At 39.2% G+C, this 57,671-nt stretch carries 62 protein-coding genes and 1 riboswitch (2 of these 63 only partly in view); of the genes, 38 read left to right on the forward strand and 24 right to left on the reverse strand.

Translation table 11 applies throughout. The features are described 5' to 3' along the window. The 3 genes from ilvC to ilvB form a co-directional block, all read right to left on the reverse strand. Positions 1-170 carry the start of a ketol-acid reductoisomerase gene (gene ilvC, locus E0E32_RS11050; protein ID WP_066192710.1) on the reverse strand. 862 nt of this gene lie to the left of the window's left edge, so 170 of the gene's 1,032 nt are visible here — the first part of the coding sequence; the start codon lies at positions 168-170; its stop codon lies beyond the left edge, outside the window. A 98-nt stretch (positions 171-268) separates the two neighbouring features. Beyond that, the gene (gene ilvN / locus E0E32_RS11055) at positions 269-790 is read right to left on the reverse strand and encodes an acetolactate synthase small subunit (RefSeq protein WP_066192712.1); all 522 of its coding nucleotides are present in this window, start codon (positions 788-790) and stop codon (positions 269-271) included. Then, a complete protein-coding gene (gene ilvB, locus E0E32_RS11060; protein WP_130859782.1) occupies positions 787-2,520 on the reverse strand; it encodes a biosynthetic-type acetolactate synthase large subunit in 1,734 nt (577 codons plus the stop codon). The genes ilvN and ilvB overlap by 4 nt, the downstream gene beginning before the upstream one ends. A 786-nt stretch (positions 2,521-3,306) precedes the next feature. Next, a riboswitch (TPP riboswitch) is annotated at positions 3,307-3,402 on the forward strand. Positions 3,403-3,509: 107 nt separating this feature from the next. Between ilvB and E0E32_RS11065 the strand changes: the two genes are divergently transcribed. The 9 genes from E0E32_RS11065 to E0E32_RS11100 all read left to right on the forward strand — a co-directional run bounded on the left by E0E32_RS11065 (position 3,510) and on the right by E0E32_RS11100 (position 9,715). After that, entirely contained in the window at positions 3,510-4,127 is a 618-nt protein-coding gene (locus E0E32_RS11065) for a thiamine phosphate synthase (protein WP_130859783.1), read from the forward strand. Next, the gene (thiO, locus tag E0E32_RS11070) at positions 4,124-5,260 is read left to right on the forward strand and encodes a glycine oxidase ThiO (protein WP_130859784.1); all 1,137 of its coding nucleotides are present in this window, start codon (positions 4,124-4,126) and stop codon (positions 5,258-5,260) included. Before E0E32_RS11065 ends, thiO begins: the two co-directional genes overlap by 4 nt. A gap of 17 nt (positions 5,261-5,277) precedes the next feature. Continuing rightward, positions 5,278-5,487, forward strand: coding sequence for a sulfur carrier protein ThiS (thiS, locus tag E0E32_RS11075; protein WP_350308625.1), 210 nt, complete (start codon positions 5,278-5,280; stop codon positions 5,485-5,487). 4 nt (positions 5,488-5,491) lie between these two features. After that, on the forward strand, positions 5,492-6,250 hold the full coding sequence (locus E0E32_RS11080; protein ID WP_130859786.1) for a thiazole synthase: 759 nt from the start codon (positions 5,492-5,494) through the stop codon (positions 6,248-6,250). Then, positions 6,250-7,275, forward strand: a complete 1,026-nt coding sequence (locus E0E32_RS11085; RefSeq protein ID WP_066192725.1) for a ThiF family adenylyltransferase — start codon at positions 6,250-6,252, stop codon at positions 7,273-7,275. The genes E0E32_RS11080 and E0E32_RS11085 overlap by 1 nt, the downstream gene beginning before the upstream one ends. 165 nt (positions 7,276-7,440) lie before the next feature. Next, positions 7,441-7,593 (forward strand): hypothetical protein, encoded by a 153-nt coding sequence (locus E0E32_RS22245; protein ID WP_165445019.1) that lies wholly within the window; start codon positions 7,441-7,443, stop codon positions 7,591-7,593. A gap of 157 nt (positions 7,594-7,750) precedes the next feature. Further along, complete coding sequence (locus E0E32_RS11090) at positions 7,751-8,194, forward strand: DUF3995 domain-containing protein (RefSeq protein WP_286171957.1); 444 nt, start codon at positions 7,751-7,753, stop codon at positions 8,192-8,194. 86 nt (positions 8,195-8,280) lie between these two features. Next, positions 8,281-8,739: a DUF6884 domain-containing protein gene (locus E0E32_RS11095; RefSeq protein WP_130859788.1), complete on the forward strand. Its 459-nt coding sequence runs from the start codon at positions 8,281-8,283 to the stop codon at positions 8,737-8,739. Positions 8,740-8,749: 10 nt separating this feature from the next. Further along, positions 8,750-9,715: a zinc-binding dehydrogenase gene (locus E0E32_RS11100; RefSeq protein WP_066192735.1), complete on the forward strand. Its 966-nt coding sequence runs from the start codon at positions 8,750-8,752 to the stop codon at positions 9,713-9,715. A 47-nt stretch (positions 9,716-9,762) separates the two neighbouring features. On the opposite strand, the gene spoVAE is transcribed toward E0E32_RS11100, so the two are convergent. Genes spoVAE through E0E32_RS11120 form a run of 4 tightly spaced genes read right to left on the reverse strand, consistent with a single transcriptional unit; the run spans position 9,763 to position 12,067 of the window. Next, positions 9,763-10,113, reverse strand: coding sequence for a stage V sporulation protein AE (spoVAE, locus tag E0E32_RS11105; RefSeq protein WP_066192737.1), 351 nt, complete (start codon positions 10,111-10,113; stop codon positions 9,763-9,765). A 47-nt stretch (positions 10,114-10,160) separates the two neighbouring features. After that, positions 10,161-11,168, reverse strand: a complete 1,008-nt coding sequence (spoVAD, locus tag E0E32_RS11110; RefSeq protein WP_066196414.1) for a stage V sporulation protein AD — start codon at positions 11,166-11,168, stop codon at positions 10,161-10,163. Then, entirely contained in the window at positions 11,165-11,620 is a 456-nt protein-coding gene (gene spoVAC, locus E0E32_RS11115; RefSeq protein ID WP_130859789.1) for a stage V sporulation protein AC, read from the reverse strand. The genes spoVAD and spoVAC overlap by 4 nt, the downstream gene beginning before the upstream one ends. Before the next feature lie 12 nt (positions 11,621-11,632). Then, positions 11,633-12,067 carry a YhcN/YlaJ family sporulation lipoprotein gene (locus E0E32_RS11120; RefSeq protein ID WP_130859790.1) on the reverse strand — a complete coding sequence of 145 codons (435 nt, stop codon included), beginning with the start codon at positions 12,065-12,067 and terminating at the stop codon, positions 11,633-11,635. 332 nt (positions 12,068-12,399) lie between these two features. On the opposite strand from E0E32_RS11120, the gene E0E32_RS11125 reads away from it, so the two are divergent. Beyond that, a complete protein-coding gene (locus E0E32_RS11125) occupies positions 12,400-12,843 on the forward strand; it encodes a hypothetical protein (RefSeq protein WP_066192744.1) in 444 nt (147 codons plus the stop codon). Between the two features lie 208 nt (positions 12,844-13,051). Here E0E32_RS11125 and E0E32_RS11130 read toward each other — a convergent pair whose 3' ends face one another. Further along, positions 13,052-13,693 carry a hypothetical protein gene (locus tag E0E32_RS11130; RefSeq protein ID WP_130859791.1) on the reverse strand — a complete coding sequence of 214 codons (642 nt, stop codon included), beginning with the start codon at positions 13,691-13,693 and terminating at the stop codon, positions 13,052-13,054. Positions 13,694-15,532: 1,839 nt separating this feature from the next. On the opposite strand from E0E32_RS11130, the gene E0E32_RS11135 reads away from it, so the two are divergent. Next, positions 15,533-15,730 (forward strand): aspartyl-phosphate phosphatase Spo0E family protein, encoded by a 198-nt coding sequence (locus tag E0E32_RS11135; protein ID WP_066192746.1) that lies wholly within the window; start codon positions 15,533-15,535, stop codon positions 15,728-15,730. Between the two features lie 149 nt (positions 15,731-15,879). Here E0E32_RS11135 and E0E32_RS11140 read toward each other — a convergent pair whose 3' ends face one another. After that, positions 15,880-17,034, reverse strand: coding sequence for an aminotransferase A (locus tag E0E32_RS11140; RefSeq protein WP_130860190.1), 1,155 nt, complete (start codon positions 17,032-17,034; stop codon positions 15,880-15,882). A gap of 129 nt (positions 17,035-17,163) precedes the next feature. Between E0E32_RS11140 and E0E32_RS11145 the strand changes: the two genes are divergently transcribed. Then, positions 17,164-17,478 (forward strand): hypothetical protein, encoded by a 315-nt coding sequence (locus E0E32_RS11145; protein ID WP_066192749.1) that lies wholly within the window; start codon positions 17,164-17,166, stop codon positions 17,476-17,478. A 51-nt stretch (positions 17,479-17,529) separates the two neighbouring features. Here the strand turns inward: E0E32_RS11145 and E0E32_RS11150 are convergent, their stop codons facing one another. From E0E32_RS11150 to E0E32_RS11160, 3 genes are all read right to left on the reverse strand, one after another. Beyond that, complete coding sequence (locus E0E32_RS11150) at positions 17,530-17,973, reverse strand: YkyB family protein (protein WP_066192751.1); 444 nt, start codon at positions 17,971-17,973, stop codon at positions 17,530-17,532. 64 nt (positions 17,974-18,037) lie between these two features. Continuing rightward, positions 18,038-18,607 (reverse strand): SCO family protein, encoded by a 570-nt coding sequence (locus tag E0E32_RS11155; protein WP_078060107.1) that lies wholly within the window; start codon positions 18,605-18,607, stop codon positions 18,038-18,040. Between the two features lie 15 nt (positions 18,608-18,622). Beyond that, entirely contained in the window at positions 18,623-19,477 is an 855-nt protein-coding gene (locus E0E32_RS11160; protein WP_066192753.1) for a metallophosphoesterase, read from the reverse strand. Positions 19,478-20,071: 594 nt separating this feature from the next. Here E0E32_RS11160 and cbpB point away from each other — a divergent pair. The 6 genes from cbpB to E0E32_RS11190 all read left to right on the forward strand — a co-directional run bounded on the left by cbpB (position 20,072) and on the right by E0E32_RS11190 (position 28,337). Beyond that, a complete protein-coding gene (gene cbpB / locus E0E32_RS11165; protein WP_066196424.1) occupies positions 20,072-20,551 on the forward strand; it encodes a cyclic-di-AMP-binding protein CbpB in 480 nt (159 codons plus the stop codon). Positions 20,552-20,687: 136 nt separating this feature from the next. Then, positions 20,688-21,407, forward strand: a complete 720-nt coding sequence (dapD, locus tag E0E32_RS11170; protein ID WP_130859792.1) for a 2,3,4,5-tetrahydropyridine-2,6-dicarboxylate N-acetyltransferase — start codon at positions 20,688-20,690, stop codon at positions 21,405-21,407. Positions 21,408-21,568: 161 nt separating this feature from the next. Next, positions 21,569-22,687 carry an N-acetyldiaminopimelate deacetylase gene (locus E0E32_RS11175; RefSeq protein ID WP_066192757.1) on the forward strand — a complete coding sequence of 373 codons (1,119 nt, stop codon included), beginning with the start codon at positions 21,569-21,571 and terminating at the stop codon, positions 22,685-22,687. Positions 22,688-23,474: 787 nt separating this feature from the next. Then, positions 23,475-25,226, forward strand: a complete 1,752-nt coding sequence (locus tag E0E32_RS11180) for an ABC transporter ATP-binding protein (RefSeq protein ID WP_066192760.1) — start codon at positions 23,475-23,477, stop codon at positions 25,224-25,226. Between the two features lie 22 nt (positions 25,227-25,248). After that, on the forward strand, positions 25,249-27,090 hold the full coding sequence (locus E0E32_RS11185; RefSeq protein ID WP_130859793.1) for an ABC transporter ATP-binding protein: 1,842 nt from the start codon (positions 25,249-25,251) through the stop codon (positions 27,088-27,090). Positions 27,091-27,662: 572 nt separating this feature from the next. Further along, positions 27,663-28,337, forward strand: coding sequence for a potassium channel family protein (locus E0E32_RS11190; protein ID WP_066192763.1), 675 nt, complete (start codon positions 27,663-27,665; stop codon positions 28,335-28,337). 50 nt (positions 28,338-28,387) lie between these two features. Here the strand turns inward: E0E32_RS11190 and rnjA are convergent, their stop codons facing one another. From rnjA to E0E32_RS22630, 3 genes are read right to left on the reverse strand one after another with little or no spacing between them, the layout of a single operon-like run. After that, a complete protein-coding gene (gene rnjA, locus E0E32_RS11195) occupies positions 28,388-30,055 on the reverse strand; it encodes a ribonuclease J1 (RefSeq protein ID WP_066192765.1) in 1,668 nt (555 codons plus the stop codon). A 3-nt stretch (positions 30,056-30,058) separates the two neighbouring features. Continuing rightward, the gene (locus tag E0E32_RS11200) at positions 30,059-30,268 is read right to left on the reverse strand and encodes a DNA-dependent RNA polymerase subunit epsilon (RefSeq protein ID WP_066192767.1); all 210 of its coding nucleotides are present in this window, start codon (positions 30,266-30,268) and stop codon (positions 30,059-30,061) included. A gap of 38 nt (positions 30,269-30,306) precedes the next feature. Further along, positions 30,307-30,435 carry a hypothetical protein gene (locus E0E32_RS22630; RefSeq protein ID WP_262361317.1) on the reverse strand — a complete coding sequence of 43 codons (129 nt, stop codon included), beginning with the start codon at positions 30,433-30,435 and terminating at the stop codon, positions 30,307-30,309. A gap of 390 nt (positions 30,436-30,825) precedes the next feature. On the opposite strand from E0E32_RS22630, the gene E0E32_RS11205 reads away from it, so the two are divergent. After that, positions 30,826-31,611, forward strand: coding sequence for a Cof-type HAD-IIB family hydrolase (locus tag E0E32_RS11205; protein WP_434059210.1), 786 nt, complete (start codon positions 30,826-30,828; stop codon positions 31,609-31,611). Positions 31,612-31,802: 191 nt separating this feature from the next. Here E0E32_RS11205 and def read toward each other — a convergent pair whose 3' ends face one another. Then, positions 31,803-32,354: a peptide deformylase gene (gene def / locus E0E32_RS11210; RefSeq protein ID WP_130859795.1), complete on the reverse strand. Its 552-nt coding sequence runs from the start codon at positions 32,352-32,354 to the stop codon at positions 31,803-31,805. Positions 32,355-32,704: 350 nt separating this feature from the next. On the opposite strand from def, the gene E0E32_RS11215 reads away from it, so the two are divergent. From E0E32_RS11215 to E0E32_RS11245, 7 genes are all read left to right on the forward strand, one after another. Then, the gene (locus E0E32_RS11215) at positions 32,705-33,349 is read left to right on the forward strand and encodes a YkyA family protein (RefSeq protein WP_066192773.1); all 645 of its coding nucleotides are present in this window, start codon (positions 32,705-32,707) and stop codon (positions 33,347-33,349) included. Positions 33,350-34,030: 681 nt separating this feature from the next. Next, positions 34,031-35,113 carry a pyruvate dehydrogenase (acetyl-transferring) E1 component subunit alpha gene (gene pdhA / locus E0E32_RS11220; RefSeq protein WP_130859796.1) on the forward strand — a complete coding sequence of 361 codons (1,083 nt, stop codon included), beginning with the start codon at positions 34,031-34,033 and terminating at the stop codon, positions 35,111-35,113. Between the two features lie 3 nt (positions 35,114-35,116). After that, positions 35,117-36,094, forward strand: a complete 978-nt coding sequence (locus E0E32_RS11225) for an alpha-ketoacid dehydrogenase subunit beta (RefSeq protein WP_066192777.1) — start codon at positions 35,117-35,119, stop codon at positions 36,092-36,094. A gap of 31 nt (positions 36,095-36,125) precedes the next feature. Beyond that, positions 36,126-37,412 carry a dihydrolipoamide acetyltransferase family protein gene (locus E0E32_RS11230; protein WP_066192779.1) on the forward strand — a complete coding sequence of 429 codons (1,287 nt, stop codon included), beginning with the start codon at positions 36,126-36,128 and terminating at the stop codon, positions 37,410-37,412. A 3-nt stretch (positions 37,413-37,415) separates the two neighbouring features. Beyond that, on the forward strand, positions 37,416-38,825 hold the full coding sequence (lpdA, locus tag E0E32_RS11235; protein ID WP_066192781.1) for a dihydrolipoyl dehydrogenase: 1,410 nt from the start codon (positions 37,416-37,418) through the stop codon (positions 38,823-38,825). Between the two features lie 256 nt (positions 38,826-39,081). Then, positions 39,082-40,029, forward strand: a complete 948-nt coding sequence (locus tag E0E32_RS11240) for a polysaccharide deacetylase family protein (protein ID WP_235817534.1) — start codon at positions 39,082-39,084, stop codon at positions 40,027-40,029. A 1,055-nt stretch (positions 40,030-41,084) separates the two neighbouring features. Next, on the forward strand, positions 41,085-41,357 hold the full coding sequence (locus E0E32_RS11245; protein ID WP_066192783.1) for a UPF0223 family protein: 273 nt from the start codon (positions 41,085-41,087) through the stop codon (positions 41,355-41,357). Between the two features lie 204 nt (positions 41,358-41,561). On the opposite strand, the gene E0E32_RS11250 is transcribed toward E0E32_RS11245, so the two are convergent. After that, on the reverse strand, positions 41,562-42,182 hold the full coding sequence (locus E0E32_RS11250) for a DUF1054 domain-containing protein (RefSeq protein WP_066192786.1): 621 nt from the start codon (positions 42,180-42,182) through the stop codon (positions 41,562-41,564). A gap of 144 nt (positions 42,183-42,326) precedes the next feature. Between E0E32_RS11250 and E0E32_RS11255 the strand changes: the two genes are divergently transcribed. Continuing rightward, positions 42,327-43,130 (forward strand): inositol monophosphatase family protein, encoded by an 804-nt coding sequence (locus E0E32_RS11255; RefSeq protein WP_130859797.1) that lies wholly within the window; start codon positions 42,327-42,329, stop codon positions 43,128-43,130. A 110-nt stretch (positions 43,131-43,240) separates the two neighbouring features. Here the strand turns inward: E0E32_RS11255 and E0E32_RS22250 are convergent, their stop codons facing one another. Beyond that, positions 43,241-43,414, reverse strand: coding sequence for a DUF5325 family protein (locus tag E0E32_RS22250; RefSeq protein WP_161485714.1), 174 nt, complete (start codon positions 43,412-43,414; stop codon positions 43,241-43,243). A 120-nt stretch (positions 43,415-43,534) separates the two neighbouring features. On the opposite strand from E0E32_RS22250, the gene E0E32_RS11260 reads away from it, so the two are divergent. After that, the gene (locus E0E32_RS11260; RefSeq protein WP_066192791.1) at positions 43,535-43,903 is read left to right on the forward strand and encodes a YlaH-like family protein; all 369 of its coding nucleotides are present in this window, start codon (positions 43,535-43,537) and stop codon (positions 43,901-43,903) included. A gap of 61 nt (positions 43,904-43,964) precedes the next feature. Here E0E32_RS11260 and E0E32_RS11265 read toward each other — a convergent pair whose 3' ends face one another. Then, entirely contained in the window at positions 43,965-44,171 is a 207-nt protein-coding gene (locus E0E32_RS11265; protein WP_078060108.1) for a YlaI family protein, read from the reverse strand. 255 nt (positions 44,172-44,426) lie between these two features. Between E0E32_RS11265 and E0E32_RS11270 the strand changes: the two genes are divergently transcribed. Next, on the forward strand, positions 44,427-44,684 hold the full coding sequence (locus tag E0E32_RS11270; protein WP_066192793.1) for a YbyB family protein: 258 nt from the start codon (positions 44,427-44,429) through the stop codon (positions 44,682-44,684). Between the two features lie 296 nt (positions 44,685-44,980). Here E0E32_RS11270 and E0E32_RS11275 read toward each other — a convergent pair whose 3' ends face one another. Both E0E32_RS11275 and E0E32_RS11280 read right to left on the reverse strand, forming a co-directional pair. Continuing rightward, positions 44,981-45,565 carry a YhcN/YlaJ family sporulation lipoprotein gene (locus E0E32_RS11275; protein WP_066192795.1) on the reverse strand — a complete coding sequence of 195 codons (585 nt, stop codon included), beginning with the start codon at positions 45,563-45,565 and terminating at the stop codon, positions 44,981-44,983. Between the two features lie 137 nt (positions 45,566-45,702). Next, a complete protein-coding gene (locus E0E32_RS11280) occupies positions 45,703-46,158 on the reverse strand; it encodes a hypothetical protein (protein WP_066192797.1) in 456 nt (151 codons plus the stop codon). Between the two features lie 189 nt (positions 46,159-46,347). Between E0E32_RS11280 and E0E32_RS11285 the strand changes: the two genes are divergently transcribed. Together E0E32_RS11285 and E0E32_RS11290 are read left to right on the forward strand one after the other, a co-directional pair. Then, a complete protein-coding gene (locus E0E32_RS11285; protein ID WP_392388610.1) occupies positions 46,348-46,629 on the forward strand; it encodes an Fpa/YlaN family protein in 282 nt (93 codons plus the stop codon). Positions 46,630-46,718: 89 nt separating this feature from the next. Next, the gene (locus tag E0E32_RS11290; protein ID WP_066192800.1) at positions 46,719-47,924 is read left to right on the forward strand and encodes an FtsW/RodA/SpoVE family cell cycle protein; all 1,206 of its coding nucleotides are present in this window, start codon (positions 46,719-46,721) and stop codon (positions 47,922-47,924) included. 307 nt (positions 47,925-48,231) lie between these two features. Here the strand turns inward: E0E32_RS11290 and E0E32_RS11295 are convergent, their stop codons facing one another. Next, positions 48,232-49,137: a COX15/CtaA family protein gene (locus E0E32_RS11295; protein WP_130859799.1), complete on the reverse strand. Its 906-nt coding sequence runs from the start codon at positions 49,135-49,137 to the stop codon at positions 48,232-48,234. 300 nt (positions 49,138-49,437) lie between these two features. On the opposite strand from E0E32_RS11295, the gene cyoE reads away from it, so the two are divergent. The 7 genes from cyoE to E0E32_RS11330 all read left to right on the forward strand — a co-directional run bounded on the left by cyoE (position 49,438) and on the right by E0E32_RS11330 (position 56,136). Further along, the gene (gene cyoE / locus E0E32_RS11300; RefSeq protein WP_066192804.1) at positions 49,438-50,373 is read left to right on the forward strand and encodes a heme o synthase; all 936 of its coding nucleotides are present in this window, start codon (positions 49,438-49,440) and stop codon (positions 50,371-50,373) included. A 79-nt stretch (positions 50,374-50,452) separates the two neighbouring features. Further along, positions 50,453-51,538 (forward strand): cytochrome c oxidase subunit II, encoded by a 1,086-nt coding sequence (gene coxB / locus E0E32_RS11305; RefSeq protein WP_066192807.1) that lies wholly within the window; start codon positions 50,453-50,455, stop codon positions 51,536-51,538. A gap of 17 nt (positions 51,539-51,555) precedes the next feature. Next, a complete protein-coding gene (gene ctaD, locus E0E32_RS11310; protein ID WP_130859800.1) occupies positions 51,556-53,415 on the forward strand; it encodes a cytochrome c oxidase subunit I in 1,860 nt (619 codons plus the stop codon). Position 53,416: 1 nt separating this feature from the next. Then, the gene (locus tag E0E32_RS11315) at positions 53,417-54,037 is read left to right on the forward strand and encodes a cytochrome (ubi)quinol oxidase subunit III (protein ID WP_066192811.1); all 621 of its coding nucleotides are present in this window, start codon (positions 53,417-53,419) and stop codon (positions 54,035-54,037) included. A gap of 3 nt (positions 54,038-54,040) precedes the next feature. Next, on the forward strand, positions 54,041-54,367 hold the full coding sequence (ctaF, locus tag E0E32_RS11320) for a cytochrome c oxidase subunit IVB (protein ID WP_066192813.1): 327 nt from the start codon (positions 54,041-54,043) through the stop codon (positions 54,365-54,367). A 369-nt stretch (positions 54,368-54,736) separates the two neighbouring features. Next, positions 54,737-55,624 carry a cytochrome c oxidase assembly factor CtaG gene (gene ctaG / locus E0E32_RS11325; protein WP_066192815.1) on the forward strand — a complete coding sequence of 296 codons (888 nt, stop codon included), beginning with the start codon at positions 54,737-54,739 and terminating at the stop codon, positions 55,622-55,624. A gap of 56 nt (positions 55,625-55,680) precedes the next feature. Beyond that, on the forward strand, positions 55,681-56,136 hold the full coding sequence (locus E0E32_RS11330) for a DUF420 domain-containing protein (protein ID WP_066192817.1): 456 nt from the start codon (positions 55,681-55,683) through the stop codon (positions 56,134-56,136). A 58-nt stretch (positions 56,137-56,194) separates the two neighbouring features. On the opposite strand, the gene ytvI is transcribed toward E0E32_RS11330, so the two are convergent. Together ytvI and E0E32_RS11340 are read right to left on the reverse strand one after the other, a co-directional pair. After that, positions 56,195-57,250: a sporulation integral membrane protein YtvI gene (gene ytvI / locus E0E32_RS11335; protein WP_066192820.1), complete on the reverse strand. Its 1,056-nt coding sequence runs from the start codon at positions 57,248-57,250 to the stop codon at positions 56,195-56,197. Positions 57,251-57,343: 93 nt separating this feature from the next. Beyond that, on the reverse strand, positions 57,344-57,671 hold the 3' portion of the coding sequence (locus E0E32_RS11340; RefSeq protein ID WP_066192821.1) for a YugN family protein. Its footprint extends 38 nt past the window's final position; 328 of the gene's 366 nt are visible here — the last part of the coding sequence; the start codon falls outside the window, past its right edge; the stop codon is at positions 57,344-57,346.

Genomic DNA, 57,671 nt, shown 5'->3' on the forward strand with positions numbered 1-57,671 from the left:
TCTGCTTTGTCCCAAGAACGTCCTTTACGAAGTCCTACGACCACATCAAAGCCGCTTTCTTTAAGGTTTAGGGCATGTGCATGACCTTGAGAACCATATCCGATAATGGCAATTTTCTTCGATTGTAATACCTCTTCGTTGATATTATTGTTGTACAATACTTTTGTCATAAATATACTACATCCTCTCAAAAATTTTTATTTATATAATAAAGAAAACAGGTCTTTCCCTAGATGAAATAGGGAAAGCCTTCTTTTCTTATACTATCCTAACCTAATAAGGAAGAAAAATTCCCATCAATGGTGTTTGGCTGTTGGCCGCGAACAAAGGCGGTTAAGCCAGTGCGAGCCAGCTCTTTGATGCCATAGGGCCTTAATAATTCAATCAAGGCTTCTATTTTATCTGGCTTACCTGTAACCTGAATCGACATACTATCCTTGCTGACATCAATAATAGAAGCGCGGAATGGCTCGATGATGCCTTGAATTTCAGCGCGTAATTGGCTGTTGCTGACAATTTTAATCAGGGCCAATTCACGTGCAACAATGGCTTTATCGGTAATATCAGATACTTTTATCACATCAATTTGTTTGTTTAATTGCTTGGTTACTTGCTCTAATTTCTGAAAATCTTCCACATCTACAACAAACGTCATCTTGCTCATGTCCTCTGTTTCTGTTCTGCCGACGGAGATGCTTTCAATATTGAATTGACGACGCTGCAACAGCCCTGTAATTCGATTTAAGACACCACTGCGATTTCTAACCGTTGCTGTTATAATTCGTTTCATGGTTTCACCCCAATCATTTCATCTAGTCCTGTACCAGGGGCAATCATAGGGAATACATTCTCCTGCTGCAATACCCGTGCATCCACAAGAACAGGTCCATCATAATCAAAAATATCTGGTAAAGCATTGATAAATTCTTCTTGTGTCGTTAACTTGATTCCTCTCACATCATAAGCCTCGGCTAGTTTCACAAAATCTGGCTGGATTTGAAAGATAGATTGGGAATAACGTTCGCCATGGAACTTCTCTTGCCATTGTCTAACCATCCCTAGTGCTTGATTGTTTACGATAATGATTTTAACGGGTAATCTTTTTTCTTGTAAAATCGATAATTCCTGCAAGGTCATTTGGAAACCGCCATCGCCCACGATCGAGACAACCATTTCTTCGGGATTAGCCAATTGGGCACCAATAGCAGCAGGAAATCCAAAGCCCATCGTACCTAAACCACCAGATGAAACCCATTTATTTGGCTGATTAAAGGTATAGTATTGCGCCGCCCACATTTGATGCTGCCCAACGTCTGTTGTCACAATCGCATTGCCATTCGTGGCTTCGTATACTTGTTTGATCACCCATTGGCCGATCATTTCCTTATCCGGTGTGTTAAACCATAATGGGTAATTTTCTTTGTTTTCATGGATACGAACGAGCCATTCATCGTGATTCGGTTGGCTAATATCATGAGACAACAATCGTTTCAATGCCTCTTTGGCGTCACCAACGATAGGTATGGCTGTTGGAACATTTTTGCCAATCTCAGCAGGGTCAATGTCGACATGAGCCACGGTAGCTTTCGGTGCAAACGATGATAATTTACCAGTTAAGCGGTCATCGAACCTGGCACCAATGTTAATAAGTAGATCACATTCATACAAGGCCGTATTGGCAGCGTATGTGCCATGCATACCGGCCATTCCCATAAATAGCGGATGATCGCCAGGAAATGCTCCTAAGCCCAATAAGGTAGAGGTAACCGGAAGTGAGTACTTTTCTGCAAATTCCTGTACCTCTTTGGAGGCTTGCGCCATTAAGATACCAGCACCAGTTAATAATACTGGTTTCTCTGCTTTTCCGATCGCCTCCGCTAATTTTTTGGTTTGTAACGGATTTGGCTTGAATGTTGGCTGATATCCAGGTAAATCAATCTCTACTTTAGCTTGAAAATCATCACTGATAATTTCGGCTGAGACGTCTTTCGGGATATCGATCAATACAGGACCAGGACGACCAGTAGTTGCGATATGAAAGGCCTCTTTAACAACACGAGGGATATCTTTCACATCATTTACTTGATAATTGTGTTTAGTAATTGGTGTAGTAACCCCCATGACATCAACCTCTTGGAAGGCGTCACTGCCAATCACACCTTTGGCAACTTGGCCAGTAATCACAATTAATGGCAATGAGTCAATCATTGCGTCGGCAATTCCTGTTACTAAATTCGTTGCACCAGGTCCAGAGGTGGCTACCACAATTCCTGGCTTACCTGATACCCTGGCATAGCCCTCGGCTGCATGAATGGATCCTTGCTCATGTCGAGCTAAGATTTGATCAAAGGCATCTTGTGCTCTATATAATGCGTCAAAGATTGGTAATGCTGCACCGCCGGGATAACCAAATAGCGTGTCAACGTCTTCGTTAATCAAGGCATCGACTAGCAAATCAGCACCAATCCTGGGTTCTTTTGGTTCTACAGCTTCATTTGCTTGCTTTTGTGTGTTTTCCACGTTAATCCCTCCTATTAATAATTATCAACAATCACCTTGATTTATTGGTATTAGAAGATGTTTATGGTACAAAGAAAAGTATGGCTATTGTCTTTTCCTTACACTAAAAAAGGCCATCTCACCCTTGATTTCCGCCACTAGTGTAGCAGAGATCAAGGGTGAAAAGGCCTTTCTTTTCACGGTACCACCCTGATTTGCAATATTCTCACAAACATTGCCTCATAAAGCTATTTACAAAATCAAATAGCTTTGATTGGATAACAGGTACTGTGTAATACCTGGCTATACTTAATGGGAGAACCGTTCAGCATAGCACTCAGGGATGAGTAGTCAGATAAGGTGTATGGCCAAGTTTCCACCTGTCTTGGCTCTCTGCAGCATACATGATCCTGATCCTTTTTTCCCGTCCGCGTTTTTAAACATATTCGCTTATTGTTATAGTATACGATATCGCTTATTCTGTCCACAAAAAAGTTTTTAAATGTGTAATTTTCAGAAAAATCTGATTGACGACAATAATACAACTAAAAAGACGATAGGTCAACTGTTTTTTGCGGATTTTTTCGTTAAAAATAAGAAAGTACGGAATCCACTAAAAACGGAAGCGCTTTCTATCTTAAAATAGACAGGTAGGAAGAGTATAAAAGCATATTTCTAATGCCCATAACAATAACGTTGGCCATATCTAGCATCGTTTTTAATGGATCTGCTACGATTTTGAAAAACACCTGTAAAAATAAAACAGGATGTGTTATGCTTTGGAGGTAGTTCTAATTTCATAATCAACATCAACACTAGGGGAGCCTTTGGCTGAGACGAGTATTCGGACCCTTTGAACCTGATCTGGTTAACACTAGCGTAGGGAAGTGGCGGAAGCATGACGATATATTATTCGACAAATGAATTTTATATAATCGAAGCCACTTGTCCTAACTGGATAAGTGGTTTTTTTCGTTTCTTCCGGCTCAACGAAGAAAGGAGTAATGGAGATGGATAAATCACTGCATCTTATCAGTGATGGCGATTTTTCTAAACGGCATGTACAAATAGTAAAGCGTATTCATGGGGATATTGATTATTTGCATATAAGAGAAAAGAATAAGTCAGCAAAAGATATTCTGGAACTAATCGAAGTATTAAAAACTAGCGGGTTACCCTTAACGAAACTAATCGTAAATGACAGAGTTGACATTGCCGTGATGAAACAATGTGCAGGAGTCCAGTTGGCCTATCACAGTCTAGCTGTTTCATTGGTTAAAAATTGCTTCCCAACGCTTCTTACAGGGAAATCTGTCCATTCGTTAGCAGAGGCTGAACAGGCTCAACAAGAGGGAGCAGATTACTTGTTATATGGTCATATTTATCCTAGCAGTTCTAAGCCGAATCAACGACCAAGAGGAATAGCTAATCTTCGGCAATTAAGCGAAGAACTATCGGTACCGGTCTATGCTATTGGCGGCATTACACCTGATCGAACAAAAGAAATAATCAAGTCAGGGGCAAGTGGGATAGCTATCATGTCAGGTATTTGGCAGGCGGCGGATCCGATACAAACAATAAAGGCTTACCTGCAAGTGTTGAATAACAGGAAAGAAGGTGGAAAGTGAAAAAGACATTTGATCAAATCATTGTTGGTGGCGGCGTGATTGGTTGTTCGATTGCTTATCAATTGTCCAAAAGAGGTTATCAGGTGCTGATAGTTGAAAGGGATCAAATCGGTTGTGAGGCCTCTAGTGCTGCGGCAGGAATGCTAGGTGCTCAAGGAGAATTCACACAAGCAAGTCCTCTTTTTCAATTTGCTCAAGAAAGCAGAGCGTTATTTGCAGATTTATCAGTTGAGCTTTGGGAAGAAGCAGGGATGGATATTCAGTATGTTCATAAAGGAATCATGAAGTTCGCTTTTGATCAGCAGCAATACAATACGTTGAAAAGCCTGGCAACTTTTCAACAGGAAGCTGGTTATCCTGCTTATTTGCTGTCGACAGAAGAAGCGAGAAAGATGGAACCAAGTTTGACAGAGGAGCTTCACACGGTTCTTTACCTGCCGAATGATGGTCAGGTGTCCGCTTATCATCTGACAAAAGCATTTTCCCTTGCCGCCTATCGTCATGGTGTCATGCTTCATGAACAGGAAAAAGCAGTTGAACTGCTAAGGGAAAATAAAAAGGTTTATGGTATACGAACCACAAAAGGAACCTATTACGCTGATCAAGTCATTGTAGCAACGGGAGCATTTGGCGATGATCTGCTGCCTGATGAATATGCCATTATTCCTGTAAAAGGGGAATGTCTGCTATTGGAATCAGAGCAGCGCTTATTTCAAACAACCCTGTGGATGGACGGCTGTTACCTTGTCCCCAAGCAAGGCAACAAGGTGGTAGTTGGCGCTTCATCTATACCAGGAAAAGCAGATAAACATGTCCACGCAGCAAGTGTTCAAGGGCTATTATCACGAGCAGAACAGATGGTTCCGCAGCTGGCAGAGGCAACAATAAATTGTTTTTGGGCAGGGATCAGACCAGCTACCGCCGATGAACGTCCTTACCTGGGTGAGATTCCTGGAATCAACGGTTTATATGCTGCCAAGGGACACTATCGCAATGGCATTCTATTATCAGCGATTACAGGCATCTATCTAGCAGACTTAGTTGAAAACAAGTCGGTTCGTCCACTTTATTACGATTTTTTTCGTGGTGGTCAAGCACGAGATCCATCAGCAAATGTCACAAGTTTGGAATAAACACAAAAGGCAGGTGCATGCATGTGGAAATAATCGTTAATGGAAATTATATGGAAGTAAAAGAAGGAGTAAAACACATCAAAGATTTACTTGAGTTTCTGGGGTTGCAAGATAAACCGTTGATTATCGAGCATAATCAACAGATATTACAGAAAGAAAGACATAAACAAGCGGTGTTAGAAGATGGAGACAAGATTGAGATTGTTCATTTCGTTGGAGGAGGATAAGCAAATGCTTAATATTGGAAACTATTCGTTTGCTTCTCGTTTGTTCTTAGGGACTGGCAAATATCCTGATTTTGATATTCAAAAGCAGGCAGTAGATCAATCAGAGGTAGAAGTTCTTACTTTTTCCGTGAGAAGGATGAATATCTACGACCCATCCCTGCCCAATTTTTTAGAAAAAATAGATGTAAACCGCTATACTTTTTTACCGAATACGGCAGGGGCAAAGGATGCGAAAGAAGCGGTGCGAATCGCTAATTTAGCTGCCGCTTCAGGGCGATGCGATATGGTGAAAGTGGAGGTTATTGGTTGTGATAAAACATTGCTGCCAGATCCGATCGAGACACTAAAAGCAACGGAAGAGCTGGTGGCAGCAGGATTTACCGTGCTTCCATATACCTCAGATGATGTGGTATTAGCCAAAAAGCTGGAGGAGGCGGGAGCGCATGCCATCATGCCCGGAGCTTCCCCGATCGGAAGCGGTCAAGGAATTATCAACCCGTTGAACCTTTCTTATATTATCGAACAATCGAACGTTCCGGTTATCGTGGATGCAGGTATCGGTTCGCCGGCTGATGCAGCGTATGCTATGGAGTTGGGTGCAGATGGTATCTTGTTGAATACCGCCGTTTCCGGAGCAGAAGACCCTGTGAAAATGGCTAAGGCGATGAAATATGCAGTAGAGGCCGGCCGACTTGGCTATCAAGCAGGAAGAATCACGAAGAAGGCATATGCGGTAGCTAGCAGTCCGGAGGTAGGGAGCTAATGTTGGAGACGAATCGTTATCAACGCCAAGTCTTATTTGTACCAATTGGTGAGACAGGCCAAACAAAGCTTAGTCAAAGCCATGTACTGATTGTCGGCGCAGGTGCGTTGGGATCAAGCAGTGCGGAGGCATTGACACGAGCAGGTATTGGCCAGTTGACATTAATTGATCGAGATTATGTGGAAGAAAGTAATCTGCAGAGGCAACAGCTATTTAGTGAAACGGATATGAAGCAAAAAACACCAAAGGCAATTGCTGCCAGACAAAGGCTTGCTGAAGTAAATCATCATGTCCAAATACATGCGATTGTCGGAGATGCCGAAGTCGATATATTAAGAAAAGTGGTGCCTGAAGCGGATTTAATTATTGACGCTACCGATAATTTTGAGACAAGGCTTATACTGAATGATATCGCACAGAAGTATCAAAAACCATGGATTTACGGAGCTGTTGTAGCAAGCTATGGCATTACCTTTACCGTACTCCCTGATAAAACGCCATGTCTGCAATGCCTGCAAGCTTATATACCAGCTTACGGGGCCACCTGTGATAGTGTTGGAATTATCCAGCCCGTGGTACAAAAGGTCGTGTCTCACCAAGTAACCGAGGCACTCAAGCTATTAACCGGTAACGAAGCCGATTTATCTGGAAAACTTATTTCGTTTGACTTATGGAAAAATGCACACACAGAAATAGACATAGCAGCCTTACGAAAAAAAGACTGTCCGTCCTGTTCCGAGAACAGAAGCTATCCAAACCTAGCCTACGAGTCCCGTATGAAAACGACGAAGCTATGTGGAAGAAACACTGTTCAACTACGATCGCAACGTAAATCAACAGATTTGAGTGAAGTTGCCAAAGAATTACAAAAGAATAAACAGATAAAGCTATTTCAAAATCCTTATCTGCTTTCGTTTGAAATAGATTCGTACCGAGTAGTGCTCTTTCAAGATGGGAGAACGTTAGTTCATGGGACGATGGATCAACAGGAAGCAAAAAAAATCTACCATCGTTATTTGGGATGAATTTTTTGCTAATAATGTCCATGTTATCGAGAATGCAGCAAGAAAGCTGCATTCTCACACATAACCCCTTTTCCTAACTCGCTTGTAGCAATATACAGCAATTGAGAAGAAATATAGTCTATTTTTACGTGATAGAATGATACTAATTAGGAGGGGGCTTTTGAAATGAATAAAGTGATGCTAAATATCTCCATGTCACTAGACGGCTATATAGCAGGGAGCAATGATCATCTTGGAGAAGAAAATATGATGCTAAAATCAACTAAGGTCATCGAGGGAACAGGTGTCATTCATGTTAAATATGATATTGTAAAATAATCACATACCATATCTCATAAAGGAAAAAGTTTTGTTCATAATGGATGAAGCTTTTATTTTTGGGTAAATGAGGAATATCCATTTTTTCATGCAATGCGCGCTTTTTTTCATATATACTATGATAAAAAGCTATGCAGAGAGGAGCTTTTATTTGCGAGTGAACAAAAGGTGGCTTACTTTAGGTGTGGTTTGGACGGTTGTGTTTGCTGGGATGAGTTTTTATTGGGCGATGGGTGGAATGTTTGGTGTCAGATCTCTAGGTGGTGCCATCTATGAGCAATCGCTTGATCCGGATCCCTCCTTTATATTACTTGTCTGGCTAACTGGTTTTGTGAAATTATTAGGTGTGTTATTGCTAGTACTGCTGCTTATTTCTTGGCAAAATGCCTTCATGAATAAGATGCTTTATTACCTTACCAAAACGGGAGGGATCCTTCTCTTTTTATATGGGTTATTAAATTTTATTACCATTTCTATGAGTGCATTTGATATATTGGCTATGGATTTAACGGCTTATGCTACCTTTTGGAGACTCGTGTTTTGGGAGCCATACTGGATGATAGGCGGTGTTTGCTATTTTTTCTCTGTGAAGAAGGCATAGTTTTACACGAAGGTCTTTGTTATTTACAGTGCTGACCAGTTTTTGGTATACTAGTTGATAAATTATAGTAATAAGGTCGTGAAAAGATGGAAGCATTAGCTATCCTTCCCTGTGGTCGACGAAAGATCTGGGACAAAAACCCTGCAGTCGGTGGAGTCAAGGCAGCGGATGCCTATATTGGAGTGCTTCACCGTTTATGTCGCCAATATGCGTCACTATATGTAGGCGAGTGGGCGGTTATTTCAGGCAAACATGGCTTGTTATTGCCAGATGATATCATACCGGAGAATTATGATGTCACCTTTGGACAAAAACATCCTGATGTCATTTCGATCGCTCAATTAAAACAACAAGTCATCGACAAACAGCTTGACCAATTCCCCAACATTATTGCTCTAACGGGGAAAAAGTATCAGCCGATTATCAAGCAGGTATTTACGACCCAAGAGATCCAATATCCCTTATTAGGTACAAAAGGAATTGGTAAAATGCAACAATTATTAAAACATAGTATCGAACAAGGTCAACCACTTCACAAACAATAGGAGGTCAATTATGCAATCATTTGCCGTTCAACATGGTTCTCAACAGTTCTTGGAGCAACAGATAGCCGACCCTCAGCCAAACGAGGTGGTAGTCGCCTTGCGAGCAGCAGGACTAAACCATCGTGATTTAATGATGAAAGACAGAATTGGTAATCAGCCCGATATTTATACGTTAGGTTCTGATGGGGCAGGTGTTGTTGAAAAGGTGGGCAGTGAAGTTTCTCGATTTAAAATAGGGGATGAGGTGATTATTAATCCGAGCTTGAATTGGTATGATAAAACCAGTGCTCCGCCGGATGATTTTCGTATTTTTGATGGAACGTTTGCGGAAAGGACGGTTATCAGCGAAGACTTTATCGAGAAAAAACCAGATCATTTGAGTTGGACCGAGGCAGGGGTGTTTACCTTATCGGCCTTGACTGGTTATCGCGCCTTGGTGACATTAGGGCAAATCAAGCGAGGTGAAACCTTGTTTATCCCAGGCGTTGGAGGCGGTGTGGTCAGTTTTATTATTCAATTGGCCAAGGCAAAGGGGGCTTATGTGATCACGACGTCAAGGGATCCGAATAAATTGAAACAGGCTGAAATTCTAGGATATGATCGAGCGATTCTAACAGATGATAATTGGGAGGAGCAGCTAGCAGATGAAGAAATTGATCTGGTGATAGAAACGATCGGTGGTGCTACCTTTAATCGTTCTTTAGGTGTTCTCAAGAAGGGTGGGCGTATCGTTACGTTTGGTTCATCGACAGAGGATCAATTTACTCTTAACCTGCGTCAGTTTTTCTATGGGCAATATCAATTGTTCGGCTCCACGATGGGGAGTAGAGAGGAATTGCGGGAACTCCTTGCATTTTGTGAACAACATGAATTGAGACCGCTACTTGATAAAGGATTCCCTTTTACTAAAATAGATCAGGCCTTTGACCATTTATCCGGTCAAACCCAATTAGGTAAGGTATATGTTGTTATGTAATGTAAAAAGTACACAAAGCAGACAGGTTCACCCTGCCTGCTTTTTGATTATCCTTTCGGCTTAAAAAAGATAGCCCCAATCATACCAAAAATAATCGCTGCAGAGATACCAGAACTAGTTACCTCAAACATACCCGTGACGACGCCAATTAACCCATGTTTTTCTGCCTCTGCCATTGCGCCATTAACGAGCGAGCTGCCAAAACTGGTAATCGGAACGGTGGCACCCGCTCCAGCGAAATCGATTAAAGGCTCATACCAGCCCAAGCCATGTAGGACTGCCCCGGTGACGACTAGTATGCTCAGGGTATGACCGGGGGTTAATTTTCCGACATCCAACAATAGCTGACCAATCACACAAATGAGTCCACCTACGAGAAACGCCCATAAAAATACCATCTATAACCCCTCCTATCTCTGTTTTGTTACGTATCCGTTATCAAGGCCTATTCCATGTTTTCAATAGAAACGGCATGAGCGATGCAGGGAATCGTTTGTTTTTGTTGTACCGATAATGGGGATAATAATGCGCCAGTTGCCACAACTAAGATTCGTTGACAATCACCTTTCAATAATTTGTGATAAAAGTGACCGTATGTAACGATCGCTGAACAGGCTGGCCCGCTTGCGCCAGAAAAAGTGGGTTGGTCTGCCTTGTATATCGTTAAACCACCATCTACAAACTGTTGCTCTGTAACCCCTGTCTGGTTTTGATTTAATAAATCCATGCAACGCTCCCTGCCAATTTTGGCCAAGTCACCGGTAATAATATAGTCATAATAATCCGCACTGATTTGCCGATCTTCCAGGTGTTGTTTAATCGTATCAAAGGCAGCAGGCGCCATAGCTCCGCCCATATTAAAGGGATCCTTTAGCTCTGGATCGACGACTTTCCCGATGGTAGCGGAGGTCACTTTAGGCCCTTTACCTGTCGAGGCGATAATGGCGGCACCAGCCCCTGTCACCGTCCATTGTGCAGTATCAGGCTTTTGACTGCCATACTCTGTAGGATAACGGAATTGCCTTTCCGCTGCCGAGTTATGGCTAGAGGCTCCCGTTATGACATAATTCGCCTTCATCTGACTAACGATTAAGGCAGATAGAGCCAAACCTTCCATAGAGGTAGCACATGCACTGAATACCCCAAGGTAAGGGATAGCCAAATTACTGGCAGCAAAATTAGAGGGGGTTAATTGATTGATGAGATCCCCTTGCAGCAGGAATTGCATGTCACTAGACGTAAGTTGGGCCTTCTTTAATGCATAACGACAGGCATCCTCCATCATATGCTGTTGAGCCAGTTCAAAAGACTTTTCTTCCACCCATTGATCATCATAAAAATGATCGAAATCGGTACGAATATTACCTTGTTTTTCAAATGGGCCACCGACGGTTCCTGTAGCTAAAATGGTAGGTGGCTGTTCAAATAACCACGTTTGTTTTCCAATCATTATATGCCACTCCAATATGAAAAAATGGTTTTAATTAATGCAATAAGAAAAGCTGAAAAAACACCAAACAAGATAACCGAACCTGCCAGTTTAAACATATTACCGCCTACACCTTGTACAAAGCCTTCGGTACGGTGCTCAATGGCAGCCGATATAACGGCGTTTCCAAAACCTGTGACAGGAACCGCTGTACCTGCACCGGCAAATTGGGCGATGCGGTCATATACCCCAAATCCGGTAAGAAGCATGGTGATAAAGATTAAAGTAGCAACGGTCGGATTTCCAACGGTTTGTTCTGTGAAATGGAAGAAATACATGTAAAAAAAAGAAATCGACTGACCAATTACACAAATAAGCCCGCCTACTAAAAAAGCTCGAATACAATTTTTAACAAGTGGTCTTTTCGGTTCGGTTGCCTGTTCATAGCTTTTATAATCTGATTGTATGTCTTTCATTGTTTACCTCCCTTAAGCCTGTTCTTCCGAAAGCTTGATTAACTTATTGATTTCCTTTTTCGCTTCTTTTTTTGACAAATGCTTGTCTTCTAATTTGCCTAATTCAATCATAAATTTTTGATCAGATGTCACCTTTACTTTGTCAGAATCAACTGCTTTTTTCAGTCCTTTTTCTATTTTTTTTTCTAATTTTCGTTCGGTGGCTTGCTGGATAGGGTTTGCTGTGATGGCGACAAAGAGCTGATCATCCACTTGAACAGCTTTATAATCAGATATTTCTTTTACATCATCTAGATAGGCTTGACCGGGGCTGCTGCCTCCGTTTTTGGAATGTAAAATAAGTACTTCTTCGCCCGTTTCTGGTGCTTCTGCTGATGGAGAATCAGGATTTTGACATCCAATCAAAGTAAAAACGAAGGCGATGATTAGTGTATAGACCAACTTCATACTTCTCTTCCTTTCTAAATGGAATGGTGACTAGTACGGTGTGATTTATAAAATGACGAGTAGTGAGAGCTTATCGGGGTGTTAACACCTGTTATCCCTCACTTAGACTTCCTAGAATTCTCTTCAACGCTGCAAGTGGAGGCTTATGGATGATTGCACCGAGATAAATTGTTTTCACCCCTATTTTGTAAAGTTTTTGAAAAAGTATGCATTTGATTTATAATTTGAAGAGAAAAAACATTTTTTTGTCAAAAAAGTGAAACGATTGCACGATTAAAATCGTCTATATAGAGTAAGCGAAAAAATGGTAACATAGGGGGAGGGAGCTACTTTTGAAAAAGAAATATATGGTGATTATCGCTTTCCTTGTTGTAGTAACCATTTCATTCTTCATTGTACGAGAGTGGCAAGGTGCTTCTCTAACCGAAACGGTAAAGTTTGAAGAACAGTATCAAGATTTCGTCGTACATATTCAAGTGGAACCAATGTCGGAAGGGTTTATGGTACTACGTTCGATTCAATACTTAGGTGATGAGGATATTGTTATTTATCATAGAGCACCGCTGACGCAAGTGACGATAGATCAAGATAATCCTGTGTTTACAGGTAGCGAAGTGGAAAAACAATTAAATAGCGGGGGACAGTACTATCCTCAGGAGCCATTGACTTTCTCTTCGCTTAAGAAGGGGGAACATGCTATATTTATTCACACACAATTTAAATTGGAAGGGGAGCAGGTTAACATTAAGAGTGAGGGAGAGCTTGTGTTTGAATAGCGCCTATATATGAGGTTTCATTATGCGATGATAGGTTCATGAAATGAAGGGCCGTTTATAAAAAGCAGTACTATATAAGAACGGCCCAGATATACGGTTGTGAGACGTAGAAAGTGCTAGACAAACATCGGGAGACCGAAGTTTTAACCGGAATGCTTCCTAGCACCTGTCAGTGATTCTTCCTGTACTTGGTTTTCTTCGTGCAAGCTCACTCTATCATACGCAACTTAGTTTCTTGGGGATCAGAGTTGGTAATCAGATGATACTGGATATGAATGTTTTGTTCATCCTGCCAATTGGCCTCTATTACACGTAGATCTTCTAATTCCGCTTCGGCCTGGAAAGGGGCCATTTCCCAATCTTCTAGTTGAAAAACTTTCCATACATCTTTGTTTTTATGTTCGAAAAGTATAAATAATTGCGTCTCTTCAGGGGAAGGAATGATTTCTTTTAGTTTTACCATGTCATCCAGCAGCAGTGAGCGGTTAGGTTCTTTTCGATCTAATAATAAAAAAGAACACTTCTCATCTTGACAATTGAAAGATAATAAATAGAGTTTTTCTAGCATAAGTTTCTCTAATTTCATATTTGCAACAGCTTGTTCCCGATCGTTTGTTGTCGCTAGAAAGGATTTCAAGATAGTAATGTTGTTAGTATTTAAAACAATGACCTCATCATCTAATGCAAATTCAATTTCATGTTGTTCTTCGATGGGTTCTGCTTGTTCAGGCGGCTGTTCCACTGTTTCATTAGACATAGCGTCGGTTTCTTTCGTAATCATCAAATCTTCTTGATCATTATCGCATGCACACAGCATCAATAATAGGAAAATCCAAATCGTGTGTTTCATTGCGTCACCACCTTTTTATAAAATAAATACTCCTAGGTATAAGATTTTGAACGAATCAATAAGACGGATGATGAGAAGGTGCCGGTCCATCTATTTCATGTAGTCAAGTTGTTGTTTGTCTGCGCTAGGTAACACGCCGGGAATAGGTTTTGCTATTTCTCTTAGGGCACAATTCAACAAGTGATTCGAGTAAAAAACGCTCTCATTTATGTTTCCGATACAGCGGACTTGTGCTTAGCCTCCTGATATGAACGAAACTGTCAAGGCCCCACTCTGCACCAAGTTTTAATCTATTTTTGACAAACTTTAAGAAGAGAAGCGATTTTTGGCTTCTTTACTTTCTTGGTGTTACATGTGTAGCCTACTCGTCAGCAATAATCGCTTCCATAGACAAATCTAAGACATCTTAGTTAGATGACGAGAACCAAGGTAAAGTTATAACAAAGCCCTAGAGTTGTATAAAAGAGTTAATATGGACCATATTATACCATGAAAAAAGAAAAAACAGGGAACAAAATCGTGTAGGAATCATAAAATGCAGCTTTAGCTTTATTAATCCAAAAAAAATGATATAATAAAAGTAGAATTTGGAGAAAATGAGGTGTAAGCAATGAGTACATTAATGGGTATTCTATGTTTTGTTATTATCATTGGTACGGTGGGTTACAACATATTTGACCGAGTGAAATAGCATGGCCAGCATAAGTCTGGAATGAGATCAGTAATAACAAATACAAGCAGGTAACCGCCGATTCACTGCTTAGCGGTTATTTTCAGAAAGAAATGGGGGAGAACTATAGATGATAGGCTTCCCGATTTTTTTATAAGCAAAGAACGTATATAATCCTTGGCATAATAGGACTTGGAATGATGTTGACCTGAAACGAATTTCGATATCGATAAGTTGGATGATGTAAAGTAAGCCGTCCATCTATGCCCTGTCGTAAAGTTGATCGTTTGTCGGTGCTAGATAGCGCAGATGAAACGCACCATTCCGTAAAAGACTCTACTTAACATCATCCCGCCTTATCGACAGTCAGTATGTTCTTTTGATGATATAAGTGGAATGAAATCATGTCTCATAGATCGGATAGGTGCTCTTGATCCATTTACGTGGTAGGAGGAGATAACCAAGGAATAAATGCATTTATTCTCTGGTTATCTCCTCCTACCGCTAGTGCGGCAATTATCGTCGTGATTTGGGCAGGCAAGTTCTTTTTGTAACTGAAAACCATAAATAAAAGCGCTTTCCTGTCATTAGAAAAGTGTTTTAACATCTTCATAAAAAAGCGATTATGTTAATTTTATCTATCTTTACAGGGATCTGGTTAATAAGAATCACAAAAAATCCAAATTTACAGTTGATTTATGCTAAAGCATTTGGTTTAAGATGAGAAAAAACGGGATAAATCGCTAAAATATGCTAAAATGGCAGGTGACAAAAGTTTTTTTGTGAGAAATATGTCTAATTTTGCGGTTTGCTTTACATTCTTACAATAATTTGGGATAATCAGTAGACATGAGTATAACGTTTATTCTAGCATAAACGTTCATATGCCCTCATTTTCAGACTTATAGAAAAGTCTGAGTGGAGAATTGCAGATGCTGATAATAAGCTAAGTCTTATTACCCAGCAAGGGGATAATCGAATAAACTTATGGATAGCAGCCTCGCTTAGTAACTGCTCGGTTGGTTCAACTAATATTCATTGGGGATGTGGAAGCAGACGAAGCTCGCGATGTTCTGTCGCGACATCTGCGCTAGCACGCCCTGTGCGGTAGTCCTAACTGAATAAAGTTTCACTTTATCACATCCTACAATACTGGAGGATTTAAACTTATGACGGTGTATCTAAATGAGCTAGTCAAGGAAATCGAAAGACTACGTAAAGAAATGACGGAAGTCGCCCTCCAAAAAGGTATGACAAGTGAGGAATCATTACAAATCAGTCAAAAATTAGATGGTTTGCTTAATGATTATCAACATTACAAACAAACTCAAAAAAAGGAGGCGCTTCCCAAGAAAGAGAGCAGCTAACCCGCACAAATCTAAGAAAATATAGATCTGTGCGTTTTTTGTTTCTTTTTGGAAGGCGTCTTGATTTAGTTCCATTACAGTCGTTGATATCCGTCCACATCTATTTTATTTCTTTCTTTCGCTAAGTCTTATGGGGATGTCTTGCTGTATTAATTATTACTAATAGAAGTTTCTATTCGATTTAAACCTTCTGCCAGGGTATCCATATCATAGGCGTAGGATAATCGGAGATAACCTTCTCCGTACACGGAGAAAGCACTCCCGGGGACCAAGGCTACGTTGGCTTCATCAACTAATTGCAATGCTACTGTGAGCGAATCTGCTGCTAAGTGTCGAATGTCTATGAAGAAATAAAAGGCTCCTTCTGGCAGGTAAACCGGAAGATTCATTTTTTTTAATCGATCATATACGTAATCTCTGCGCTGGAGATAGGCTTGTTTCATGATAATTGGGTCATTCTCTCCGTTTTGTATAGCTTCTAGTGCCGCATATTGACTGATGGAGGAGGCGCAAGAGATATTATATTGGTGGATCTTGATCATATGCCTCATCAACCACTTTGCACCTAGGACATAGCCAATTCTAAATCCAGTCATGGAATGGGACTTGGAGACACCATTGATGATAATAACCTTGTCACGTATTTGAGTGTGTCTTCCAATGGAGAAATGGACGTGTTCATACGTCAGCTCACTGTATATTTCGTCTGCGATAAAGAAGATATTGTACCGTTCAACCACAGCTGCTATTTCGGTTAGTTCTTCCTTTGACAGGGAGACACCAGTTGGATTGGATGGATAAGGAAGTATCACGGCCTTCGTTTTTGGTGTGATCGCGGCTTCGAGTTTGGCAGCAGTCATTTTAAACTGGCTATTTCGTGTATCAACATAGACTGGTACTGCTTTAGCAAGCTTAATTAATGGTTCATAACCAGGATAAACAGGACCAGGTAAGATTACTTCATCCCCCTCGTTGAGAATGGTACGAAGGGTAATATCAATTGCTTGAGATGCCCCAGCTGTGACAATCACCTCATGGACAGGATCATAGTTTAGTTGGTAATGGCGTTGCACAAAGGCAGCAATTGCCTCACGCAAAGGAAGTATACCAGCATTTGCCGTATAAGTAGTTAAGTTATTATCAAGAGCTTGTTTTGCTTGTGCTTTCACATGTTCGGGAGTAGGAAAATCTGGCTGTCCAATCGTTAAGGAAAGTACCCCCTCTTTATTACCTACCATATTAAAAAATTGTCGAATACCAGATATTTTAATGTCTTTCACTTCTTTGTTGATATAGTGTTCCATCATTATTACCTCCTGTTGATTGAAAATCATGATCTAGGTCTAAGCATTAGAGAAAATGGTGATACTGCCAATAGGGAAAAGAAATCCAAGTTTATTTTATCACAAGTAAGCTGAGGGAGGGTATAATGCATGTTAACAGAATGGTGGAAGGAACTAGAAAGAGTGAGTGATTATTTATTAGTAACAAAGCAAGCAGAGATGTTTAGTGTCATCTATATAACCATTGGTCTGACTATCCTTTATTTTACTTTGCGTCCATTGATTTCGTTATTAGTACTAATCGAATGGAAGGCATTTATGACCTATAGCTTTGTCATTATGATCATGCTTGTCATAACGGCTATGATCCAAACGGAAATAGAGGGGAAGTACTTGATAGTCAGCTGCCTGATTTTTACTAGTATTGTCTGTTTTCATCGTTTGTTTAGGCGGTCTTACTCGTAGGCAGCTTCGAGCGGCAGATGTGTCGATAGCTGCACTGGAAACGGCATAGGTCTACCATTTTCGTTTATGATAGAAAGGAGACAGGTTTGAAGTCATGTAGTTGTCTTGATTGTTTTGCTGTTTCGTAAGAGACCAGTTTAAATAACGGTATAAAATGGTTTTTGCCTGCCGCAGTGACAATCTTGATTTAGGATTCTGATAGCTCTCGTCCAGTTTACCTAAGTGGGGCAATGTTTTTAAGTCGTGTTTATCCGGAGGGATATGGAAATAAAAATTCCCAATTTGAATGAGCAGGACAGAATGCTGCTTGCTATGTCTAGGGTTGTTAGAATAATGCAAACCAATCTTTGTGGCTTTTCCTTCTTTTAGTAATTTTTGGATGGCTTCTTTTTTTAAATGATAAAGCTTAGAGGGGTCTGGTGCTGTTTTGGTATGTCTGTTGACGATAAAGAGCGCTTCTCCCATTTCATTTGGAGCGTGTTTTTTTGTTTCCATGTTGTTCCACCTTTATTGGCATAGTAAAAGAGTAGAAGAATCTTATATTCTCCTACTCCATACTTTAATTCATTGCCTTTAAATCTTCAACTATTTTCTCCATTTCGTTTGCTTCCTGTCCACTATATCTCTTGATTGCATTCCCTTCTGGTGTAACTAAGTAAAAGAATCCTTGATGAATCACTTGATCATCATTGTCGGGGTGTTCAACAATTGCTTTAAAGGAATCTCGTGCAAATGCTTTGATATCTTCATTAGAATATCCAGTCAAGGCATGCCAATTGTCAAAATCTCCGCCTCGATCTTCAATATATTGTTTCAGCATCTCCGGTTCGTCCACCGTTGGATCTACAGAAAAGGAAACCATCTCTACATTGTCGATCCCTTCGTCTGCCAGCATATCTTGCAATCGCGACATATTGGCGGTCATTGCTGGACAAATCGAATTACAATTCGTGAACATCATATCTGCAATCCAAAATTTTCCGTCCAATGCTTCTTTGCTGAAGCTTTGGTTATCTTGATCTGTATAAGTGAAGTCTTCTATCTCATAAGAGAAGTCTCCTTCATATTTGTCACCACATGCCGCTAACAATAATAACATGGCAGTGAGTAGTAATACTTTTTTCACCACTTGATTTACCTCCTGCTATTGATTGGTTTTTAAATGATAGATCGTAATTTCTGGTTTACATAAAAAACGATAAGGTGCCCTGGTTGTTCCAATTCCGCGATTAACAAATAATTGGAGCGGTCGACTGCCGACTTGATAGTCACCTTCTACATATATTTCAGATAGATGCGGAGTATAGATATAACCAACAAAAGGAAGTTGGACTTGTCCACCGTGGCTGTGTCCCGACAGCTGTATGTCAATAGGATATTCCTTGGCTACCTCTGCATAATCTGGTTCATGTGCTAATAATATGGCTAAGTGCTCTTCGCTAAGGCCATGCGTTGCTTCATCCAGATTGGGATCGCCCAATAATACATCGTCTACACCAATCAGGTTAATCATATCACCATTTTTATTGATTTGTCTGTGTCCGTTTTGTAACAATTCAAATCCACTTCGCTCAAAAATTTCTTTTAATATATCGGTTCCATATCCTCCGTGGTCATGGTTACCATAGATCCAAAATTTACCGTCTTTAGCCTGAAGGTCTGCCAACGCATGAATTAACTTGCTTTCTACCTGATAGGTGCGCGGGTTGTCTATTAAATCACCGGTAAAAACGATGAGATCAGGCTCTAATTGATTGATTGTTTTGGTTAATTCGACCAATTGATCAACGGTATAATGAAAACCGATGTGGGTATCGGAAAATTGAAGTATCGTATAATCATTGAAACTGCGAGGTGTTTTATGGGAAATAATATCAATATGGTGTTGATCTAATAAGCCTGGCTCGATTTCCCTTGCATAATAATAAGTTCCTCCACCCAGACCGAAGAAAGCAACAATACTACCTAAAAAACGTTTTAAAAAAGTTCTGCGATTCATTAGATTTATACCTTTCTATTGTTTATCCAGGTGCAAACGACTGTAAGCCCCGGGGATGTTCAAACATTCTATCGAGAGAGTTTGCGCTAGAATTGAATAAAGTTTCCCTATATTATAGCACGATAGATTAGCTTATGAACAATAAAGGGAATCCATTAGATCATTATTTCATTGCTTTTTCTTATCAGCACCAGTACCTCGACACCATGATATGAAAGGAAAGGTGCATACTCTTTATTCGTTGATGATGACTAAAATGGTGCAAATTCTTAAGGTGTTGTCCGTCATATCTGAGGTGATGAAAAAAGTATCGAGCATTCACTGGAGACTAGTTATCAGCTGTGGCTTAGCGATAAACACCCTAAATTTTTTTAAAAAAGCAGGAAAGTATATTTTTTGTAGAATTAGCTTTGGTACAATTTTGACTTTGACGAATCGGCAGTTCAATAGCTACTTTTAAGGGCTGAGACGGGGGTTTGTTCATTTTTCTTCTCAGGTGCCCTCATGAAGCTTTTTGAATCGACTATTTTATGTTAAACTATGTGAGGTGATGTCAAAATGGACCCTTCATACAAAGAAAAGGAAGTGGAAGACATGTCTGACATATTAGGTGAAAGATTAGTCGATTTGACGGTTGGAGAATTAATGATCCCCGCTGAGCAGGTTGCACACGTTCAGCAAGGAAATCCAATTGAACATGCCCTCTTATTGTTAGTTCAATCTGGTTACTCTTCTGTTCCAGTATTAGATGCTGATTATCGCTTGAAAGGAATTATTGGAAAAACCCCCATTTTAAAAAGCGTTACTGGATTAGAACGTTTTGAAATGGAGAAGATGGCAGACATCAAAGTAGAGGATGTTATGAAATCTGGACAACCTGCTTTACAGATGGATAGCAGTTTTCTGACTGGTTTAAAAGTGGTCATTGATCATGCCTTTGCTTGTGTGGTAGATGAAAACAATTACTTTCTTGGCATCCTAACAAGAAGGGCGATATTAAAAGAGGTAAATAAATCGATTTATAATACCGAATCACATAAGAGAGTCCAAATGGAACATACATCATTTAAATGAAAAAAATGATACGTTTTGATAGTGAAATAAACAATAATTTGTTATATTTAGCACAGTGAAAAAAAGTTGAGATCTTATGCTTTGTCTTAATAAGCAATCATAGATAGAACAATACAAAATACATTGGAGGATTACGATGAAACAAATGGATGCCCATGAAATTATTTCTTTTATATCAAACAGTGAAAAATCAACACCGGTAAAGGTCTATATAAAAGGGAGCGATATAAATCAGATAAAAGCCACTGGTTCTGTGCAAACTTTTTTTAATGAAACGATAGGTGTTATCTTTGGAGAGTGGAAAGAGGTAGAAGCACTTCTCGATGCCCACAAAAACCAGATTGATGACTATGTGGTGGAAAGTGACCGACGCAATTCCGCTATTCCTTTATTGGATACAAAAGGTATTAACGCTAGAATTGAGCCTGGCGCTATCATCCGTGATCAAGTAGAAATCGGTGATGGAGCAGTTGTCATGTTTGGCGCGATGGTGAATATTGGTTCTGTGATTGGTGCAGGAACGATGATTGATATGAACGCAAGTCTGGGTGGACGTGCTACAGTAGGGGAAAATTGTCACGTTGGTGCAGGTGCAGTACTTGCTGGTGTGATCGAACCCCCTTCAGCGCAACCTGTTATTATTGAAGATGGAGTAGTAATTGGCGCTAATGCAGTGGTATTAGAAGGTGTGAAAGTCGGCGCAGGAGCAGTGGTTGCAGCAGGGGCTGTTGTTACAAAAGATGTCCCAGCAAACACCGTTGTAGCAGGTACACCCGCCAAAGTAATCAAAGAAATTGATGATCAAACAAGATCAAAAACAGAAATTATGGAAGCACTTCGTAAATTAAATGATTAAGATGATCTAACAGGCAGGATATCATATCCTGTCTTTCTTTGAAAAAGAATGCATGATTTTTGGAAGGTAGCTATCTACGTAACATAGTAACAAGATGGAAGAGGTTATATTAGGTGGTCATCGAAAAGACTAATGAAAATGACGAAGGAGGTGGTCGGAACATGAACCAAGACCAGATGAGAGACATCCGTCGATCATTACATCAAATACCTGAATTAGGTTTTCAAGAAGTGAAGACACAGACTTTTTTAATGGAAATCATTCAAAGGATGAACCGTCCCAACATTGAAATGATCAAATGGAAAACAGGCTTATTTGTTTTAGTGAAAGGAACCAATCCATCAAAAACAATTGGTTATCGAACGGATATAGATGGATTGCCGATAAAGGAAGAAACGGATTTACCTTTTCAATCGAAGCATAGTCAACATATGCACGCATGTGGTCATGACTTGCATATGACGATTGCATTAGGTGTCTTGGATGAGATATCAGCTCATCCTGTCAAAGACGATGTATTATTTTTATTTCAGCCAGCAGAGGAAGGGCCTGGTGGAGCGGTCCCTATGATGGAGACAGAGCAATTTAAACAGTGGAAGCCGGATATGATCTTTGCTCTACATATAGCACCGGAATTACCGGTAGGCACGGTATCCAGCAGGGCTGGCACCTTATTCGCCAATACAAGTGAACTATTTATTGATTTCAAAGGACGAGGTGGTCATGCTGCCTATCCGCACTTGACAAGGGATATGATCGTAACGGCTAGTTATTTTGTAACCCAGCTACAGCAAATTATTTCTAGAAGCCTGGATCCACTTGATAATGGTGTGATTACGATAGGGAAAATGACAGCTGGTACTGTGCAGAATATCATTGCTGAGACGGCTCGCCTGGAAGGAACGATCCGAACACTTGAGCCAAAAACTATGACATTGATTAAAGCAGCATTGGAGCATATGATTACCGGATTTGAAATAGCCAATGACTGCGAGATTAAGCTGGATTATGGCTCGATGTATTATCAGGTTCATAATACGGAAGAGTTGGTAGCCCAATTTCAGCAAGCTGTGGAGAAAGAAGAAAGAATAACCTTTGTGGAGGCTGGTCCTGCAATGACGGGGGAGGACTTTGGTTATTTCTTAAAAGAGGTGCCGGGATTTATGTTTTGGCTAGGAGTTGACTCTCCATATGGTTTACATCATAGCAAATTAAACCCAAATGAAGATGCGATACATATCGGTGTTCGATCGGCAGTGGCGATGATTCAATCACAATAAAATAATGTTGAGGTTTTCATCGCTAATAACCTTAAGTATCTCAGCCTTTTTTTTCGTTGGAATGAAGAGTAATGAAGAAAAGAAAGAGACTCCTTCTTTATAAAGGGAAGTTGGCTAGTATGCAAACGAAGAAAAGCTTAGTCTTTCGATAATGGACTAAGCTTTTTTATATGATAAAAAAGTATATACTTTTTGGTATAATAGGACTCGAAATGATGTTGAACTGGAACGAATTACAATATCGATAAGTTGGATGATGTTAAAGTAGCAGGCCCATTTATTCCATGTTGTCAAGTTGATTGTTTACCAGTACTAGCAGATAAAACGCTAACACTCACCACTTCGTAAAGGGCTCTACTAACATCAGCCCCTTATCAGTAGTCAGCCTTTTCTTTTGATGATATAAGTGGAATGAGATCATGTCTCATGGATCGGATAGGCACTCTTGATCCATTTACGCGGTGTGATGGTCATGCACACGAATGGGTCAAGCTAAGTATTATCAGGAAATCATGCGAGCAAAGACGTGCTTGTCACACGTTTTTGTGACATTTATACGTTCAACTTATATAGTAATAAAGGACTGGGCGGAGTTTGCCCGGTTTTTCTTATCATGAAATCAGCTGAACGTTTTTGGAATAAAGGTCTTGAATACGCTTATATCAGGGAAACTTCAAATGGATTTAATATCCAATAAAAAAATTTAATAAAATGAAGCGAAAGGCTAGCATTTTATTTCGGAAACCGTTATATTAGTAAATACGTATAAAAATGGAGGGAGAACAACATGGAGATATTCAGGAAATTAAAAGGATTTTATTGGCCTTTTAAAAAGTATTTTTTGTTATCTGTATTATTTGTTATGGTTGTAACCGGTATCACTGTTATTTACCCCATTGTTCTGCAAATCACGATTGATGATGTCGTCTTAGCAGAGCAATATCAGTTGATTCCTATTCTATCGATTGGATTTATTCTTATTATGTTAGTTAAGGGAGTTGCTAATTTTCTACAACAATATATGGGAGATTTGTTCGGGATAAAAGCGGTCTATACCTTAAGAGACGCCTTGTATAAGAAGTTGCAAAGACTATCCTTTACTTATTATGACAACGCCCGGACTGGTGATCTTATGTCACGATTAACGATGGATGTAGAAGGATTTCGCTTTTTCTTAGCGGCAGGCTTTCGTGAATTAATACGGGTATGTTTATTGATTGTTATTAGTTTAGGTGTTATGTTTTTCTACTCTGTTCCGCTTGCATTAGTGACAATGGCTGCTATGCCTTTCTTAGCTGTCGTTGTTTACCGGTTCGATAAAACCGTACATCCAGCCTTTCGAAAGATACGTAAATCTTTGGGACGATTAAATACACGTATTCAAGAGAATGTGACAGGCATGCATACGGTAAAGTCTTTATCTAAAGAAGATTTTGAGATTGGTCGTTTTACTACGAATAACACGAACTATAAAGAAGTGAATATCCACACCTCCAATATTTGGGCAAGATATTTCCCTTTCATGGAGTTCATCGGAAATATTTCGATGGTAGCTTTACTTATTTATGGTGGTTATTTGGTCATTAATGATTCCTTGCAATTAGGGGAATTAGTAGCTTTCTTTAGTTTAGTTACTTATATTCTGGGACCTTTAATGAACTTGGGCTTTATTGTTAACCAGTTTTCACAAGCAAAGGCGTCAGGTGAGCGTCTATTAGAGATTTTGGAGGCAAAAGAAGATGTGGAAGAAGAGGATCATCCCATTGTACCAGAACGTATCAATGGTCATATCACCTTTAAGAATGTTTATTTGACATATACAGCAGAAGATGATGCGGCATTACGAAATATCTCATTCGATGCCCCCCCTGGTAAGGTGATCGGTTTAATTGGTCCGACTGGGGCTGGGAAAACCAGTATTACTCAATTAATTACGAGATTTTATGAACCTGATCAAGGTCAAGTTTTAGTTGACCACAAACCGACTAGCAGTTATTCGCTAAAATGGCTTCGAAAACATATTGGTTTTGTATTGCAGGAATCCTTTTTGTTCTCTACTACGATTAAAGAGAATATCGCTTATGGAAATCCAGAAGCTTCGATGGAAGAAATCATAGCTGCAGCTAAACGAGCTCAGGCACACGATTTTATCATGGAAATGCCTAAAGGATACGATACACTACTTGGTGAACGAGGGATGGGACTTTCTGGTGGCCAAAAACAACGTGTCGCGATTGCTCGTGCGATATTGATTGACCCAAGCATTCTTGTACTGGATGATGCCACATCGGCAGTAGATATGGAAACGGAATTTCAAATCCAGAAGGCGTTAAAAGAGGTAATGGATGGCAGAACGACGTTTATTATCGCACACCGAATTTCGTCATTGAAACATGCAGATGAGATCTTGGTTCTGGACGCAGGGGAAATTGTGGAGCGAGGCACCCATGATCAGTTAATTAAGCAACAGGGAGCTTATCGTCGTATTTACGATATACAATATCAAGACCGTGACAGCGTCATGCAAATAGTTAAATAAAAAAAGGAGGTCACCGAATCAAATGGCTAAATCAAAAAATATCCAACAGGGCACCCATAAACCGAGCCCCCACCTGAATAGGTTTTATTATCCACTAGATCAAGCCGTGGAAAAGCCGTTTAACTGGAAACAAATGTTGCGATTATTAACCTATTTGAAACCATATGCCAAAGGATTATTGCCCGCAGCAATTGTTGCGATGCTGGTTTCTACGATTGTCAGGTTAGTGGTACCAGTAGTAATCGGTACTTGGGTAATCGATAAGGCAATTACAGAGCAAAACGTTTCTTTACTAACTTATTTGATTATCTTTGTGGCTGTATTATATTTAATAAGTTATTTGGCCAATCGATATCGTATTAAATGGGTGAATATATTAGGTCAACGCGTGATATATGATTTGCGGGAGAGCTTGTTCACACATGTTCAGCGTTTATCTCATAATTTCTTTGATAAACGCTCTGCTGGTTCCATTTTGGTTAGGATTTTGAATGACGTTAATTCATTACAGGAATTATTCACAAATGGGATCATTAATTTACTAATGGATGTCGTGATGTTGACAGGAATTATTGTGATTTTATTCGTGCTAAGCCCGCCGCTGGCTTTGGCTGTTCTGATTATTTTGCCAATTATGTTTTTCATCTCGACGAAGCTGCGACGAAAGATTCGTCGATCATGGCAAGATGTTCGTATCCAGAAGTCACGACTAAATTCACACTTGAATGAAAGTATGCAAGGTATTCGTATTACGCAATCCTTCTCTCAAGAAAAGGAAAACACAGAATTTTTTAATGGTGTTAATTCAGATAACTTTGAAAAAGAACGAGTTGCTATGAAAAAGAGTGCCTATTTTGGTCCTTTTGTGGAAATGAGTAATGCGGTTGGTACCGTCATCTTAATTTCTTATGGTGCTCATCTCATAATTTCTGGAAATATCGGAATTGGTGTTTTTGTCTCATTTGCCTTTTACCTAGGTATGTTTTGGGAGCCGATCTCCAGATTGGGGCAAATCTACAATCAATTATTAGTTGCTATGGCATCCTCGGAACGTATTTTTGAGTTTTTAGATGAACAGCCAAATGTGGAAGAGAAAGAGAATGCTATGCCATTTAAGGATATGAAAGGGAATATTGTTTTTGACAAGGTGGAATTTTCTTATAATGAAGATCGTATAGCATTGCATGAGATCTCTTTGGAAATGAAACAAGGTCAGACTGTTGCATTAGTTGGTCATACCGGTTCAGGTAAATCGACAATTGCCAACTTAATTAGTCGTTTTTATGATCCTACCAAGGGTAGAGTGCTTATTGATGGCTATGACCTTCGAGATATGCGATTAGATAGTTTAAGAACAAATATTTCTGTCGTTTTACAGGATACGTTTATTTTCTCGGGAACAATTAAAGAGAATATTCGGTTCGGAAGACCAGAAGCAAGTGATGAAGAGGTAAGAGATGCAGCCAAGGTAGTAGGAGCGGATGAATTTATTCAGCGCTTGGCAAATGGCTATGAAACCGAGGTAGAGGAGAGAGGGAATATTCTTTCTGCTGGAGAAAGACAGTTGCTTTCTTTTGCCCGGGCCTTATTGGCAGATCCTAAGATTTTGATTCTGGATGAGGCTACTGCCAGCATCGATACAGAAACAGAGGTCAAAATCCAGAAGGCGCTGCGCCGATTATTAGAGGGGCGGACAGCAATAATGATTGCCCATCGTCTTTCAACGATTCGGGAGGCAGATAATATTATCGTGTTGGAACATGGAAAAATCTTAGAGCAAGGCAGTCATGATGAGCTCATGAAATACAAGGGCGAGTATTATGGTTTAGTACGATCTCAATTCGAGATGCTCGATGCACTATAAAAGACAGCGAAAGAAGCTAGTACACGAAGCTAGCTTCTTTCTTTTTATCTTGGAAAGTATATTAGTTCTTGGATTAGGATTTGAAATGATGTTGACCTAGAACGAATCGCGATATCGATACGTTGGCTGATGTAAAGTAGCAGGGCCATCTATTCCATGTCGTAAAGCTGATTGTTTGCCAGTGCTAGCAGATAAAACGATGAAACTCAACACTCCGTAAAGGACACTACTTAACATCACCCGTCTTATTGGTAGTCAGTATTTTCTTTTGATGATATAAGTGGAATAAAATCATTTCTCATGGATCGGATAGGTGCTCTTGATCAGGAAATCATGTGAGCAAAGACTTGCTTGTCACACGTTTTTCTTATCTTGGTAACTATATAAATTGCAGTTTCATCCCTCACCTATTTTAGCGTTAATATACCGACCGGATCTGCGCTTGGTTTTACACATCTAACCCAGTTGTCGGAAGTAAAGGACTTTTTATAAACCATATTAACAGAAACTATGTACGTTTTCTGTCTGATTTGTGATAGAATATCAATGATAATGATTGTGGAGGAATTTGTATGAAACGAGAATTTGCCGTAATTGGCTTAGGACGATTTGGCGGCAGTATTTGCCGAGAACTTAGTGCAGAAGGCATGGATGTGTTAGCTATTGACAAACAAGAGGATAAGGTAAAGGAATTTAAAAATATTGCTGCCTATGCTGTAATAGCTGATACTACGGATGAAGAAGTCTTAAAGGAACTAGGGGTCAGAAATATTGATCATGTCATTGTAGCAATCGGAGATGATATACAATCGAGTATACTTACGACATTAATGCTTAAGGAATTGGGTATTAAGAAGATTACGGTCAAGGCCCAGAACGATTACCATGAAAAAGTGTTAAATAAAATTGGCGCAGATTTTGTTGTTCACCCAGAGCGTGACATGGGCAGAAGGATTGCCCATAATATTATTTCAACCAATATTTTAGACCATCTTGAATTATCCGATGATCATAGTATCGTGGAAGTTAAAGTCGGAGAAAAAATGCATGGCCGTTCTCTGTTAGATCTAGATATCAGGGCTCAGTTTGGGTGTAACGTCGTTGCCATTAAAGAGGGAACGCAGAAGAAAATAAATGTATCACCAACCGCTGATCAACATTTGGACGAGAATGATGTGCTGATCATTATTGGAGCAGATAAAGATATATCCCGATTTGAGCAAGAATTAGTAGTGGAGAATGAATAGTGGAACAAGAAAAGCAGGCTGTTTTTATTTATCAGCCTGCTTTTCTGTCTTTACACTTCCATAATAATAGGTAAAATCATTGGTCGACGTTTCGTTTTATCGTGTAAGAATGGTGCAATCGTGTCCGTGATTTCATTCTTTATTTCAGACCATTGGGTTGTACGACGCTCCATTACTTTATTTAAATGCTTAGAGACAAGTTTTTGTGCCTCATTAATAAGGTCCTCGGACTCTCTCATGTATACAAAACCACGAGAAATAATGTCTGGACCAGAAGCAATTTTAAATTCTTTCATATTAATACTTACAACAACAATAACTAATCCTTCTTCAGATAGGATGCGGCGATCACGCAATACAATATTACCAATATCACCAATGCCACTTCCGTCCACGTAAATGGCACCTGAAGGGATTTTTCCAGCTATTTGACCACTATCCTTGCTTAAAGCCAATACTTCTCCATTGTCCATAATAAAACAATCCTTAGGGGAGATGCCACAGCTGTCCGCAAGTTTGGTATGTTCCTTCAACATGCGGTATTCCCCATGAATCGGCATAAAGAATTTAGGTTGAATCAAGCGTAACATTAATTTTTGTTCTTGTTGCCCACCGTGTCCAGAAGTATGGATATCGTTAAGTGGTCCATGAATAACTTCGGCACCTGCTCGATATAACTGGTTTATAATGCGACTGACACTTAATGTATTTCCAGGGATTGGCGAAGAGGAAAATACAACAGTGTCGCCAGGAATAATCTGAATCTGACGGTGTGTTCCATTGGCAATTCTTGATAAGGCTGCCATCGGTTCTCCTTGCGAACCGGTACAAAGGATCGTTATTTCATCAGCAGGGATCTGATTGATTTGATGCGCGTCAATAAAGGTATTCTTAGGTGCGCGAATATAACCTAATTCTTGACCAATTTTAATGGAACTTTCCATACTTCGGCCGAATACGGCTACTTTCCGATTATTTTTCACCGCAGCTTCGACCACTTGCTGCAAACGATGGATATTAGACGCAAACGTCGCAAATATAAGTCTGCCATCCACTCTAGAGAAAATATCATTAATACTGTCGCCAACTACGCGTTCGGATAAAGTAAAGCCAGGGACTTCACTGTTTGTACTATCTGATAACAGACAGAGTACACCTTCCTTGCCAATCTCTGCCATTTTGGCCAGATTAGCAGGTTCTCCAACAGGGGTGAAGTCAAACTTGAAGTCACCTGTATGGACGATATTACCTGGAGGTGTTTTTACTACAATACCGTAAGAATCGGGAATACTATGTGTCGTTCGGAAAAAGGACACAGAGGTCTTTCTAAATTTAATAACATCTTCTTCTTGAAAAGGATAAAGTTTGGCATTTCTTAACAATCCATGCTCATCCAATTTATTTCGAATAAGTCCAATTGCTAATTTACCAGCATAAATAGGCACATTAATTTCACGTAGTAGATAAGGGACACCACCAATATGGTCTTCATGACCGTGGGTGATAAATAACCCTTTAATCTTATCTTGATTTTGCACTAAATAGGTGTAATCAGGAATGACATAATCAATCCCTAATAATTCATCCTCAGGGAATTTAATACCGGCATCAATCAAGATAATTTCATCTTGAAATTGAACACCATACGTGTTTTTGCCGATTTCTCCTAAGCCACCTAGCGCAAAAATAGCTGTTTGATCATTCTTTACAAACTTCATCTGCTATGCATTCTCCACTTGAAAGTGAGGAGATTGTTGTTCATAAGCTAGATGTGCCCCTTCTAAGCGTTGGATGAACTCAATGTTAATTTGTTGATCTTTTAAAATTTCACGTACTTTGCGTTCAGATTCTGCTTCGATATATTTACTTTTGGTATGTTCTCGTACAGGAATTTCTGCCGCATTTTCTTGATATAGTACTTTGAAAATCATGTTATCTCTCCTTTTGATTAATATTTATTCCGTATTTGTTATCCGATTTTACGATGTTCCGATTGGTTGTAGTATTCACTAGAACGATTTATTGTAGTTGGTACACGTTTTCTCCGTAACGCTTCACGCATGCGACGTTTTAATTTCTCTTTTAAACGTTTTAACATTGTACTGCCAACTCCTTTCTATAATGGTATGTAAATAGAAAGAAATGCAAGTATTCAACGAACCGATCCAATCCCTATTACTTATAGTATAGTATGAATCCAATAAATTTGAAACAAAAAAGCAAAAATTCTTCAATTAATTATTTATTTAGGTAGAGAAATGGGGCAAAGAAATGAACGAAATGCCTATTGGTATGATCAAAAATTGACCAAGTGCTTGGCGATAGAACCAGGAAAAGAGGTGGTCGTTGTAATAGGTGATTTTGCTGGCTTATCTGTGCTCCCGTTTCATCTTGATTTTTTTTGTGTGTTTATAGTGTTGGCTTTGATAAATATACTTATTCCTATGATTCATGGTATAATGACGAAGAAATATAAATTGAATAGAGGATGAGGCAGTTGGAACAAAAAATAGTATTTCTTGACATTGATGACACGATTCTGGATCATCGCAAACAAATTCCCCAAGCAACACGCAAGGCTGTTGAACAGCTGCATAATAATGGTGTTATTGTCTCCATCGCAACGGGAAGGGCACCATTTATGATTCAAGATATCTTAAAAGAATTACAAATTTCATCACATGTTACCTTTAACGGACAACATGTTGTACATAATAACGAGATTATTTATCGTAATCCGATTGATTCTTCGGTTGTACAAGCATTGACGACATTTAGCATGGAAAACGATCATCCATTGGTTTATCAGAGTGACCATGATATGCGATCCAACGTTAGTGAAAGTTCTTTTATAGAAAAAGGTATGAATAGTTTAAAATTAAAACACCCGCTAATCGATGAAGATTATTATAAGAAACATGATATTTTTCAAGTGCTGCTATTTAATGAAAAATCGGAGCAAGGTGCATATGAAGATAAATTTGATCAACTTCGCTTTGTAAGGTGGCACGAGTTTTCCTGTGATGTATTACCAGGCAATGGTTCTAAGGCCCATGGGATCAAAGAATTCGTGAAGATACTAGGTATAAAATGGGAAAATACATATGCCTTCGGTGATGGTTTGAATGATATTGAGATGATAGAAAGCGTTCATACAGGGGTCGCCATGGGAAATGCCATGCCAGAAGTGAAGAAAGTTGCTGATCTTATTACAGAAAATGTCGAGAATAATGGCCTTAGCAGAGCAATGCGGCAATTGGGATTAATTGATTAAGAAAATAAGAAAACCATAAAAAACCCCGATTGGTTCATGCAAAAATCGGATGTGTTACATCATCTAACGGATTGGCCTTTCTATATTGTACAAGGTCAAAATTATTGCAAATCCTAGGATGCCAAGAATTTTATAATTTCTTGTCTTAGAACAAAGAAGCTGGTCAGCATGGCTGATCAGCTTCTTTGTATCTATTCGATGGCTTTGGAGTTCTCAGGTACAGTAAAGGGAGCCTCACTATTTATTCGATCATAGAACATGACACCATTTAAATGATCAATTTCATGCTGAAAAACAACGGCAGCATAACCTTTCAGTTTTAATTTCAATTCCTCACCATTCAAATCTGTTGCTTTTACCGTAATGCGTTGATAACGTGGCACGTATCCGGGTACTTCGCGGTCCACAGATAGACAGCCTTCACCACCTGCTAAATAAGATAACGCCACAGAATGGCTCACAATTTTGGGATTGAACAATCCATAGCTATATTGTGTTTCCTCAAAATCCTGAAAGTGCACCGCAATCATTCGTTTGGAAATACCAATTTGCGGAGCGGCCAGGCCAACACCAGCACGTAATTGATAGGCATTGGCAAGCTCCTCGTCTTGACTGTTCTTCAAAAATTGCAGCATCTCAGCTAAGGTATTTTTTTCTTCTTCAGTTGGCGGCAATTCCACAGCCTCAGCTACCTGGTTTAATATGGGATCGCCCTCTCGTAGGATATCTTTCATCGTAATCATTTTGCTATTCACCTCTCATTTATCGCAATTCTAACCATCCAGTTGGGAAATCAATTTGCAGGGTCATGCCAATTTATTTTGCTTCTAGTACCCACAAGCACCCATCTAATAAAGTTTAAGCGGGGAATAACTAATAGGTTATGCTATCCAATAAGGGGGTGAGAAGACCCTTGCTGAAGGTAAGTTTCACTGTATCACCATCATATATTATAACGAAAAAACTTTCAAAAATATAGAATTTCTCGGTAAATTCAGCTAATGCTTTAACAGATAGAGGGTGCTGTGTTATAATTAAAAAGGTTAAATGAGGAAATGGCATATGTTATTACTATAGGAGGATATGGAGACTTATGAAGAACGTGGTTTATGGCGGTATATTATTGATGCTATTTTTGGTGGGGTGCAGTGGTCAATCGGTCGCTAATAATATGTATGACCACTTAGAGAAAACCGTTGAATTAGAGCAGCCCTTTGCAGAACAGCAAGATACTTTTACACAGTTAGAAAATGAAGAACAAGAGCTATATAACCAAATTATAGAATTGTCTTCAGAAGAAATGGATCAGATTCAGTCTTTGTCAGAAGAAGCATTATCGACTATTGACGAGAGAAGAGATCTGTTGAGTACAGAAAAAGATAGTATGGATGAAGCGAAAGAAGAATTTTCTAATGTAAAAGATGAAGTAGGTGAATTAGAAGAAGGTCCTAAAGAGCCTGCGGAAGAGATGATACAAACGATGGATGAAAGATATAATACATACGAGCAATTAAATGAGGCTTACGCTGCTGCTTTAGATCAAGATACCGCATTATATGAAATGATGATGGAAGAAGAGTTAACAGAAGATGAATTAAAAGAACAAATTGATCAAGTGAATCAATCGTATGATGAGATCATTAGCTTGAATGAACAATTCAATGAGCTAACGGATGCTTACAATGACCAAAAACAAACTTTTTATGAAGCAACAGATTTAAATATTAGCTTTGAATAGACAGGAAAGGCATGGGTGTTTCGACCAAACACTTATGCCTTCTTTTATAAGCAAATAAAGTAAATAACCCTTGGTATAATAGGACTTGAAATGATGTTGAACTGGAACGAATCGCCTTATCGGTAGTCAGCATGTTCTTTTAATGATATAAGTGGAATGAAATCATGCCTCATGGATCGGATAGGTGCTCTTGATCCATTTACGCGAATGGATCAAATGAGGTACTAGCAGGAAACGATGCAAGCAAAGACTTGCTTGTCACACGTTTTTGTTACATTTATACGTTCAACGTATATAGTACTAAAGGAACAAGTGGAGTTTGCCAGTTTTTTCTGTTGTTATTCAAAATAGTACAGTGCAAAAAATATAATGAAACAGATTTTAAGAAAACGCTTTTAATCATTATTGGAACTTCGCTTTCGCAATAATAATGTTAAAAAAATTTATTGCAAAGTGTTTGACCAATGTACATTGATAAGCTAAACTATATAAGAGTAATAATTGTACCAATAATTTTATTATATTTTTATGTAACAGCTTCTAGCTTACATAGAATGTTTAATTTTTTGTGATAAAGGTATAACAGTAATAAAAACTTTTGGTACAGATTTTCTAATTTTTTGGGGAAGCTAAATTTGATTCATTAAATTTTTGTTATAAGGAAGGAAGAGGTGAATTCTTGTGAAACGTGCTTTAGAAAATATCGAAGAACAGTATCAAACGTTTCAAATCTTGGATGAAGAGGGTAAGGTCGTAAATGAAGAGGCAATGCCTGAACTTTCAGATGAAGAGTTAAAAGAAATAATGTATCGAATGGTGTATACGAGAATCCTTGATCAGCGTTCCATCGCATTAAATCGTCAAGGGCGCTTGGGCTTTTATGCACCAACTGCTGGGCAAGAGGCGTCACAATTAGGGACACAATTTGCTTTAGAAAAAGAAGATTTTATCTTACCAGGTTATCGTGACGTTCCACAATTAATTTGGCATGGTCTTCCTTTATATCAAGCATTTTTATTCTCTCGTGGGCATTATCATGGGAATCAAATGCCAGAAGATGTTAATGCATTCAGTCCTCAAATTATAATTGGTGCCCAGTATGTACAAGCTGCTGGTGTGGCACTTGGTATGAAAAAACGTGGAAGTAAATCAGTAGCCATCACATATACAGGTGATGGAGGTACATCTCAAGGTGATTTCTATGAAGGAATTAACTTTGCTGGTGCATATGGTGCTCCTGCTATTTTTGTGGTGCAAAATAACCATTTTGCTATCTCCGTACCAGTTGAAAAACAAACTGTTGCTCGAACACTAGCTCAAAAGGCAGTAGCAGCAGGTATTGAAGGTATTCAAGTAGATGGTATGGATGTACTTGCCGTATATGCTGCAACGAAGGAAGCGAGAGAGCGTGCCGTAAATGGTGAAGGTCCTACTTTAATTGAAACATTAACTTATCGTTATGGCCCTCATACAATGGCTGGTGATGATCCAACTCGTTACCGCACAGAAGATATGGATAGTGAATGGGAAAAGAAAGATCCAATCGTTCGTTTCCGTAAATACTTAGAAGACAAAGGTCTTTGGTCAGAAGAAGAAGAAAATGAAGTAATCGAAAAAGCAAAAAAAGAAATAAAAGAAGCTATTAAGAAAACGGATGAACAGCCAAAACAAAAAGTGACAGATTTGATTAGTAATATGTATGAGGAACTTCCAGCACACCTTCAAGAACAAATGGAAGAATATAAAGAAAAGGAGTCGAAGTAAATCATGGCTCAAATGACAATGATCCAAGCAATCACTGAAGCAATGCGTGTAGAATTGAAAAATGATGAAAATGTCTTAGTATTCGGGGAAGACGTTGGCCAAAATGGCGGTGTGTTCCGCGCCACAGAAGGTCTACAAGATGAATTTGGGGAAGAGCGTGTGTTTGATACACCGCTAGCTGAATCTGGTATTGCAGGGCTTTCCATCGGTTTAGCAACACAAGGCTATCGTCCTGTTCCTGAAATTCAATTCTTTGGTTTTGTTTTTGAGGCGATGGATGCGATCAACGGTCAAATGGCTCGCCTACGTTATCGTTCGGGTAACACTCGTAATAATCCGATAACGATTCGTTCACCATTTGGTGGTGGTGTACACACCCCAGAATTACATGCCGACTCTTTAGAAGGTTTAATTGCACAACAGCCAGGAATGAAAGTGGTTATTCCATCTGGTCCATACGATGCCAAGGGATTATTGATTCAATCGATTAGAGATAATGATCCAGTGGTATTTCTCGAACATATGAAATTATACCGTTCCTTCCGTGAAGAGGTGCCAGACGAAGAGTATACGATCGAGCTTGGAAAGGCAAATGTCGTACGAGAAGGAAATGATGTAACCTTAGTCGCTTACGGTGCCATGGTACAATCTGCTTTGAAAGCAGCGGAAGAACTTGAAAAAGATGGCGTGGACGCAGAAGTAATCGACTTGCGTACGGTTATGCCGGTTGACTTTGACACCATTGTACAATCTGTTGAAAAGACAAATCGGATGGTGATGGTTCAAGAGGCACAGCGTCAAGCAGGTATGGCATCTTATATTGTATCAAATGTACAAGAAAGAGCCATCTTACACTTAGAAGCACCAATCTTGACTGTAGCGGCGCCAGATACGGTATACGCATTTACTCAAGCAGAAGAAGTTTGGCTGCCAAACTACAACGACATTATCGAAAAAGTAAATCAAGTAGTTCATTTCTAAAAGATAAAATCTAAGGTAGGAGGTCATATGGATGGCTTTTGAATTTAAATTGCCCGATATTGGCGAGGGTATCCATGAAGGCGAAATAGTAAAATGGTTTGTAAAAGCTGGTGAAGAAATCAAAGAAGATGATGTGCTTTGCGAAGTGCAGAATGATAAAGCTGTGGTCGAGATTCCTTCCCCTGTTGACGGAACGGTAAAAGATGTTCATTTTGATGAAGGATCAGTTGCCACAGTGGGAGAAGTCATTGTGTCTATTGATGCAGAAGGTTATGAAGGGGAAGGCTCTTCAGAATCTGCTGAAGACGAACAAGAAGAAGACAAGCAGGAAACGCAAGAGCAAGAAAAGGATACTTCTTCCGATAAGAAAGAAGAAAAACCAGCTAAGTCTTCCAATGAGCGTGTGATCGCAATGCCTTCTGTTCGTAAATATGCACGTGATAATGACGTCAACATTAGCGAAGTTACAGGCAGTGGTAAAAATGGACGCATTATGAAAGAAGATATTGATTCTTTCTTAAGCGGAGATCAGGCAACGGAAGCTTCTTCGGCAGATGCACAGCCAGAACAAACGCAGACTCAGGATGCAAGTGGGGCTGCAGCGCCTGAAGGTGAGTTCCCTGAAACACGAGAAAAAATGAGTGGTATTAGAAAAGCAATTGCGAATGCAATGGTGAATTCTAAACATAAAGCACCACATGTTACCTTGCATGATGAGGTAGATGTGACAGAACTTGTCGCTCATCGTAAAAAATTCAAACCGATTGCTGCAGATAAGGAAATTAAATTAACCTATCTTCCTTATGTAGTAAAATCGTTAGTTTCAGCGTTGAAAGAGTATCCAATCTTGAATGCTTCTGTGGATGACGACACGGATGAAATTATTCAAAAACATTACTATAACATTGGTATTGCAGCCGATACGGAAAAAGGCTTGCTAGTACCTGTTGTGAAAAATGCGGATAAGAAATCAATTTTTGAAATTTCTCAAGAAATCAATGAATTAGCGGTAAAAGCACGGGATGGCAAACTAGCTCCAAACGAAATGAAAGGTGCTTCTAGTACGATCAGTAATATCGGATCTGCAGGTGGACAATGGTTCACTCCGGTGATTAATTATCCAGAAGCTGCGATTTTAGGTATTGGTCGTATTGCGGAGAAACCAGTCGTTCGTGACGGCGAAATTGTGGTTGCACCTGTACTAGCATTATCATTAAGCTTTGATCACAGAATTGTGGATGGCGCTACCGCACAACATGCGATGAATCAAGTGAAACGCCTATTAGAAGACCCACAATTAATTATGATGGAGGGGTAAAAGATGGTAGTTGGAGATTTTCCAGTTGAATTAGATACTCTAGTTGTTGGAGCAGGACCAGGTGGATACGTTGCGGCAATTCGCGCAGCGCAAACAGGCCAAAAAGTTACTATTGTTGATAAAGGTACTGTTGGTGGGGTTTGCCTTAACGTAGGCTGTATCCCATCCAAAGCCTTAATCGAAGCTGGTCATCGTTATGCCCATGCGCAAGGTGATGATGACTTAGGTATTACGACAGAAAATGTTTCTGTTGACTTTTCTAAAGTTCAAGAGTGGAAAGGTTCTGTGGTTAAGAAATTAACCGGTGGAGTCGAAGGATTGTTGAAAGGAAATAAAGTAGATATTGTTAGTGGTGAAGTATACTTTGTTGATAAAAATACGGTAAAGGTAATGGATGAGAAGAATTCGCAAACTTATACCTTTAAAGACTGTATCATTGCAACAGGTTCTCATCCCATTGAATTACCAACTTTCAAATATTCTGACCGTGTCATTGACTCGACCGGTGCATTAAATTTGAAAGAAATTCCAGAGAAATTGATTGTCATCGGTGGCGGATATGTCGGTACTGAATTGGGTACAGCATATGCTAATTTCGGTACAGAAGTAACCATCTTAGAAGGTCTAGATGATATTCTCAATGGCTTTGAAAGTCAAATGAGTTCCATTGTTAAGAAGAAATTGAAGGCGAAAGGAACAACCATCGTCACGAAAGCAATGGCTCAAGGTGTAGAAGAAACAGATGATGGGGTCAAGGTTACCTATGAAGTAGACGGTAAGGAAGAGACTGTTGAAGCAGATTACGTATTAGTAACGGTAGGACGTAAACCTAATACCGAGGAGCTTGGGTTAGAGCAAGTTGGTATTGAAATGGATGACAAGGGATTAATCAAAATTGATGAACAATGCCGTACAAACGTAGATAATATCTATGCAATTGGTGATATTGTTGCAGGACCTCCGCTAGCTCACAAGGCATCTTATGAAGGTAAGATTGCGGCAGAAGCCATTGCTGGTGAAAAATCCGTGATTGATTACAACGGTATTCCAGCAGTTGTGTTCTCCGATCCTGAATTGGCAACGGTAGGCTTTACCGAAGCTGGTGCTAAGGAAGCGGGCTATGAAGCGAAGGCATCCAAATTTCCATTTGCAGCAAATGGCCGTGCCTTGTCCCTTAACGAAAGTGACGGATTCTTGAAGCTTGTCACACGTAAAGAAGACGGACTATTAATTGGGGCGCAAATTGCAGGACCGAATGCCAGTGATATGATTGCAGAGATTGGGCTTGCTATCGAAGCAGGAATGACGGCAGAAGATCTTGCCTTAACCATTCATGCTCACCCATCACTTGGTGAAATTACTATGGAAGCAGCAGAAGTTGCAATTGGAACACCAATTCATATTGTTAAATAAGGAAGAAGCCTGCTAGTGCAGGCTTCTTTTTATCGCAGTGTTCAAGAATAGAGAAAACAAGCATGCTCATGATGGCAGAGAGAAAAATGTTCTACTTCGTTTTTCTTAAGAAATGTTGTCGATCTTTGTTTAAGGATAAATAGAAAGGGAATATCATATTTATCGCCTTGTAAATGTTTGTAAGGTTTCCATTTCAAGAATAGCAAAGAAATGAAGATACACGTTATTGTGAAAAATATTGGTTAGGAGGAAAAATGTGATAAAGAAATACATAGTATTCATACTTGCCTGCAGCATGCTTTTGCTAGCGGCTTGTAATAGTGAAGATGCAGATGGAAATACTCAATCGAATGAAGATGCCGAAGATACTACAGAAGATGCAACAGAAAGTGAAGGAGACAACAGTGAAGAGGATCCTGATCAAACAGGTGATGAAACAGATGGAGCCAATGAAACAGATGAAAAAACAGATAACACAGATGATCAAAGCTCAGAAGAAACGGACAATCAAACGGATCAAGTCGGAGATCCAGAGGCAGAAAAACAATACGAACTGGATACATCTACTTGGAGCCTTACACCCATAGAAGACGGCACTAATGAAAAAGTCGTTTTACTTACAATAGACGATGTGCCAGACGAAAATGGATTAGAAATGGCAAAAACTTTAAAAGAGCTTGATGCACCCGCTATTTTTTATGTAAATGGTCATTTTATTGAGTCTGAAGAAGATCAAGAAGCATTAAGAGAGATACACGACATGGGTTTTGCAATCGGGAATCACACCTATAACCACCAGCAATTATCGGTGGCAGATGAAGAAACTCAAAAACAAGAAATCATGGAATTAGATGAAAAAATTGAAGAAGTCATTGGAGAACGCCCAGAATTCTTTCGAGCGCCACATGGTGACAATACGGATTATGCCAAACAAGTCGTTAAGGATGAGGGTATGCTGTTGATGAATTGGACCTATGGCTACGATTATTTTGAGCCGTATATGGATGAGGATAAGATTAGAGAAGCAATGATTTCAGGAGAGGCACCTGAAATTGATATCGACTATTCCTTATTAAAACCAGGCGCCATTTTACTTATGCATGATCGTGAATGGACGGCTGCTGCATTAGCAGATATTGTAGAAGGTTTGAGGGAACAAGGGTATGAGATAGCGGATCCTAACACTATTGAAATTCCAGAGTAAGTAAAACCGGGCAAAATTCGCCCGGTTCTTTACGAATAACTAAAAGTAGCCACTGAACTGCCGATAAGATGGATGATGTTAAGTAGCCCACTTTCCTTAGTGGTGAGTTTGATCGTTTTATCTGTGCGAAGCAAGCACTGCGGGAATAGGTTCCGCTTTCCATGGGGCCGGCTTCAGCTAACTAAAAAGAAGAGCACTTTTTAGTGGATCTTCAGCTCGTCCTGGTCCCATAGGAGTCTCCACCTATTCCCTCCGCTAGATTGGCGTACAACAATGGTTATCACTGCAAGGAGAAAGCGTTCTAGGTACCTAGACACTGTTGAGCCAAAAGGAGAAAATCGTCAGCTGATTCTTCGTCTACGTAATGGATCATGTGGTACAAATATAAAATCATAACGTAGGATCAAGCCGTTCTCAGAAAAAGGTTATGCGGTTTGCTTATTGACAGAAATATAGTGTCTGGAACACTTCATCTTCGCAGTCATTTGATTGTAGTACTACTACCTAGCGTAGGAAATAGGTGGAGACTCCTGCGAGAAAAGCGCAGTGTGAAGACCCCGCAGGAAGCGATCTTTGCTGACGAGGAGGCTGAGCCAAGACATGGAGGTTCGCAGGCTAAGATCACGACCTCCTGTCGTAACGCCTGCACTTGCATGTCCTATGCATCGAAGCGGAACCTATTTTCGGAGCGTTTCCTAGCATTGACAAACAATCAACTTTACTACATGGAATAATGGAACTAGATACTTTACATCATCCATCTTATCGGTACCACCATTCGTTCAAGATCAAAATCGGTCCACGTCCTATCATACTCAGAATTCTATACTTTCTTATCTTAAGAAAAACTGGGTAACCAGATCTTTTACTGACCACTCAAAATAGATATGGAGCTCAAGGTCAAATCGTTCCATCTCCTATTATGCCAATGATTATATACGGCTTGATCTTATAAAAAGAAAAACCCTAAGCATAGTCAGAATATGCCTTAGGGTTCTTCTTTTGTATTGAAATGCTGCCATGTTACAATGATAAAAGTAAAAGGAGTGATAGGTTTGAATTACAGTTATCCAATTGATTCATCTTGGTCAACAGCAGAAATCATTGATGTGGTCAACTATTTTTCGTTAATTGAAAAGGCCTATGAAAAGGGAATCCCCAAACAAGATTTGATTGCGGCATACCGACGTTATAAAGAAATTGTTCCTTCCAAAAGTGAAGAGAAACAATTAGATCGTCAATTCGAGCGACAGTCTGGATATCTGGCTTACCGCGTGCTTAAAAAAGCGAAAGATTTAGACAACCATGATACGATAAAAATGTCGTAAATAAAATCTGGTCAGACTGCTGGTAAGGTGATTATTTGAAGCATCCTTACCATTATTTTGAACGAATGTGACAGTTATGATAACTGCTACAGCATATTCCTGGAGCGGTTTGCCTAGCATAAAAACAGGCAAATTCACTACATAGAAAAATGGGATACTTCATATCATCTTATCGTTAGCTTGTCCAGTGGTAGTGTTTATCGTTTAGCTTTCCAAGGAAGAGCGATACAACGGTGCAACGGTTTGTAAGGTTTCCTTTATCGTTTGAAGCAAGGCCTCGCCATCTGTCACTAATGGATCGTCGGCAGCAATTCTTCGACCAACGAGAAATTCGGCTTTTTTCACCTTTTTAAAGCGTTCCAGACATTGTTGTAAATCGGCTTCTGCTACCGTCGTCGCTTCATTTTTCATATGATCAAGCGAAATAGCGAAGTCAGCAGGCAGTATCTCCTTTATATCATCGATTTCCGTTAAAAACTTACTGGCAATTTCACTTTTGTGAGGTAGTTCATAGATATAAGCTAACCAAATAAATAAATGATCTCCCCACAAACCAACTTGAAAATGCGGATGTTTCTTATATCCGCGTTTATTATGGCAGTAGGCTGACCAGGTATCGTTTGGTGCATTTTTTGTTCTACGAGCGTGCCTGGCAATGTGTAAATGCATGTCTTGTCCAGCAATATGATCTATATCGTCCGCAAGTGCGTCATAGATAGCCTGAAATTTGGGCTGAATACGCTTTTGAATAGCTTCCATTCTTTCATCTAATCCCTCAATATAAAAAGTATTAAAGTCTTCTTGCGTAAATCCTGTAAATGTCATGTATTTCACCCTTTTTATTTGATTATTATCATTACTATTTTATATTAATTATTATCTGAATGCAAAGAAGAGTTGCCAGATTTTTAAAATAATTATTTTTTTGCTAAAATAGAAGGTAGCTAAAAATGAATGGGGGAAAAGCTGATGGATGTTACCATTCGGCAAGGTATATTTGATCATGCAAAAAAATGGGTATATGAAGCAGGTAATACTATTCGTAAGCAGATGCAGGAAAGCTTTCAAGTGGATACCAAATCCAACCCAAATGATTTAGTAACCGAAATAGATCGATCAACGGAAAGGTTTTTCATTGAGAGAATCAGGAGAGAGTTCCCTGCTCATCACATTGTAAGCGAAGAAGGATATGGTGATAATGTAACGGATGCAGAAGGGACAATCTGGATTATTGATCCAATTGATGGAACCATGAATTTCGTACATCAAAAAAGGAATTTTGCGATATCTATTGGGATCTATCAGGATGGTGTTGGAGAAATTGCCCTTATCTATAATGTGATGGATGACGTCCTCTATACAGCTTTGAAAGGGGAGGGTGCCTTTCGTAATGAGGAGCCGTTACAGCAGCTTAGCAACGAGGTATCGATAGAGACGAGTATTATCGCAATGAACAGTTCATTGGCTTGTGAAAATGATCGAATAAATGAAAAGAAAATCCAGCAGTTAATTCGAGATAGCCGAGGTACGAGATCCTATGGTTCAGCAGCTTTAGAGTTTGCCTTTGTGGCAGAAGGGATTGTGGATGCTTATCTCACCATACGATTATCCCCATGGGATTTTGCGGCAGGACTTATTTTGGTAAGAGAAGTTGGTGGAGTTACGATTCAATCGAATGGTGAACCGGTTGATATGTTGCATAATAATACGATTTTGACATCCAATCAGGAAATTCAATCTGACTTGTTAGAGCGTTATATTGATTTGAAATAAACGTTCATGAGAAGCTGTTTTCTAAGAAGCGACTGCCGGAGCGATTTTAGGCGGTATCACCATTTATTATCACCAACCTATGACCCCGGTGCAGTCGCTGTGTATGCAACTTAGCTTTCTGACTGCTTTCTTTTTTGTGCAATTCCAAAGCCCATTAAGGCAAACCCCAAGAGAAAGGCAAGCAGAATAAAAGGAACACTGCGAAAAGCAATGGCAACCCCTGCTGCCGAAAAAGAGAGAATGACACAGAGTGCCAAGAGCAATTTTGATAGTTGGATATTCATTTCCTCACCTCAAGTATGATAAAGTCTAATTAGAGTCTATCATATTTTAGAAGGAAATTGTATTTATCCCTATTATCACGTATAATAGATTTGTTTCAGAGTTGAGTATGGAGGTATCATATGGAGAGCCAGACAATAATAGAAGTACCGAATAACTTGTGGCCGGTTGCCGATTTTTTTATGAGAGGTCTTGGTGGGGAAGTTGATGTATCGGACCCTGAACAGATGGGAATGTTAATCAGAGGTTTTTTCTTCTTATACATAACGGTTGTAATCTTAGCAATTTTGGCGTATAAATTTGGATTTGCTAAAAAATTATCCCCATTGAAATCATTGGTTGTTTATATTTTATTAGTAATAGGAACATTTATATTAACTTTATTATTTGGATTGAATTTACCTTTGGCAGAAAGTTTATTTATTATTGCTATCGTCATGGGGATTTATCGTCTTCGTTTGCACCAAGAAAGAAAACAGCAAGCAAATTAATCGAATCCATTATTTACTCAAAAGCGCAAGCTGCATAACACTGCTTGCGCTTTCGTTTACTTTAATCAAGGTATTGGTCATATACTTCGTACTTGCGAAATAACTTGAATCGCCCTGTTTTATGGCGTTTTATGGTATTTTCGCCAATTCGCTTGGAGCATGTATCACACATATAGGTATGAATTAAGCGGTTCTGCAGTTTTTTTGCTTCAGGGCAATCATTATCTATTCTTTCAATGGTGTCACATATTACACATTTGACCCTCATCGTTCCACCTCAAATTCAAAAATCATTTATTCATTAAATTGTAACATATCTAGAGGAATAACCATAGACATTTGATAATTTGCGTATTTTTCCAATGGGGAGAAAGGGTTGGAATGGAATGCAGATTATGTCATGTTTTGCGTATAAAACGTGAGTCATTCTTGATAGAACAGGGAGATAAAGGATGTTTTAAATAGAGCAAGTTGGGTATATTTTTATTAAGGACAACAATAGTTAGCAGAAAGGATGATAAGCTTGAATAAAAGATATATTATCAGTGGAATAGCAGGCATAGTAAGCGCGGCAGCAGTATCCTATTTATTATCAAACGAAGCCAATCGCGAAAAGTTATGTGATGTATGGAAAAAAATAAAAACCAATCTACAAAGTAATTACGATGACTTTCCAATTGATGTGGCTGGTGATCCAGGCATTGACAACCTTGAGAACTCCGATATGGTTGAAGAAGGATCACAGTTTGGGGTTAATTATTATAATGAAAAAAGACAATAAGTTAAAAAAGGAGAGATTGAATGACCTCGATGAGAGGGAGAGCATGACAGGCTAGGTTCAAAAAGTAATCGGGGGATGATTGTTTTCCCTATTATTGCTATATTAGGATTCTTAGATGTGATCCCGGTGTCGAAGGGGCTTGCATGGTTTGCCTTAGCTATTTTTGTCGTTTGTTTACTGGTTTTCTGGTTCTCATTCAAAGGAAAAGAACCAGAAAGAGGTTAACCAATCAAAATGTGTACGGTGGATAAAAACCAGGCTGTCAGAAGTTTACTTGTCAGCCTGGTTTTTTATTCTTATTTATGATGATTAGACTGGTCTTCTTGAATGTTATCTAAATTCTGTTCCTCTTGATTATCGATGATTTGTTTATTCTCATCTGGTGGTGTCGAGCGATTTTCATCTACTGGAAACTCGGGCATCCATCGGCTTGTTATATTGGCTAATTCTTCACTAACCGCTTCCACTGGATGGCCTTCTTTCATTTTATTACCGATTCCCTTCATACGTTCGTATAAGTCGCTATCAGCTACTATAATCGCCTTGCTTCCTTGAGTATCGTGCTCCAGTGCCTCTAAAACGGCATATTTAATGGAGCCAATACTTGATTGGTCTAAATCTTTATCTACATCAATACTGACAAGGGAACCTCGTTTTGTAACAAGGGCAGTTGCCCCGTTGACATTAGGGACTTGACTAGCCAAATTAGCAAGATACTGCGCCTTTTCCGTTCCTTTAAGTTCATTATCTAAGGAAGGATCGGCATTCTTTAATTGTATGGTACCCAACTGATTGGGTGATTCGGCGGTACTTTGCTCTGGTTGCTCTTGTTGACATCCGAATAAAAGAAAGATCAGAACCGTCATTATTATATACTTCATGCTTATTGCGCCTCCTTTTCTCTGTATATTTTCTGATAAAAACAAAAAAATATACCTGAGACAGCAAGTAGCATGTGTATGTGTATCGTGAAACAGGTCCTAATGTGGTTTAGACAGAGATAACGGACGCAAATTATTTACTGAATCTGAATAATCTTAATGGCCTTGATTGGGTTCTGCCGGTTACTGCCATCACCGAAATAAAGGTGACCAGGCCCGTCTTCTTTGATTTGCCTGCCGTCAATTGAGAATAGCATTAAGGAATTCAGCAATGTTTCAAGTGACACTGGATGTTTGCCATCTTCTGTTTCGATGATTGCTTCTGTTGCTGTGTCATCGATTTCAGCGGTCTCCATAAATGGTTTAAGCGGCATGACATAAGAGTAATGTAATAATTCCTTTTTGTTATATTTTTTGATGCTATGATTAACAGGCGGTTTGTTCAAACGGCTGGTTAACGCTTGATCGTCTTCCTCTGCTACGGGCTGATGATGGAACGCATCTTCTAACCTGATTTTTCGGTCATCAAAAATCCATACGCTCGGGTCCAGCGTAATCGGGTATGTAACGTTACCTTTTACTTGGATAATCACAATAAGTTCACCTCTTCTTATTTATCTTCTGTTATAGGATAGCAGATACAGGCTAATTTTGCATAGGAACTGATCTTACTCATCATCAAGGAATTCGCAGCAAGAATGATATTATCTTGCAATTTACATATGTTCACGATAAAATAAAGAGAAGAAGTTGTAGCGGAGGGGATTGGCGTGATAACAGAAATGCCTTTAAATAAAGAAAAGCAAGCCTACGCGCTTCTCAAGGCAGATGCAGATAAAATTTTACAGCTTATTAAGGTCCAGATAGATAACTTAACTATGCCTCAGTGTCCACTTTACGAAGAGGTATTGGATACGCAAATGTTTGGCTTATCGAGGGAAATCGACTTTGCTGTGCGTTTGCAATTGATAGAAGAAGAGGAAGGTAAAGCACTGTTGGATAACTTGGAACAGCAGCTGAGTGTTTTGCATGAAGCTTCTCAAGAGCGCAATATGCAGATGTAGAAAACTTTGCTAACATATCGAGCAAAGTTTTTGTACTTTTTACATTGGATCAATTAAAAACAATTTTATGATGTTTTGAGGTAATCAAGATGAAGAAACAGAAAACAAAAACATTCGATTTTCTATTAATGTTATCTCCATTGCTGTTGTCTGGTTTTGGTGTAGTGATGATCTATAGTGCCAGTATGGTAACCTCTGTTATTATACGTGGGGAACCGGCTTATTCACAAGCGGCTAATCAGTTAATGTGGCTGGTAGTAGGTATTGGCTTGTTTATATTTGCCAGTTATTTCAAATATACCATTTACCAGTATTTGACGAAGTGGATCGTCTTGCTTATGTTTCTCTCTTTAGTTGCCGTTGAGTTATTTGGTGTGAATCTAAATAACTCCCAAGCATGGATACATTTAGGCCCTTTTTCCATACAGCCATCCGAGTTTGTAAAGATAGGGTTAGTGCTGTATTTGGCAGCTGTTTATACAAAAAAACAAGAATATATTGGAGACTTTTTCAAGGCTGTATTGCCTCCTTTGGTGGTGACGGCAGTGTTGCTTGGCTTAATCATTAAACAGCCTGACATAGGAACTGCGGCGATTATATTTGCTGTTGCTTGTACGGTTATCTTTAGTGCAGGAATTAAATTTAAACATATTAGCTTTTTGATATTAGTTGGTGTGGTTGTATTAGTGGCGGTTGGCATTCAATTGGTCACAGACACAAGGATTGCTCGTTTTACAGGTGCTTACCATCCTTTTACTGATCCAGACGCTACTGGATATCAGTTGATTCAATCTTACATAGCGATTGGCACGGGAGGGCTATCAGGCCAAGGAATTGGCCAAGGAATTCAAAAGCTTGGTTATCTTACCCAAGCGGATAGCGACTTTATCATGGCGGTAATCGCAGAGGAATTAGGCCTGTTTGGCGTTTTATTTGTCCTAGGTTGTTTAAGTGTAATTGTATTAAGAGGGCTATATATAGCCAAAGAGTGTAAGGATCCATTTGGCACGTTAATAGCTATTGGGATTTCATCGATGATTGGAATTCAAACTGTGATAAATATGGGAGCAATAAGTGGTCTGCTTCCCATCACAGGTGTACCTTTGCCTTTTGTTAGTGCAGGTGGTACTTCCTTGGTTGTCTTATTATTCTCGGTGGGTATCCTCAATAACATTGCCCGTCATGTGAATTATCAGCGTTATCAGGAAACAGAGGACGCAGATATACCGACAGAAGAGAAGCCATCTATTCGAGGTTGGTCCAAAAAAAGGAATCGTCAACGCCAATTATCTTAAAGGGCAAGCAATCACGAGGTGCGCTTGATCCTTTTATGCTAAATACCTACTTTAAATTCTGATGAGGAGATGTGCTTTCCTCTCATTAAGACAGGGAAACACAGCTTAATCTGAAGTATGGTTCTGCTTCCTTTATTTACAAACAAAAAGGTTTACCAGCTTATCCAAAGCGGTAAACCTTTTTTATATAATGGGAAAGTAATCAAGGATAATAGGATTTGGAAAGAAATTAACTTTGAACGAAGCGGCAGTTCTTGTCTAGTTTCGGGTAGTAATAAAGAACCGGGCGAAATTTGCCCGGTTTACCTTATGTTCTTCTTTTTTCAGTTTTAAAGCTTCGATACGATAGTAATAAGAAATAACAAAGCAGTCCAAAGAATAATGTAATGAACAAGGCGTGCATTAATGCGATAAACAAATTTCCAATAGTAAAAATGACAAACGCTCCTAATGCGACTTGTGCGGTAATGAGGAACGTGCCGATAGCCCATCCGTAATACATCACATGACTATCTCGATAATGTCGCCTGATTTTAAAGAATAGAACCCATGTCCATATAAAAGCCAAACCAGCTAGTAAACGGTGTCCCATTTGAACCCATTGTCCAAAGTGATAATTCGCGAAATCAAAGGGCTGTGTGTTTGTACACATCGGCCAACCTGGACAAGCAAGGCTTGACTCAATATGCCGTACCAAGGCCCCAGAGTAGACAACGACCATAATAAAGATGGCCAAGGTAATGAATTGTTTGCGAAACTTACTGGAAATATGGAGCGAGTCTGCATCAAATTTGTGATCTACTTCAAAAATAAGCAGCGTGAGTAATAATACAGCAGCAAAGGATATAAGAGAAATGCCGAAATGCAGGGCCAACACAAAGTCTGATTGCGGCCATAATACTGCAGCAGCACCGATAAGTGCTTGAGCAACCAGAAAAAAGACGGATACAATGGCCAAAAATTTGGTCTCGCGTATGTAACCGATTTTGATCCAGGCAAGCACCGCAAGTAGTAAGACAAAGATGCCAGCCATTCCTGAAACTAATCGGTGACTCAACTCAATAAACATTTCCACCGACCAGTCACCATAGCAGAATGGCCAATTAGCTCCACATCCCATGCCGGAATCTGTTTTTGTAACCAGTGCCCCTCCTACAAGAACCCCAGTCATGATCAGGGTGGAGATCACTGCCAATGTTTTTAGAAATTTCATACTTCACCTCAAATTATCTATCTGTATTTCTATGTATAGATTTTAGCAATAAACAAACCCATTATACCAAATAAACAGTAATGTGTGTGTGTAAACTACATATCAAATAAAATGTTCACAAAAATGCCATAAATAGAATTGATTATAGGAGTTGGATAGCACACGATGCAATTCCATGATACAATAGCATTGTTTGATAAAATTAGGTATAATGCAGATACATACTATTTTTGAACATACAACGAAAGCATTTGCATATCATGACGGAAATTAAAAGTTAGAAGGGAAGAGGCTATTTAAATGGACAAACTAGGAGCTTCGTCTAACGATGCCGTTTTTTCGGGGACGTTGGATACATATCTTTATAAATGGTCAGATTTAAAACAAATATTAAAATTAGGCATTATTAACTCCAACACGATGACTGCTCTGGCTGGTTTTTGGCTGGCGTTGTATTATACGAATTCTTCTATCGCACAGTATTGGCATATGTTGTTAGTGACCATCGTAGGTACAGCCTTTGTAATAGCAGGGGGCTGTGTCATCAATAACTATTATGATAGAGATATCGATCGGAAAATGAAACGAACGAAGGTCCGTCCAACGGTTACAGGAACCATTGATTTATTTCATGTACTGGTTATCGGTGTTTCTTTATCCATTATGGGTGTGCTTGTGTTATCTTTGGCCTCATGGCAGGCCGCTTTCTATGGAGCTTTGGGTTGGTTTAGTTATGTTGTATTATATACGATATGGTCGAAACGCCGCTATACGATTAATACAGCCATAGGAAGTCTTGCAGGAGCAGTACCGCCACTAATTGGCTGGTCGGCTGTAGATCCACAGCTTCATCCCGCAGCTTGGGTTTTGTTTCTGCTTATATTTATTTGGCAGACACCTCACTTTTTAGCCATCGCTATGAAAAAAGAAGACGAATATCGAGCAGCAAATATCCCAATGCTTCCAGTCGTTTACGGCTCCGAAATAACCAAGCGTCAAATGTTTGTTTATATTGTTTGCTTATTACCACTGCCATTTTTACTCTATGATTTAGGATATATTTTCTTAGGAATAGGCACAATATTAAATATAGGGTGGCTGGTACTATCGATAAAGGGGTTTTTTGTAAAAGATAATGACAAATGGGCAAATAAAATGTTTATTTATTCCTTATTTTATTTAATGATTATATTTCTATCGATGATCGTTATTACTTTGCCGAATAATTTGTTATAATAAATTTATCAGTAGGACTTGATTTTCTTCAAGTTTTTCTAAATAATATAGTAAGTTATAAAGAAAGAGAGGGTTAAAAATGAGAGATTGGATGGGAAAAATCCGAACGCTAGCCTTATTTTCGTTTTTGGCAATGGTACTTTCTGCATGCGGTAAAGAAAACCTAAGTGCATTTACGCCAAAAGGATACGGGGCACAACAATCAATGGTTGTTATTATTGTATCCATTCTAGTAATGATTGTGGTCTTTATTGCAGTTATGGTCATTTATTTTTATGTCATTGGCAAGTTCCGACAGAAAAAGGGACAAGAAGATCACGTACCAAAACAAGTGGAAGGGAATCACACATTAGAAGTAATCTGGACAGTTATTCCAATTATTCTTTTGATTATTATTGCGATTCCGACAGTAGCCGTTACATATGGCCTGGCAGATGAAGGTCCAAAAGAGGACAGCATCAACGTCAATGTCACTGGTATGCAATTCTGGTGGAACTTTGAATATGCAGATGAAGAAATTCAAACCAGTCAAGAATTATACATCCCAGTTGATGAAAGAGTTTACTTGAATATGATGTCCAATGATGTTATTCACTCCTTTTGGGTACCATCTATATCAGGTAAAATGGATGTAAATCCAGATAATGAAAATACAATGTATATTGAAGCAGAAGAAGAGGGTGTATATTGGGGTAAATGTGCCGAGTTCTGTGGGGACTCACACTCTTTAATGGACTTCAAGATCGTTGTCGTAAGTCAGGAAGAGTATGATCAATGGGTAGAAGGTATGCAGAACACGGATCCTGAGTATACTGCTGAAGCAACAGAAGGTCAGCAATTATTCGAAAATAGCTGTGTCAGCTGTCATGCCATCGATGCCAGCTCCAATAATCCAGTAGTAGGGCCTAATATGGCAGACTTTGGTAATCGCTCGTTAATAGCTGGTATTAATGATTTTAATAAAGAGGAACTGGTTGATTGGATTCTTGATCCAGCTAGTATCAAACCTGGAAATGGTATGCTGGATGCGCCATATCTTGAGGATAACTCCATTTCGGAAGAAGAAGCTGGACAGATTGCTGATTTCTTAATGGAACTAAAGGCTACAGAGGAACCAGTTGATAGTGTGAAACAATTTAGGGAGAATGAATCGACAGAGAACTAAAGGGAGGTAAATGACACGTGAGTACATTGGCAGCAACGAATAAAAAAAGTTTCGGCTCCACCTTGTGGGATTATTTAACCACAGTGGACCATAAGAAAATTGCTATCATGTACCTGGTTGCTGGGGGATTATTCTTTATCCTCGGTGGTTTAGAAGCACTTGCAATCAGGATACAGTTAATGAAACCGATGAATGACTTTGTTAGTGCAGGTTTCTATAATGAATTAATTACTATGCATGGAACGACCATGATCTTTTTGGCTGCCATGCCATTAGTTTTTGCATTTATGAATGCCGTTGTGCCTTTGCAAATCGGGGCACGTGATGTGGCATTTCCATTCTTAAACTCATTAGGGTTTTGGTTATTTTTATTTGGGGGTATCTTACTGAACGTAGGCTGGTTTACCGGTGGTGCACCTGATGCAGGCTGGACAGCATATGCGCCTTTATCCACCACTTCTGCAGGTCATGGGGTAGATTATTATGTATTAGGATTGCAGATCTCTGGTGCGGGTACATTAATGGGCGGGATTAACTTCCTTGTAACGATTGTAAATATGCGGGCGCCAGGTATGACTTATATGCGTATGCCATTGTTTACTTGGACAGCATTTGTAGCAAGTGTTCTTATTCTATTTGCCTTTCCAGCCTTAACGGTCGGGTTATTCTTAATGATGTTTGATCGTTTATTTGGAGCAGGGTTCTTTGATCCTAATATGGGTGGTAATGCCGTCATCTGGCAGCACTTATTCTGGATTTTTGGTCACCCAGAGGTTTATATTCTGATTTTACCAGCATTTGGTATTTTTAGTGAGATTATTTCGACATTTTCTAGGAAACGATTATTTGGTTATACCGCTATGGTGTTTGCTACGGTATTAATTGGTTTTCTAGGTTTTATGGTATGGGCTCACCATATGTTTACAGTAGGTATGGGACCAGCGGCTAACTCCATTTTTGCGGTAGCGACGATGGCGATTGCGGTGCCAACTGGTATTAAGATATTTAACTGGTTGTTTACCCTTTGGGAAGGGAATATCCGGATTAATACCGCCATGCTGTGGGCACTTGGTTTTATTCCTAGTTTTACAATCGGCGGAATGACAGGAGTTATGTTAGCTGCCGCTTCGGCGGATTATCAATATCATGATTCCTATTTCGTTGTTGCGCACTTCCACTATGTTATTGTGGGTGGTGTCGTATTCGGTTTAATTGCTGGTACACACTATTGGTGGCCAAAAATGTTTGGTACAATCTTAGATGAAAAATTAGGTAAATGGACATTTTGGATCTTCTTTATTGGTTTCCATATGACGTTCTTTGTTCAGCACTTCCTTGGTTTAATGGGGATGCCAAGACGTTACTGGGTGTTCTTGGAAGGTCAGCATTTGGACTTAGGGAATTTAATAAGTTCTATTGGTGCCATGCTGATGGGGGTAGGAACGATTATACTACTCATCAATATTGTGAAAACATCTATTCAAAACAAAAAAGTTGGTGGCGATCCTTGGGATGCGCGTACTTTGGAATGGGCTATTCCTTCACCTCCACCATTTTATAATTTCAAGCAATTGCCATTGGTTCGTGCGTTAGATCCTTTATGGATTGAAAAGATGGAAGGGCGTAAAGGTATGACACCGGCAGAGCCACTTGGAGATATCCATATGCCGAATAACTCTTTCTTGCCGTTTATCATGTCGGTAGGGTTCTTTATTGCAGGACTTGGCTTTATTTATCAAAAGGATAATTTGGCTTGGTTAACCGCAGTATTTATTGGAATGGGCATTGCATTAGGCTGTATGCTCACAAGATCGTTGAAAGACGATACTGGCTATCACATCCATAAAGAAGATTTGCAAAAGGAGGCGAAGGAATAAAATGAGTGAACAAGATGTATTAAATCCAGATCATATGCCTCATAATCCTGAACAAGCCACCTTAGAAGGAAAGAATAAGTTCATGGGCTTTTGGTTTTTCCTTGGTGGAGAAACAGTCCTTTTCGCTAGTTTGTTTGGTACCTATTTGGCATTAAACGATTCGACGAATGGCGGCGCTTCTTCAGAGGAACTATTTGGTTTAGAGCTTGTATTTATCATGACGATGCTGCTTTTAACCAGTTCATTAACCAGTGTGTACGCTATGTACCACATGAAGAATAATGACTTTAAAAGAATGATGATTTGGCTTGGTATTACTGTTGCTTTAGGACTTGGCTTCCTTGGTTTTGAGTTATATGAGTTCTTTCATTATATTCATGAATATGAATTTACGTTGCGTTCATCTGCTTTCGGTTCGGCATTCTATACATTAGTAGGCTTTCATGGAGGCCACGTTGTGTTTGGTTTATCATGGATCATTGCCCTAATGCTTCGTAATAGCAAGCGTGGCTTGAATTTATATAATGCGCCGAAGTTTTACATTGCAAGTTTATATTGGCACTTTATTGATGTTGTGTGGGTATTCATCTTCACAGTAGTTTATCTGATGGGGGTGCTCTAAATAATGACGGATAAAACAGTTGGAACATTAGAACAGCAAGAAGCGTATGAAAAAGAAAAAAGAAAGCAGGAAATGAAGCAGCAAGTCATTACGTTTGCTTTAATGATTATCTTTACATTAGTTTCTTTCGGAATGGTTATGGCTGGTTTAGACAAATTATTTATTGTTCCTGTTATACTCCTTCTAGCGGCAGTACAGGTTGGATTTCAACTTTATTATTTTATGCATATGAGTCATAAAGGACATGAATTACCATCCGTTATGTTTTATGGAGGGGTCTTTACCGCCTTTTTAACAATCTTGGCATTAGCTGTGCTTGTCTGGTGGTAATACAAATAAGGCTTGAGAGGGCGTGATTACATGCCCCTCAAGTCTTTTTTATCAGAAAGTATAGAATTTTGGCATAATAGGTTTTGAACGAATCGGCAGTTAGTATCTAGTTTCGGATAGTAATAAAGGACCGGGCGGATTTTGCTTTGTTTATTTTACTGCTATATTTCGTGAAAGGATGTTTCGAATGAATGCCCACTTGCCAGTAAATCAGCAGCTTGAAAGAGGAAGTGAATAGTGATGGCAAAGGTAATGAGAATGACATGTTCATGAAATTGTTAAAATAAGATTTGCTTTATCCTTTTTAATCCGCCGTATCTTTTGTATAATAAGAAATAGTGTAATTCGATATTAATTGGAGTGATATACATGTGGCAGGATTTAAGTATCTTTGGTTTTCGGGCACTTTGGAGTCCATATTTTGCAATCTTTGTGGCCTGCTTAGGAATTCTTTATTACATTATCTTTATTCGTAGACAAGACGATAAAAAGGCAACGATTAGTCAGATTAAGTTTTTTTATGGTGGCTTATTGTTATTATATGTGATAAAAGGTGCACCTATTGACCTGTTATCACACATTATGTTTACATCGCACATGTTGCAGATGGCTCTTTATTGCCTGTTATTCCCTATATTAATCATTAAGGGATTACCAAAGTGGGTATGGGAACGGATTTTTTCATTGCCTGTACTGGGGTTTGTATTAAGGATATTAACCAAGCCATTAATTGCCATCCTCTTATTTAACGGCTTATTTTCGATTTATCATATTCCAGTGGTGTTCGATTTTGCCAAGGCCAATGAATGGGCTCATACATCCATTTCTCTGATCTTGTTGGTATCTGCCTTTATCATGTGGTGGCCAATTTTTACACCTATTAAGGAAATGGACACGATGTCACCATTACTGAAAATTGGTTATATGGCAGGTAATGGCATGTTGATTACCCCGGCTTGTGCTTTAATTATTTTTTCCATGGTGGACATATATACTACATTTGGAGCAACAGGAAGCTGGGTTCAAGCCTTGGCATTGTGTGTACCAACCGATATTTTGGATGGTCTAACCTTGAGCGGTCCTGAGATGTTCTCGCCTATCGGTGTATTAGAAGATCAACAGCTAGGCGGTATCATCATGAAGATTACCCAAGAGATTATATATGGTGCCGTAATCGCCAAAATCTTTTTCCCTTGGTTTAATAAGGGTACTGATAAAGTAGATCCGTTGCCACAGCATAGCGTTAAGCAACCGTAAGTTTTTCTGCAATAAGACAAGCAAGAGTTAGTATAAGAGTGGAAGGAATGTGTTACATGGAGATCTTACCTACTATAAGTACGTCTTTTATTTTGATAAGTGCCATTTTGGTGGCAATCGGATGGCGCTTTGTTGCTTTGAAAAAGTATAAGGCACATAAGCGTACGATGACTGCGGCTGCGATTAGCGCTTTAATCTTTTTTATTATTTATTTGTCACGGACAGCCTTTATTGGAAATACAAGCTTTGGGGGACCGGAAGAATTAGAACTATATTATACCATCTTTCTTATCTTCCATATTATACTTGCGACTGTTGGCGCAGTGTTCGGTATAACAACACTAACACTTGCCTGGAAGCGCAACATAAAAAAACATCGTAAAATAGGTCCGATAACGAGTGTTATTTGGTTTTTTACCGCAATCACGGGTTGTGCGGTGTACATATTATTGTACGTGTTATATGATGGTGGAGAGACAACAAGTTTGTTAAAGGCTATTTTAGGCGGTTAATGATACTATAAGAAAACTCGCACTTGCTCAAAATGCAGAGCAGCTGCGAGTTTTTTAGTTATATCTTAAAGTTGGTTTTAATAATACCTGATTCTTTAGCGGAGTTATAGAGAATAACGATCAAAGGTCCGATGATAAAGCCGAATATTCCTAATAGTTTCAAACCGATATACATAGAAATTAACGTTGCAAGAGGGGACAAGCCAATCTGAGTTCCCATTACCTTAGGTTCCATTGTTCTGCGGATTGCCAATAATATAATGGCAAGAATGGCTAGTTGCGTGCCAAGCAGTACGTCGCCGGTAAAGAATACATATACACACCAAGGACCTAAAATAATAATAGAACCGAGAATAGGTACTAGATCAATAACCCAAATAATTAAAGACATTAGCAAAGCATATTCTGGAAGGATGATATATAATCCGATTAACGTAACAATGAAGATTACAAGGCTTACAAGAAATTGTGCTTTGAAAAAACCGAAGAAAACATTGGCTAAGCGTTGCGTCATAAAGCTTACCTTTTCCGCTGTATTATCTTTTAAATGGTTGTACATCATTACTTTTAAACGAGGAACTTCCAGCATAAACATAAACAAGGCAATTAAATATACGATAAAACTAATCAAATACTCTGGGACTTTACCAATAATGGAGGTAATCTGTTCGATTGTTAGGACTTCCCTTAATTTATCACCAATGGAGGTAGTTGTCGACTGTATTTGTGATTTGGTTTCTTCAATTACCTGTTCGGGCAGGTTCTCGCTAAAGGTATCTAATTCCGCTTCCCATTCGCCTAATTGTTGATTTAATTGCATCATATAACTAGGGACATTCTCAGCGAAGTTTACAATCTGTCCAATGGTTTTGGTGACTGTGAAAAAACCAACCACACCTAAACAAATAATAAACAATAGAAACACAAGAGTAACGGCTAGTTTACGATTTAATCTTAATCTATTTGTAATTAAACGAACAAGAGGGTTCAGAATTAGCGCTGTAAGGAATGCCAGGATAAGAGGTATAGAAACAGGCAAAATGAAATACGCAGCAAGCAGTAGAGCTAAAACAATCAAGGTAATACTAACTTGTTTTTTAGTTGGTTTCTTCATTGAAATTTACATAAACTCCTCTCTCATTACACAAGAACTCATTCTTAAAAACACGACTGCATGGTCATTGCAGCCGTGTTTACTAGAGTTATATCACTTAGTAAATGGTACAATATTTTCTTTAGCAGTTTTCAATAAATTTTCTGTGCGGTTGACGATACTTTCTGGGAAGTCTTCATTCTCACCGTACTCGACACCATGGGGATAATAATGTTTTCCAAGTAAAGGTGTCATTAATTTAATAACTGCATCACCGCGATCTACATCTCCTTCGAGGGCATATCCTTGAACACGTATATAGTATGTAATATTATTTTCCGCAGAATTAATTTTGTAGTCGTATGTAACACGTTCATAATCCCATTGTGAAGCTCGTACAAAGTTAGCTTGCTCCATCGCATGATCTAGCGGTTTCAAATCG

Origin of the sequence: Gracilibacillus phocaeensis (genome assembly GCF_900626275.1) — a bacterium.
GTDB classification, from domain to species: Bacteria; Bacillota; Bacilli; order Bacillales; family Amphibacillaceae; genus Gracilibacillus; species Gracilibacillus timonensis.

What these genes read in the sequence shown, in the direction of transcription:
- ilvN (WP_066192712.1), bottom strand. Translation starts at nt 790, where the DNA reads ATGAAACGAATTATAACAGCAACGGTTAGAAATCGCAGTGGTGTCTTA.
- E0E32_RS11065 (WP_130859783.1), top strand. Translation starts at nt 3,510, where the DNA reads ATGGATAAATCACTGCATCTTATCAGTGATGGCGATTTTTCTAAACGG.
- thiS (WP_350308625.1), top strand. Translation starts at nt 5,278, where the DNA reads ATGCATGTGGAAATAATCGTTAATGGAAATTATATGGAAGTAAAAGAA.
- E0E32_RS11080 (WP_130859786.1), top strand. Translation starts at nt 5,492, where the DNA reads ATGCTTAATATTGGAAACTATTCGTTTGCTTCTCGTTTGTTCTTAGGG.
- E0E32_RS11085 (WP_066192725.1), top strand. Translation starts at nt 6,250, where the DNA reads ATGTTGGAGACGAATCGTTATCAACGCCAAGTCTTATTTGTACCAATT.
- E0E32_RS22245 (WP_165445019.1), top strand. Translation starts at nt 7,441, where the DNA reads ATGAATAAAGTGATGCTAAATATCTCCATGTCACTAGACGGCTATATA.
- E0E32_RS11095 (WP_130859788.1), top strand. Translation starts at nt 8,281, where the DNA reads ATGGAAGCATTAGCTATCCTTCCCTGTGGTCGACGAAAGATCTGGGAC.
- E0E32_RS11100 (WP_066192735.1), top strand. Translation starts at nt 8,750, where the DNA reads ATGCAATCATTTGCCGTTCAACATGGTTCTCAACAGTTCTTGGAGCAA.
- spoVAE (WP_066192737.1), bottom strand. Translation starts at nt 10,113, where the DNA reads ATGGTATTTTTATGGGCGTTTCTCGTAGGTGGACTCATTTGTGTGATT.
- spoVAC (WP_130859789.1), bottom strand. Translation starts at nt 11,620, where the DNA reads ATGAAAGACATACAATCAGATTATAAAAGCTATGAACAGGCAACCGAA.
- E0E32_RS11120 (WP_130859790.1), bottom strand. Translation starts at nt 12,067, where the DNA reads ATGAAGTTGGTCTATACACTAATCATCGCCTTCGTTTTTACTTTGATT.
- E0E32_RS11130 (WP_130859791.1), bottom strand. Translation starts at nt 13,693, where the DNA reads ATGAAACACACGATTTGGATTTTCCTATTATTGATGCTGTGTGCATGC.
- E0E32_RS11135 (WP_066192746.1), top strand. Translation starts at nt 15,533, where the DNA reads ATGACGGTGTATCTAAATGAGCTAGTCAAGGAAATCGAAAGACTACGT.
- E0E32_RS11140 (WP_130860190.1), bottom strand. Translation starts at nt 17,034, where the DNA reads ATGGAACACTATATCAACAAAGAAGTGAAAGACATTAAAATATCTGGT.
- E0E32_RS11145 (WP_066192749.1), top strand. Translation starts at nt 17,164, where the DNA reads ATGTTAACAGAATGGTGGAAGGAACTAGAAAGAGTGAGTGATTATTTA.
- E0E32_RS11150 (WP_066192751.1), bottom strand. Translation starts at nt 17,973, where the DNA reads ATGGAAACAAAAAAACACGCTCCAAATGAAATGGGAGAAGCGCTCTTT.
- E0E32_RS11160 (WP_066192753.1), bottom strand. Translation starts at nt 19,477, where the DNA reads ATGAATCGCAGAACTTTTTTAAAACGTTTTTTAGGTAGTATTGTTGCT.
- cbpB (WP_066196424.1), top strand. Translation starts at nt 20,072, where the DNA reads ATGTCTGACATATTAGGTGAAAGATTAGTCGATTTGACGGTTGGAGAA.
- dapD (WP_130859792.1), top strand. Translation starts at nt 20,688, where the DNA reads ATGAAACAAATGGATGCCCATGAAATTATTTCTTTTATATCAAACAGT.
- E0E32_RS11175 (WP_066192757.1), top strand. Translation starts at nt 21,569, where the DNA reads ATGAACCAAGACCAGATGAGAGACATCCGTCGATCATTACATCAAATA.
- E0E32_RS11180 (WP_066192760.1), top strand. Translation starts at nt 23,475, where the DNA reads ATGGAGATATTCAGGAAATTAAAAGGATTTTATTGGCCTTTTAAAAAG.
- E0E32_RS11185 (WP_130859793.1), top strand. Translation starts at nt 25,249, where the DNA reads ATGGCTAAATCAAAAAATATCCAACAGGGCACCCATAAACCGAGCCCC.
- E0E32_RS11190 (WP_066192763.1), top strand. Translation starts at nt 27,663, where the DNA reads ATGAAACGAGAATTTGCCGTAATTGGCTTAGGACGATTTGGCGGCAGT.
- rnjA (WP_066192765.1), bottom strand. Translation starts at nt 30,055, where the DNA reads ATGAAGTTTGTAAAGAATGATCAAACAGCTATTTTTGCGCTAGGTGGC.
- E0E32_RS11200 (WP_066192767.1), bottom strand. Translation starts at nt 30,268, where the DNA reads ATGATTTTCAAAGTACTATATCAAGAAAATGCGGCAGAAATTCCTGTA.
- E0E32_RS22630 (WP_262361317.1), bottom strand. Translation starts at nt 30,435, where the DNA reads ATGTTAAAACGTTTAAAAGAGAAATTAAAACGTCGCATGCGTGAAGCG.
- E0E32_RS11205 (WP_434059210.1), top strand. Translation starts at nt 30,826, where the DNA reads ATGAGGCAGTTGGAACAAAAAATAGTATTTCTTGACATTGATGACACG.
- def (WP_130859795.1), bottom strand. Translation starts at nt 32,354, where the DNA reads ATGATTACGATGAAAGATATCCTACGAGAGGGCGATCCCATATTAAAC.
- E0E32_RS11215 (WP_066192773.1), top strand. Translation starts at nt 32,705, where the DNA reads ATGAAGAACGTGGTTTATGGCGGTATATTATTGATGCTATTTTTGGTG.
- E0E32_RS11225 (WP_066192777.1), top strand. Translation starts at nt 35,117, where the DNA reads ATGGCTCAAATGACAATGATCCAAGCAATCACTGAAGCAATGCGTGTA.
- E0E32_RS11230 (WP_066192779.1), top strand. Translation starts at nt 36,126, where the DNA reads ATGGCTTTTGAATTTAAATTGCCCGATATTGGCGAGGGTATCCATGAA.
- lpdA (WP_066192781.1), top strand. Translation starts at nt 37,416, where the DNA reads ATGGTAGTTGGAGATTTTCCAGTTGAATTAGATACTCTAGTTGTTGGA.
- E0E32_RS11250 (WP_066192786.1), bottom strand. Translation starts at nt 42,182, where the DNA reads ATGACATTTACAGGATTTACGCAAGAAGACTTTAATACTTTTTATATT.
- E0E32_RS11255 (WP_130859797.1), top strand. Translation starts at nt 42,327, where the DNA reads ATGGATGTTACCATTCGGCAAGGTATATTTGATCATGCAAAAAAATGG.
- E0E32_RS22250 (WP_161485714.1), bottom strand. Translation starts at nt 43,414, where the DNA reads ATGAATATCCAACTATCAAAATTGCTCTTGGCACTCTGTGTCATTCTC.
- E0E32_RS11260 (WP_066192791.1), top strand. Translation starts at nt 43,535, where the DNA reads ATGGAGAGCCAGACAATAATAGAAGTACCGAATAACTTGTGGCCGGTT.
- E0E32_RS11265 (WP_078060108.1), bottom strand. Translation starts at nt 44,171, where the DNA reads ATGAGGGTCAAATGTGTAATATGTGACACCATTGAAAGAATAGATAAT.
- E0E32_RS11275 (WP_066192795.1), bottom strand. Translation starts at nt 45,565, where the DNA reads ATGAAGTATATAATAATGACGGTTCTGATCTTTCTTTTATTCGGATGT.
- E0E32_RS11285 (WP_392388610.1), top strand. Translation starts at nt 46,348, where the DNA reads ATGCCTTTAAATAAAGAAAAGCAAGCCTACGCGCTTCTCAAGGCAGAT.
- E0E32_RS11290 (WP_066192800.1), top strand. Translation starts at nt 46,719, where the DNA reads ATGAAGAAACAGAAAACAAAAACATTCGATTTTCTATTAATGTTATCT.
- E0E32_RS11295 (WP_130859799.1), bottom strand. Translation starts at nt 49,137, where the DNA reads ATGAAATTTCTAAAAACATTGGCAGTGATCTCCACCCTGATCATGACT.
- cyoE (WP_066192804.1), top strand. Translation starts at nt 49,438, where the DNA reads ATGGACAAACTAGGAGCTTCGTCTAACGATGCCGTTTTTTCGGGGACG.
- coxB (WP_066192807.1), top strand. Translation starts at nt 50,453, where the DNA reads ATGAGAGATTGGATGGGAAAAATCCGAACGCTAGCCTTATTTTCGTTT.
- E0E32_RS11315 (WP_066192811.1), top strand. Translation starts at nt 53,417, where the DNA reads ATGAGTGAACAAGATGTATTAAATCCAGATCATATGCCTCATAATCCT.
- ctaF (WP_066192813.1), top strand. Translation starts at nt 54,041, where the DNA reads ATGACGGATAAAACAGTTGGAACATTAGAACAGCAAGAAGCGTATGAA.
- ctaG (WP_066192815.1), top strand. Translation starts at nt 54,737, where the DNA reads ATGTGGCAGGATTTAAGTATCTTTGGTTTTCGGGCACTTTGGAGTCCA.
- E0E32_RS11330 (WP_066192817.1), top strand. Translation starts at nt 55,681, where the DNA reads ATGGAGATCTTACCTACTATAAGTACGTCTTTTATTTTGATAAGTGCC.
- ytvI (WP_066192820.1), bottom strand. Translation starts at nt 57,250, where the DNA reads ATGAAGAAACCAACTAAAAAACAAGTTAGTATTACCTTGATTGTTTTA.